The following is a 56,534-nucleotide window of genomic DNA, read 5'->3' as shown; positions in this document are numbered from 1 at the left end:
GGACCGCCTGCGCGCGCTTTACGCCCAATAATTCCGGACAACGCTTGCCACCTACGTATTACCGCGGCTGCTGGCACGTAGTTAGCCGTGGCTTTCTAATGAGGTACCGTCAAGGTACGAGCAGTTACTCTCGTACTTGTTCTTCCCTCACAACAGAGTTTTACGATCCGAAAACCTTCTTCACTCACGCGGCATTGCTCCATCAGACTTTCGTCCATTGTGGAAGATTCCCTACTGCTGCCTCCCGTAGGAGTCTGGGCCGTGTCTCAGTCCCAGTGTGGCCGATCACCCTCTCAGGTCGGCTACGCATCGTCGCCTTGGTGAGCCGTTACCTCACCAACTAGCTAATGCGCCGCGGGCCCATCCTGTAGTGACAGCCGAAACCGTCTTTTAACATCTCCCCATGAGAGGAAATGAATTATTCGGTATTAGCCCCGGTTTCCCGGAGTTATCCCAATCTACAGGGCAGGTTGCCCACGTGTTACTCACCCGTCCGCCGCTAAATCAGAAGAAGCAAGCTTCTTCGTCATTCGCTCGACTTGCATGTATTAGGCATGCCGCCAGCGTTCGTCCTGAGCCAGGATCAAACTCTCCATAATAGTTGACTTCCGATTTGCGAAGCATTTCGAAAGGCAACAAATTAGAACTAGTTTAAAAGCTCATTTGTTTTGCTGGCATCATCATTAAATGATGTCAAAAATTGTTTTGCTATCAAACTAACTAAGTTAGCTATCAAGCTGTATGTCTTAACGTTTTGCATGTTCAGTTTTCAATGTTCAGTTCGTTACGTCGTTTTGGCGACTTTAATATCATAACAAATCCCGATATCGTTGTCAACAACTTTTTTTATTTGTTTTTTCGTGTAAGTCACTAACTAAAATGACAACTTGATAACTATACCACCTGTAAATCGTTATAGCAAGTGGTTTTCTTAACTTTTTTCCAAAAACTATTGAAGCTAATTAAACACACAATATATAGTGGAAAATAAAAAGTGAGCTACTACTAATAGTAGTAACTCACAATCTAACTTCATCAATCTCAATCTTTATGACGCATTGTTGGGAATAATAGTACATCGCGGATAGATGCTGAGTTCGTTAACAACATTACTAAGCGATCTATTCCGATTCCTAGACCACCTGTTGGAGGCATTCCATACTCTAACGCCTCTAAGAAGTCTTCATCCATTTCATGCGCTTCATCATTACCTGCTTCTTTTTCTACCATTTGTGCTTCGAAACGTTGGCGTTGATCAATTGGATCATTTAACTCTGTAAATGCATTGGCATGTTCACGACGTACAATGAATAATTCAAAACGGTCCGTAAAGCGACCATCTTCCGGATTTTTCTTTGCAAGAGGCGATACTTCAACTGGATGACCAAAGATAAATGTTGGTTGAACTAGTGTTTCTTCTACTTTTTGTTCGAAGAATTCATTTAATACATGCCCTACTTCCATAGAAGGTTTCACGTCTACTCCATGTTCCTTAGCTAATGCGTGGGCCTCTGTCTTCGTTAGTTCTGTCCAGAAGTCCACTCCAGTTGTTTCTTTCACCGCATCAGCCATATGCCAACGTCTCCAGCCTGGAGCAAGATTAATCTGATCTTCTCCATAAGTTACTGTTGTCGTCCCTAAAACATCTTGTGCTACATGAGCAACTAAGTTCTCCGTTAAATTCATAATATCATTGTAGTCTGCATAAGCCTCATACAATTCAATCATTGTAAACTCTGGGTTATGACGAGTTGATACTCCTTCATTACGGAATACGCGACCAATTTCATATACTTTCTCTAATCCACCTACAATTAGGCGTTTTAAATGTAATTCAATGGCAATACGCAAATATAACTCCATATCTAATGCATTATGATGAGTAATGAAGGGACGAGCTGCTGCTCCACCTGCAATTGTATGTAGCATTGGTGTTTCCACTTCTAAATACCCTTCTTTATCTAAATAACGGCGCATCGCACGAATAATACGACTTCTCGTTATAAACGTATTTCTACTCTCTTCACTAGTCATTAAATCTAAATAGCGTTGACGGTAACGTTGCTCTACATCTTTTAAACCATGGAATTTCTCAGGCATCGGACGTAGAGATTTTGTTAGGAATGTAAACTCCATTGCTTTTACAGATAACTCTCCAACTTGTGTACGGAATACGTTTCCACGTATGCCAACGATATCTCCTAAGTCAGCCGTATTAAATAACTCATAAGCATCGTCACCAATTGCATCTTTACGTACATAAATTTGAATTTGGCCACCAAGATCTTGAATATGAGCAAATCCCGCTTTCCCTTTTCCACGCTTAGTCATAATCCGACCAGCAATAACCACTTCATGAAGTGTTTCTTCTAATTGTTCTTTTGTAAATTGCTCATATTCCGCAACTACTTCATTGCTTAAATGCGTACGCACGAATTTGCTACCAAAAGGATCTAATCCTTTTTCCTGTATTGCAGTCATCTTTTGTCTTCTCACCAAAAGTTGATCGTTTAATTCTTCCATATTAGACATATTCGCCACTCCTCCACTACCTATTATCCGTAATTACTTTTTCACGTTGCATTTATTGTACACAATTTCTGCTTTCTAATCATCTTTTTCTAATAGAAGAAATATTTTCTCGTTATTCTGATTACCTTTTAAAACGGAAAAAGCCGTCACCTATAGTGACAGCCCTTTGTTTCATTGATTAAATAACGATAGAATTTTCCACTTCATACTCTTTGGAAGATTCTTCTGCAAAGTAACGCAAGTAGTCTCTTAACTCTTGGGCAGTTTCTGTTTGGTTGATGATATTTCTCGCTCTACCATTCCCGCGAATGCCTTTTAAGTACCAAGAAGCGTGTTTGCGCATTTCTCTAACTGCTATATTTTCACCTTTTAAAGCCATTAAGCGTTCAAAGTGGAGTAAGCATATGTCCATTTTATCTTGTACAGTTGGTTCTGGTTTTAACAGACCAGATTCCAAATACTCTACTGTGCGATAAATCATCCATGGGTCACCAAGTGCAGCACGACCAATCATCACTGCATCTACGCCTGTTTCATCTAGCATACGTTTTGCATCTTGTGGTGTGTTTACGTCTCCGTTTCCGATGACAGGGATATTCACCGCCTCTTTCACTTGACGTATCAAATCCCAGTTTGCTTGTCCTTCATACATTTGCACACGCGTACGGCCATGTACGGCTACAGCTGAACCACCAGCACGTTCGATCGCTTGCGCATTTTCCACCATATAAAGATGTTCTTCATCCCAACCTGTACGCATTTTAACACTAACCGGTTTTTTCACATTATCCACTACAGCTGCGACCATTTCATAAATCTTGTTAGGATCTAGAAGCATTCTAGCTCCAGCCTCACATTTAATGATTTTGTTTACAGGACAACCCATATTAATATCAATAATATCCGCAGATGTATGTTGATCCACATATTTAGCCGCTTCTACAAGTGTTTCTTTTTCTCCACCGAAAATTTGAAGGGACAATGGATTTTCACGCTCATCAATATATAGCATACTCAATGTTTTTTCGTTTTTCTGTACAATCCCTTTATCCGAGATCATCTCAGCATAAACTAAGCCTGCTCCAAATTCTTTTACTGTCAATCGGAATGCAGAGTTACAAATACCAGCCATTGGCGCTAATACTACTCGATTATCCATTATGTGATTACCTATTTTAAATGGTTTTGTTGATGCATTTGTCATATCATCCACCTGCCTTTGTTTCTCCTTTTAATTCTTCTACTTGTATGTGAAGTATAGAAGCAATTTTTTCTAATTGCTCCTCACTCGGAATTCGTTTGCCTTGCTCTATTTGACCAAGTATTGACACAGACATATTCATTTCTTTCGCAAGTTCAACTTGCTTCACCATTTTTAACCTGCGAAATGCACGAATGCGTCGACCCCATCGAATGTTTTCCATAAATGGACGCCTTCTTTCTGAACGTGCGCAACATCTGCTATTAACCTCTTAGATTGTGGGTCTACTAAATTTGCTTGTAGTTCCACAAGTGGTATAAGCACGAAACCTCTTTCCATCATCCGAGGATGCGGGATAATGAGGTCTTCCGTTTTCACATTCTCCTCATTATACAATAAAATGTCAAGGTCTACAGTTCGGGGGCCCCAATGGATTTCTCGAGTTCGCCCTAATTGCGCCTCTATCTCATTACACTTTTTTAATATTTCATGTGGACTACATAACGTTTCAATCTCTACTACCATATTCAAAAATGCAGCCTGTTCCTCATACCCCACCGGATCTGTTTCATAAATCGAAGATACTTTGACTACATTCACTCCTTCTAATTGCTGCAACAACCGCACCGCTTGCTGAAGGTACTCAAAACGATTTCCTATGTTTGATCCAAGCGATATAAACACGGTATTCATCACAATGTCCCTCTAGTAATATCGACGGCCACAGAAGCATAATGTCCAACAATCGGGGGATTCGGTTTTACTAATTGGATACGGCAGCCTCCAACCTTCGCTGCATATGTCTCTAATATAGACGAAGCAATCTTTTCAGCAACTGCTTCTATTAATAAAAACGGCGTACCTTCTACTATTTCTTTGCATAATTCAAAGACCTCTGCGTAATTTACGGTTTCCTCTAAATTATCGGTTTCGCCCGCTTTTTTTAAATCGCATGCTAAAGTGATAGTCACTCGAAATATTTGGCCTAGCTTCGTTTCCTCAGGCAACGCACCGTGAAATCCATAAAATTCCAAGTCATTTAAATGTATATAATCCATTTAGATTAAGCCTCACTTTCATCAAATGTAACTTTTCCGGTCAATACATCCATCATCTTGGTCATACGCGTCATTTCTTTGACATCATGTACGCGCAACATATGACAGCCAAGCTGAATACCAAAACAAACTGTTGCTCCAGTACCTTCCATCCGTTCACCAACAGGAAGATTCAGCACATTGCCGATTAATCGTTTACGAGATGTTGCCAATAATACAGGATAGCCCATCTCCACTAAATCATTTAAATGCTGCATCATCCAAATATTTTGAGTAGTAGATTTGGCAAAGCCAATGCCTGGATCAAGCCATATATGTTCATCCGGAACTCCAGCTGCCTTCGCTAGTTGAATACTTTCTTCTAAATCTTGTTTTGCCTCTGACCAGAAATCTGTATATTCTTCGTTATCTCTATTGTGCATTAATATTATAGGAACTCCGTGCTTTGCAGCAACCTTCGCTATTTCTGGGTCTCTCTTAGCTCCCCAAATATCATTTATCACATGTGCGCCCGCAAGTACTGCAGCTTTCGCAACCGCAGATTTATATGTATCAATCGAGATTACTGCATTTACTTCCGCTCTTATCGCTTGAATGACAGGAACAACCCGAGCAATTTCCTCATCATCTGTAATACGGGTATAGCCAGGTCTTGTAGATTCACCACCAATATCTATGATTTTCGCACCATCAGCAACCATTTGTTTCGCTCTTGCAACAGCAGTTTCTATTTCGTTAAACTTTCCACCGTCTGAAAAAGAGTCAGGAGTAATATTTAATATACCCATCACAATCGTTTCCTTCTGAAAGTCTAACGCAACTCCACCAGCTTCAAACTTGCCACTATTTTTGTGTAAATTCATCATTCGATCCCTTCTTGCTGTATGCATGTTGTATAGGCATCGTGAAGCACCTTATAAACAGGTCCCGTGTTACCCAAAAACTGGATGGACCCTAATTGCTTAATCGGGATGATTTCTTGTATCGCGTTTGTAACAAATACCTCATCCGCCTTTTCTAGCACTTCTTTCGTGAAAAAACCTTCTTCTATTTCAAATAAAGCTCCGTTCAACACCCACTCACGAGTCGTACCTGCCAAAATTCCCGTTTCCAAAGATGGCGTATACACCTTCCCATTCATCGACCAAAAGATATTCGAAGTTATTCCCTCTGCTATAAATCCATCCGCCGTTAAGAAAAAGCCTTCACAAGAAGCAAGCGATTCTATCTCAAATCTAGCGTGTATATTATTGGCATAGTGGTGGGATTTTTGACGTATACCATTTTCTGGAGTATTTCTAACGGTATTTAGCCAAACAGCAGATTTCTCTGTGCCCCTAGGCGCTACATCTAAAGCTTTACGATATAAAATGACTGTCGGCTTCTTATATTCCGACGGTTTCAGACCAATATCATGGATGCCAGCTGAAATATTCAAACGAAAATAGCCATCCTCCCTATTATTCGCTTCTGTAAGTGCTTCTACCGCACATAATAGCTCCTGTTCTTCATAAGGCATTGTTATTCGAAAGTCCGAAAGTGCCCGACACAACCGATTCCAGTGAGCATCCCATAAAAACAGTTTCCCATTGTATGTCCGGAATGTCTCAAAAAAGCCAAGGCCATATAAAAAACCATGATCATATGCAGATACGACTAATTCATCTGCCCGGTAAAGCTTTCCATCTTTCCAAGCATCCATTTAGCTAGTCTCCCTAGTAGTAAAGCTATACGTTTCAACAAAATTACGGATGATCTTTTTACCTTCCTCCGTCATAATAGACTCGGGGTGGTATTGAACGCCTTCTACTGCATATTTTTTATGGCGAAGTCCCATTATTTCTCCCTCTTCCGTCCAAGCAGTTATTTCCAAACAATCGGGTAACGATTCTCTGTCCACAAGTAAGGAATGGTATCTTGTTGCTCGGAAAGGATTTGGCATGTCAGTATTCACACCTTTACTGTCATGGAAAATGGGAGAGACCTTCCCATGCATTAATCTGTCAGCGCGGATAACCTTTCCGCCAAAAGCTTGTCCAATTGCCTGATGACCTAAACAAACCCCCAAAATGGGGATTTTCCCCGCAAAGTGTGTGATTACCTCTAAACTAATACCAGCATCATTTGGTGTACACGGCCCCGGCGACACAACGATAACTTGAGGATTTATTTCTTGAATAGTTGCTATCGTTAGCTCGTCATTACGAACCACCTTAACTTCAAGCTCTAACTCTCCAATATATTGAACAAGATTGTACGTAAAAGAATCGTAGTTATCAATCATTAAAATCATTTGCGCACTCCTTCTGCCATAGCCTTCGCCTGCCATAATGCTTTTGCTTTGTTTAATGATTCCACATATTCCGCACTAGGAATGGAGTCAATGACAATGCCAGCACCTGCTTGAATATGAGCGATCCCATCTTGAATAAAAGCAGTACGGATCACAATATTGAATTCTAAATCCCCCGAAAATCCTACCCAACCAATGGATCCTGTATATAATCCTCTGCGAACTGGCTCTAGCTCTTCAATTATTTCCATTGTCCGAATTTTAGGTGCTCCGGTAATCGTACCTCCTGGAAACATCGCTCGGATAATCTCTGCATTAGAAGTTCCAGATCGAAGTGTCCCTTTTACATTAGAGACAATATGCATCACATGGGAGTACCTTTCAATAACCATGAACTCATCCACCTCAACTGTTCCATAGGAGGAAACACGGCCAAGGTCATTTCGCTCTAAATCGACAAGCATGACATGCTCCGCTCGTTCTTTTTCATTTTCAATCAGTTCATTTGCTAATAAGACGTCTTCTTCATCACTTTTACCACGCGGTCTTGTCCCAGCTATTGGTCTCGTAGACAATTCGGATCCCTTTTTCTTTACTAATAATTCAGGTGAACCAGAGACAACCGAAAATTCTGGTGCTTGTATATAAGCCATATAAGGAGAAGGATTAAAAGCACGCAATGCCTCATACATCTCTATTGGCCTTACGCTCAATTGCTTCGATTGTCTGACAGATAGATTAACCTGAAAGACATCACCTTGCGCTATATATTGTTGAATATTGACCACGGCAGCCTCAAATTCACTTGAACTTACCGATACTTGCAATTCAGCGTAGTCTTCACCAATTTCCATTGCAGAACCAGGGTGGAACACTCGTAAATCCATTCCTTTTCTAGCAGCTATCATATATTCCTTCTCTAGTTCTACTAAATCCACATGACAAGTAGATAGCTTCATAAGCGTAACTAGTTCTGTTTTTACATCTAACACCGCCCAGCAATCGTATATATGGAAATAGATATCCGGTATATGTAAATCATCTTCAGCCAGGTTTGGTAAAAATTCTATTTTTCTTGCATAATCATAACTAATAAAACCAATAGCTCCACCTTGAAAGTCTGGTAAGTTCTGTTGGAAAGTTAGTTTATATTCAGAAACGAGTTTTTCTAACTCCTCTAGAGCTTCTCCTTGACGAACTTCTTGCTCACCATTACTCCAATGAATATGCAAGCCGTTTTCTACTGCTTTCGCTACAGCTATTGGATTCCACGCTGCAACACAAAGGTGACCACCTCTTCCGCTTTCTAAAAACACATTATATGATTGTTCCTTTGTTAGCGTTTTAAATGCATAGAAAAAAGCTTCCTTCGACATATGAAAAGCATGTGTTTCCAGTTTAATATTCACTTTTTCAAATCCCCTTAAAAACGATTTGATTTTATCTTAACTTGAAACAACTACTTTTCGCCACTAATCAAATAGATTTTCAAAGAAAAAAGAGGAAGCAGTAGCTGCTCCCCAATTGTATATTCTATTCATTTTTTATTAATCTTCGAATTGATATAAAGGTGTGCTTAAGTAGCGTTCACCATTATCTGGAATAATCGCTAATACTTTTTTACCTTTTCCAAGCTGTTTTGCAAGTTGTAAAGCACCGAAAATAGCCGCTCCTGCAGAAACTCCGCCTAGAATACCTTCTAATTTTGCTACTTCACGAGAAGTTGCATATGCGTCCTCATTTGATACTTGAATAATAGAGTCGTATAGTTTTGTGTCTAGAACTTCTGGTATAAATCCGGCACCAATACCTTGAATTTTATGAGGACCCGGTTTACCACCAGATAAAATATTTGAATCAGTTGGCTCTACCGCAGCAATATGGATGCCAGGGAAGTTTTCTTTTAACACTCCACCCGCTCCAGTAATTGTTCCTCCAGTACCAATACCTGAAACAAAGCCATCCAACTGTTCAAATGCTTCTACAATTTCAGGACCTGTTGTTAAACGATGAATTTCTGGGTTAGCTTTGTTATTGAATTGTTGCGGCATAAACCATCCATTTTCGTTTGCAAGCTCTTCTGCTTTGGCAATTGCACCTTTCATGCCATCCGCTCCGGGAGTTAATACAAGATCAGCTCCATAAGCACGGAGTAAGTTTCTGCGCTCAAGGCTCATTGTATCTGGCATAACTAATACAGCGTTATATCCTTTTGCTGCTGCTATCATCGCAAGACCTATACCAGTATTACCACTTGTAGGTTCAATAATTGTACCGTTTTCTGTTAATTTACCTTCTTTTTCAGCAGCTTGAATCATGGCAAGTGCGATACGGTCTTTCACGCTACTACCCGGGTTAAAATATTCAAGTTTTAGATACACTTCTGCATCCTCAGTATTTCCCACACGGTTTAATTTTACGATCGGTGTTTTTCCGATTAAATCCAATACAGACTGCGCTAACTTTGTCATTTTCCCACTCCTAATTCCTACTTGTTTAATAGGTTTTATTTTTTTAATCATACCAATGAATAAGGAGAATTGTCAATAAGATTGCACTCAAATATTTTTAATATTTGGTTAAACAAATGACCAAGGGATAGTGGTTATTCTATAGAAAATCATATGCAAAGCGTGTATGATTAATTAATTGAAAAGGTTATTGATTCATAGATACTAGAAAGGAGTTTTTTTATGAGTAATGTACTAGTTAGGAATCACGTAAGAGTTTTAGGTGAAGGAGACAAAACCATCCTCTTTGCACATGGGTTCGGGTGTGATCAAAATATGTGGAGACTTATCACTCCATTCTTTGAAAAAAATTATCAAATAGTCTTGTTTGACCATGTAGGCTCAGGAAATTCGGATCTAGCTGCGTACGATTTCCAAAAATATAGCACGCTTCACGGTTATGCTCAAGATGTATTAGAAATTATAGATGTACTTAAACTGAAGGATGTTATATTTGTCGGACATTCGGTTAGTTCCATGATAGGCATGCTTGCATCAATTGAACGTCCAGAGTCCTTTCATAAATTAGTAATGATCGGTCCTTCTCCTCGCTATATTAATGAGGGAGACACATATCATGGTGGATTCGAAAAAAGCGACGTACTAGAATTATTCACTATGATGGAAATGAATTATCTTAGCTGGGCTAGCTTTATGGCGCCTCTTGGCATGAATAATCCTGAAGCACCTGCACTCACTACAGAACTAGAAAATAGTTTTACTCGATCAAATCCTTTAATAACTAGGCAATTTGCTGAAACTACTTTTCTCTCTGATCATCGTGTAGATTTAGGTAAAACTAAAGTCCCTGCGTTAATCATGCAATGTTCCGATGACAGCATCGTACCTTTAGTGGTAGGTAACTATTTACACGAGCATATGAAGAATAGTACGCTTTACTTAATGGAGGCAAAAGGACATTACCCTCATCTAAGTCACCCACAAGAAACGATTAATTGTATAAACGATTTTCTAACATGATTAATTAAATGGAAAGGACGGAGTTTGATGGATACGAGATTGAAATGCTTGCCATGTGGTTACGTTTCCATCACACCACAAGGAGTAATTTTAGAGGTAAATGATGCATTCCTTGAGATGGGAAACTACACCCGAGACAATTTAATCTCCAATCATATTGAATCTATTATGTCCGTTGCCAATAAATTATTGTTCCACTCATACTTTTATCCTTTTATACAGTTAAATGGATATGTCGATGAAATATATTTAAACTTAAAAGGAAATACCGGTGCAGATATCCCGGTACTATTTAACGGAAAATACTGCGAACAAACAGAACTGGTAGATTGTATTTTTGTACATATGGGAAAACGAATTGATTATGAACAGGAAATACGTAACGCTAAAATACTTCTAGAGGAAGCCTATCGCCAGAAGAATGCTGCTTTGGCAAGTATGGAACAACTTCATCTTGAACTAGAACAAAAGCAAGCCGAATTAATAAAACTAAATCATAAGCTCGAAACACTGTCCAATACCGATGGACTTACTGGTATACATAACCATAGATTCTTTATTGAAAAACTGAACGAATATGTATTGCAATTTAAAGAATCCAGTAGCCCCTTTTCACTTTTAATGCTCGACATCGATTACTTTAAATTAGTCAATGATACAAGAGGACATCCAGTTGGCGATAAAGTTTTAATACAACTAGCTACACTCTTAACCGATTTTTTCCCAAAAGGACATATTATCGCTCGATACGGCGGCGAAGAATTCGTGGTCATTATGCCCTTCTCCAATGAGTTAGACTCTTTCCATTCAGCAGAGCTTTTAAGAAGTACAATAGAAACAGCCAAATGGGATGTAGATAAGATTACAGTCAGTATTGGAGTTGCAACTAGCAATTTTCATGAAACAGCAACCTCTATATTAATAAAGGCAGACAAAGCACTCTATTCCTCGAAGGAAAACGGAAGGAATAAAGTTACACACGCAACCTTAAAATAGATAATCTAAATTAGTAGAGACCATCTTCCAATACGAAGATGGTCTCTTTACTATTAATCATTCACTATAAACCCAGTCTGCATCAAATTCTTTCCAAAAAGCTTCTTGGGTAACTGATTGTGGCAACTGATCAAGTGCAAGTTCTCTTCGAATATGGTCTTTTACATCCTCATAGGAAAAGGATTGACCTTCAAATATACTTTTCACCATCGCTACTGCGAATCTTCCATCACCTAATGCGATCGTTTTACTCCATTTACCTGTATCGGTACTCTGTACCGCACTAACTAAAGCTGCATCCACCGAGTCATTTCCATCGGATACATAACCGATATCTCCTCCGAGACTTGCTGAACTTGCATCAGCAGATCGTTCCCTAGCTAGCCCTTCAAAGGACGAACCATTTTCCAGTTCTTTCACGACTTCGTTTGCTTCAGCCTCTGTGCTGATAAAAATGACACTTGTTCGATAAGATGTTGCAGTGTTGTATAGATTTTTATTATCGTCATAGAATGATTTAATCGCCTCGTCTTCAATGACAATATCTTTGGCTAATACTTTTTCTAAGATTAAACGGGAGCGAATCTCCTTACGCATAACTTCTTCATCATAAGATTGCAAAGAAGCGCTCTCTTGTGTTGAACGGATTAAAGCGAGCTCTAAGTCCACTTCGGCATCCGTTACCTTAATCTTATATTCTTTAGCTGCCGCTTCCATAACCTCTGCATTCACCATATCCAGTAATACTTCTTTCCCATAAATCGACTCCATGGAAGCCATCCATTGTTCTTTCGAAATGATTTTTCCAGCTATGGATGCCACTTTTTCTGCATCATTGACTTTGCTTGTATTATTCGGTATTAACCATGCCATGAACCATAGCAAATTACCTACTAGTAGGATACTCATAATAATTAATACCGGTTTCGTTTTTAAACGTTTTTTAGTCTGACCATTATCATACTCACGCGTTGATTTCATCAATAAATGACTCCAATTCACCTACTGAATAATGGTATTTCTCCATACAGAAATGACAGTGCGCTTCTGCTCCTCCATCTTCTTCAATCATTTCATGAATTTCCTTTTCACCTAATGTAATAATAGCTTTCCCAAATCTATCCTTGGAGCAATTACATTCAAACGAAACAGGGGAAGAATCTAAAATTCGCACATTATCTTTACCTAAAATTTCAAAGAGTATTTCTTCCGGAGTTAATCCTCTCTCAATTAGTTTAGAAACAGGCTCCATATTAGCTAAATGTTCTTCAATGAGCGTAATCGTTTCATCATCTGTTCCAGGCATTAGTTGGATAACAAATCCGCCAGCAGCAAGAATAGTATTGTCCGGATTTACAAGCACTCCCAGTCCCACTGAAGAGGGAACCTGTTCAGAAGCAGCAAAATAATAAGTGAAGTCTTCGCCGATTTCTCCCGAAACAATTGGAACTTGTCCAGTAAAGAAATCTCTCATACCTTGATCTTTTACAACGGTAAGTGTTCCTTCTGTTCCTACTGCACGTCGTACATCTAATTTTCCATGTTCGTTTAATTCGAAGTGGGTTTGTGGATTCGTCACATAACCACGCACTTCCCCTTTTGCATTACTGTCAATAATCATCGGACCGATCGGACCATTACCTTCTACTTTCACTGTTATCTTATCGTCGCCTTTTAGCATAGCGCCCATCATAAGTGCAGCTGTCATCGACCTTCCAAGCGCAGCGGATGCAGTCGGCCAAGTCCCATGACGTCTTTGCCCTTCCCCCACAGTGTCAGTTGTACGAGTTGCAAATGCACGTACACTCCCTTCAAAAGCTAAAGCTCTTACTAAATAATCACTCATTATTTATAACCTCTTTCATCATTATTTCGTTGATAAATTAAATACAAACCCTTCAACGTTAAGTATGGATCAATAACATCCATTATAGTTGTTTCGTCTGCGATTAAGGAAGCCATACCACCTGTTGCTATTACTTTTGGATTTTGCTTCGATACTTTTTTCATACGATTTACGATACCCTCAACTTGTCCTACATAGCCATATACTATTCCCGCTTGCATAGCGGCAACTGTATTTTTCCCAATAACACTCTCGGGTCTTGTCAACTCTATACGCGGAAGCTTACTGGCTCTATTAAAAAGGGCATCTGTTGAAATACCAATACCTGGCGCAATAGCTCCACCCATATATTCTCTCCGTTCATTGATAAAACAATAGGTCGTAGCAGTTCCGAAATCTACAATAATTAACGGACTTCCATATTCGTGAATAGCAGCTACTGCATTCACTATACGATCTGCCCCAACCTCACGTGGATTTTCATACTTAATATTTAATCCTGTTTTTACTCCAGGACCTACTACTAATGGTTTAATGCCAAAATATTTTTTACACATCGCTTCTAATGTGAACATAATAGGTGGAACTACAGAAGAAATAATAATGCCCTCTATTTGATCAAAAGAGATGGTAGCATGAGAAAATAGCGCCTTCACCTGCATTCCATATTCATCCTCTGTTTTTAAACGATCTGTCTCCATTCGCCAGTGATGGATTAACTTATCATTTTCGTAAACCCCTAAAACAATATTAGTATTTCCCGTATCTAAGACAAGTATCATCTTGCTAATCCTCACTTTTTTGTTAAGTTTCCCAAACATCATACCATATATAGAGAAGAAGAAAAAAGCTGATTGCCTCGAGTTTATACGAGGCAATCAGCTTCTATTCTTATCTATTAATCTCTACGTTCTTCTTGAACTGGACTTTTTGTTTCACTTAGTGAAACCTCTTCTTTTGGCAAATCACTGATAGATGGATCAGCAGGAGCACCTACTGCATCCGATACTTCTTCTTTTTTAAGCTCAATTGCTGCTTTTTTATCTAACTCTTCATATGAGCGTTCAGGAAGTGTACCATGTTCTTTTAAATGCATAATTTGAGCTGCATCCAATGTTTCTACTTCTAGTAACGTTTTCGCGATTAATGTTAATAATTCACGTTTTTCCGTTAATATTTGTGTCGTACGAGCATACTGTTCTTTAATCATTGACTGCATTTCTTGGTCAATTTCATAAGCAATTGCATCCGAATAGTTTTGTTCTGAGTTAAAGTCACGACCTAAGAAGACGTTGCCTCCTTGCGCTTGACCGAATTGCATTGGCCCAAGCTTGTCACTCATCCCATATTCTGTAACCATCTTTCTAGCAATGCCTGTTGCGCGTTGGAAGTCATTATGAGCTCCGGTAGATACTTCACCGAAAATAACGTCCTCCGCTACACGACCACCAAGTAACCCAGCAATTTTATCTAGTAACTCTGGTTTTGTCATAAAGTAACGATCTTCTTTAGGAAGCATTACTGCGTAACCACCCGCTTGACCACGAGGTACGATAGTCACTTTATGAACGATTTCTGCATCGTCTAAAGTTAAACCAACAACCACATGCCCCGCTTCATGATATGCAACAATATTTCGTTCTTTTTCCGAGATAACTTTCCCTGCTTTAGCAGGTCCTGCAATAACTCGGTCTGTAGCTTCATCAATATCGCGCATATCTACTTTTTTCTTATTACTTCTAGCCGCTACTAAAGCTGCTTCGTTTAATAAGTTTTCTAAGTCCGCTCCAGAGAATCCTGGTGTACGTTGTGCAACCGCTTTTAAGTCCACTGATTCATCAAGTGGCTTATTACGAGCATGTACTTGCAGTACTGCTTCACGGCCTTTAACATCTGGGCGACCTACAGTAATTTGACGGTCAAAACGACCTGGACGAAGAAGTGCAGGATCTAAAACGTCCGGTCTATTTGTTGCAGCAACGATAATAATACCTTCGTTTGCACCGAAACCATCCATTTCAACAAGTAATTGGTTTAGTGTTTGCTCACGTTCATCGTGACCTCCACCAAGTCCAGCTCCACGTTGACGACCTACTGCATCAATCTCATCTATAAAGATGATACATGGTGCATTTTTCTTCGCATTTTCAAATAAATCACGTACACGAGAAGCCCCAACACCAACAAACATTTCTACGAAATCCGATCCACTAATAGAGAAGAACGGCACGCCAGATTCACCCGCAACTGCGCGAGCAAGTAATGTCTTACCAGTACCTGGAGGACCTACTAATAGAATCCCTTTAGGTATACGGGCTCCAATTTCCTCGAATTTACGTGGATCTTTCAAGAAATCTACTACTTCTACTAGTTCAGCTTTTTCTTCATCTGCACCAGCGACATCTTCAAATCTAACCTTTTTCTTATCATTATCGTACAACTTCGCTTTACTCTTACCGAAGTTCATCACACGGTTACCCCCGCCTTGTGATTGGCTTAATAAGAAGAAGAATAAAATGATAATAATTAAGAACGGTAATAACCCAGTAAAGAATTGAACCCAACCACTTGTTTTAGGCGTTTCTTTATATTCCACAGGTACTGAATTGGATGTTGCCAATGTATAAATTTTTGTCTGTAATTCTTGGCTATTATAAGGGAGAATAGCTAAATATTTCTCTCCTTCTTTATAGCCTTTCATTTCACCTTCAGCGTAATAGACACCCGATTCAGGTTGTAATGTAACACTTGTTACTTCTCCTTTTTCTAAAGAAGTCATAAATTCGTTAAATTTAATATTTTTAGTCGTTGTATTGCTCGTATTGAATGTAGCGAAAATCCCAACGATTACAAAAAATATTAATAAGTATAATATGGCGTAGCGCAATGCTCGATTCATTCCCAGCCTCCTCACAAACTAAACAGAAAAACTAATGATAATCTTATCATACGAATTTTTGGACGTACAATGAAAAGCCTTCTAAATAGGCTTTAAATTAAAAACTGTAGACTTCTTTCTTCAATACCCCTACATATGGTAAGTTACGATACTTTTCTGCATAGTCTAAACCGTATCCAACTACAAATGCATCTGGTACTTCAAAGCCAACAAAGTCTGCTTTTAAGTCTACTTTTCTACCAGTTGGTTTGTCTAATAACGTAACGATTTTAATCGATTTTGCTTTACGATATTTGAAAAGATCTACTAAGTAACTTAATGTCATCCCACTATCGATAATGTCTTCGATTATTAAAATGTCTCTACCTTCCACACTTGTGTTTAAATCTTTTACGATTTTAACTTCTCCAGAAGAAACTGTTGCATTTCCATAACTTGAAACATCCATATAGTCCATTTCAATGTATGTATCTACTCGTTTCATCAAATCGGACATAAAAGGCATTGCACCTTTTAAAATTCCAATTGCAAGTGGGTACTGACCTTTGTACTCTTCCGTTAATAAAGCACCCAATTCTCGCGTTTTTTGATTAATTTGTTCCTCAGATAACAAAACTTCCAAGATATCCTTTTCTAACATAGTGAATCCTCCTATGGCTTAAAAACTCTTTACATATATTACAAAATTTTGTGTATTTCTTTCTTTTTCAAATTGCTGCGCGTAACGAAGACCTATTACTGCCATTATACCATTTTTGGCTGATACAAGTATTGGCCAAACACTTCGTTCTTCAGTCGAAACTTTTTCATCAATAAACAATCGGGAAACTTTTTTTGGAGTAGACATCCCTTTTAGATGTATTCGATCTCCTTCCATCTTCCGTCTTATAGAAAGAGGTAGTGAATCATTTTCCAGTTGGATAAACCACTTTTCATCGGAAGGGATTTGCTCGTTTAAGTTTCTAGTCAGGTATATAGAAAAACCAGCACCAACTTCCATCCAACAATCCTCATCAATCATTTGACTTTGAATAGGTAGAGATTGAAGGGGAGTAGAGGAAAACTGAACTTGACTGTAATGACGTATGAGGAAAAAATCTTTTGGCAAATGAATTATTATATTACCATCCTGCTCATTACAAGCACCTAAAATAGATTCGATTAAGCGATTATTTAATAGCGTATTAGAGCTATCATACATATACCTCAATAGTATTAGAATCACTCTTCTTTGTAAAGCAACTGGAATTTCGCTAAACTCTTTTGTATCCATAAAAAAGCTCGATTTACTTTTAAATGTCACAACCTGGTCAAACTTTTCTTTTGCAAGCATCTGTAAAAAAGTATCATCTTGTTGTTGTTTTTCTACGAATGTCTGGATACTATCTGCCACATGCACATTTTCTTGGCGTAGAAGAGGCACTACAGTGTGACGCATACGATTTCTTGTATATGTATGTTTATCGTTGCTAGGATCATGTCTAAAGGATTGCTCTTGAAACTGAACAAAAGCCAAAATCTCTTCCTTTGTTACACATAAGAACGGACGAATGATGCTTCCCCCGGAAAAAGGTCTTGTTATCGGTATTCCTGTTAGGGAGGATGACAAAGTCCCTCTAACCAATGTCATAACTATCGTTTCTATCTGATCGTCTGCATGATGTCCGAGTACCAACTTATCAAAATGCTCTTGTTTCATAACAATATCAAAGTAAGCGTAACGTTCTTCACGGCAGATCACCTGAACATTTCCACCCTCTGCTGCCACTCTAGAAGGGACTTCAAGTGTAGTTCCATAAAAAGGAATGTCTAACCTATCGGCCAATTGTTCAACGAAGTGCATATCTTCTACCGACTCTTCTCCGCGAAGCTGATGGTCTGTGTGAACAATCCCTAGCTGCAAGTTATATAATTCTTTGAGTTCGTGAAAGGTAAGTACCGCAGCGACAGAATCTGCTCCCCCAGAACAAGCTAGTAGTAGACGATCTCCACTTTGAATCAACTGATGCTTATCTATATATTTCTTTACTTTTAAAATAAAAGGATGCATTTTCCACCTCTATGATTGATCATTCTAGTAGTAAACTGTCCGCGGAGTCCTAAGACTTCAACGGACAGTTACTTTGTGCATACGTACCACTTTTCTTCTCTGTCCAGACTCCGGGTGCCAGCCGCATTTCTATTAGTGTACCATTTTTTCTTGGTGTTTGGCTGTTTGGCGTGGTGTGAAGAGGGACCATTCTGGTACTACATGCTCTATTTGCATGAAAATAACGGTTCGATCATCTCCCGGTAGTGAGTATGTCTCTTCTAACTTTTTCACAAAACGCTCTGCATTCATTGTTGGGTCCTGTAATATTTTTTGATAATACTGCTCCTGCTTTTCGACAGTTGTATTACTTGAGAATACACCGTCTGATAACATGACCAATACATCACCGTCTTTGAGGTCCATTTTTCTCGCTTCAATGGAGAAGGTAGGCAAGAAACCAAATGGGACATGTTTACTTTCTATTTTTCTCATTTCATTCCCACGTATTAGATATGTCGACATACTTCCTGCCTTCCAAGACCATAACTCGCCTTTTTGCAAATCTATTAAAGCTAGGTCTACTGTTGCATAGCTGTCATTGTCATTTTGAAGGCTCATCATGTAATGCAGTGTATGCATTGTAGTTTCTGGATCCATTTTTTTATTTAAACATTCCCTCATGAACTGCATGACACGTCGGCTTTCTCGGTGCGCCTCTACATCATTCCCCATTCCATCCGATAAGATAACTGCCATCAAACCCGGGTGTAATGGGAACACTGCATGAGCATCACCCGAATAGATTGTATTTCTACTAGATGATGTATACACGTCATGCTTAATGTGAAAGCGAACGGAGGATTTAAAAGTTAGTTGAATATGTTCATAAGGATGATCGATTTCTTTCATCACAGAGATTTCAAATGGCTCATTCCAAAGTTCGTACATAAGCGGAACTATTAAACGTTCTCCTACCATCTTTGCTCTTGCTTCAATAGGTAAACAACAAACAATCTCCATTTGTCCAATCTCTATATTCAATACATCTATTTGAAAGAAAGGTATATTGGCTTGTTGGAATTTTTGTCTAATCACTTCTTCATGAGAAGAGTACATAGTTATATTATTTTCTAAATTACTCATTAATCCGCTCATATGATTACCCATATCTTTCAGTTTGAGTGCAAACATCTTTTTCCCATGCTGCAATTCATACGTAAGCTGCTGTTTAGCTTCTTTTCCCTTCAGCTCATGCATCACTTGAACTGGTTTTACGCATTTATACTGAATTCTATTTTCTGTTTGCATTCTGGATTTTCTAGGCTGTTCCTCCCACTCTTTTATCAATACAGGCATCCCATTGGATTTCTCTCCCCAACACTTTTCATATTGAAAACATGAACGACAAATAGGTAGCGGCTCTGTTTTTTCGTCTTTTCTCAATGCTTTCGAATCAAATCTCTCGGATATAAACCGTGTGATAAAATCGACAAAATGCTGAAACTCTTGGAGCTGATGATTTACTTTTTCCGTCATCCACTTTTGTCTTCTTAACAGAACGCTTGTTGTATCAGGGTATAACTGATCCTTCAATTGCTTAATCCACGCAGAGGGAACCATAAAAAATAATAAGGAAGCAACAACTAGTGACCCAATATAAACAGAGTCTAATGGTAAGCTGCGATCATATAAAATAAAGAAAAAAGTCGCCCCTAGCATACTAAAGGCTTGCCACAGCCTCCCAAAAGGCTTATGAAGTCCGGCCAAGAAGCCAGTTACTGCGTATACTGCAATCATTCCGCTAAAGCTAAGTTTAGAAATACTTAATATTGTTCCAGATAGTACGGCGACCACCGTGGCAAGTTGGACACCACCAATAGCTGCTGATACGGCGATTACGAGATGAGCGGCCATAAGCGGAATCGAAACATACCCAAATATATACGAAGACATTCCCGTTAACACGAGCGCTCCTATAAGCAACGCAGCCCCCATTCTTTCTCCCGTCCACCTTTTATGCAATAAGTCCGGAAATGGGAGGAATAACTGAAACAAAAATATAGTCATAAACAAACTTAATACGCCTTCATATCCAACGGCTAGCCATATAGTAAGTGGAATCTCCCCGCCATACGAAACAAACTGCCATACAATCTGTATAAATACAACGTCTATCAGTACAAATATAGGTAAAGGAATTTTATTAATAAATCTATTCTGATAAAATGGAAATAATAATGCCTGTAATGCATGAATAATGACTTGTCCAAACCCTAGCGTAAAGCTACCTAAAATAGCACCTACTATTGTCCAAGGTACATAGCGTTGAAACCTTAGATTTACTAGTGCCCAAAGAGGAAGAAAAAACGGAACTGAGGCCTCGAACAATACAACCTGTGCTAGAAAAAATGAAAGTAGTAGAAAAATGAATGAAAAGAAAAGAGTAATTCTTCTGGCTTTCAAACCCTCCGTGATCTTTCTCAACGATAAACTGCGTTTTTGTTCCTGTTCATAAATCGTCTTCAAAGCGAATACCTCCTATTCAACTATTGATGGAAGTATACCTAGTATCACTACAAAAAGTATGTCTGTTTCTGACATGTACTTAAAATAACTTTTCGACTTCATCAGCTAATAAACTAAATAGCGCGAATTTTGCCAACAAACTTTCTATTAATCTTTTTAAAATTCCCTTAAAGAAGCATTGACACTTTGGCAAAACGCTTGTAATATATAATTTGTTCGTTAAAAACGGCGGCCTAGCTCAGCTGGCTAGAGCGTACGGTTCATACCCGTGAGGTCGGGGGTTCGATCCCCTCGGCCGCCATATTTTACGGCCCCTTGGTCAAGCGGTTAAGACACCGCCCTTTCACGGCGGTAACACGGGTTCGAATCCCGTAGGGGTCATCACAGAAAAAGCAGTTCCTAATAATCCTAGGAACTGCTTTTTTATGTCTTGAATTGTCAAATTAAGCGAAATACTTAAAGAGCATTACTGAGCGAAAATAGTCTCCAATGAGGAAAACCAGGCAAAATACGCCCAGTCCTTTAGGGTCTAAACCTATTTCTACTGTTTTCGAAGGGCTTTGGACAGACTTATTGCTATATTAATACCGTTTGATTTTTTAAAGATGCCGGTCGTGACTGAAGTCACGACCAGCATCTTTTTTCTCGGTAATCTTATGGCTATTAACCTTTACGATGCCCTTCTACAACTTTTAGAAATGGGTTAGTTCATTTTTGGGGTAACTAGAGAAAAGCAAAATTCCTATATAGAGAAGTAGCTCCCGAAGATGCAATTTCGTTCGCTATTTCGCTTCTTTATTTAGTGAACACTAACTATTTCTCTTTATTTCCTCTGGTATAAAAGGATATCTACTTTCTACATCCTTCTTTCCAGAATAGTATCCCTAATGCTTCAGACGGTTTTTCACTATATTAAATCTGGCTGCTATTATAATCTAAGCGAGAGTCTATGCAATATCCCCTAGTTTAGTACTACTCATTTAATTGATTGGAGTGAAAGTGGCGACTCCTGTGGGAACATCACGAGCTGAAAGCCCCGCAGGAACATTTGAAAGGGACAAAGGCTAAGAACACCACCTCGCGATCGCAACGCCTTCGTGACCAACATCCTGTTGGCCCGAGGAGATTGAAGCCGTGCCCACGTAAAGGGTCCGCTGAAACGGAAATCAGTAGTATTAATCATTCTTAAAAGCCATGTAAAACTGGTGTGCATGCTGTATTTTTATATACTTTCTTATCTTTTGAGGAAAACTTTGACCCAATCTATTTCATTCTTTTGGTGAAGCTTTTGGATAATATGTGGACGTTATTTTTTTGAAAAAAGAGAGTTTCTTTAGATGTTTGTTCATGAGCAAAGGCTGCGGCTTTTGCTCATATGCTTTAAATAGTTCCTTTTTCATCACTAATTAACCCTCCATTTACTTATATATTTCACCTAAAAATATTATGTCTAAACAAATATTCATAAGATATATCAATAAACAAATATTCGTTATCATTTAGCGGAATGGAGAATGTGCGCATCATTTCTCCCGTAACAATGTCGCTATACATATCGGAAAACTCTCCACTTTGGTCATTACGCATTTTGATAATTGTTTTTAAAAAATACGGACGCCAACTCCAGTTTTTATTGACCGCATCTTCTTGCACATCCCATTTTTTGTCGACACGCATAATATTAGGAGATAATTGGAATCCATCTTCATCACAAATATATATACGAAATGAACAATCCTCTAACTCTTCTGCAAGTAGTAATAATTGCTCGACACTATCACTAGTTGGATTTATATGCCTAATCGCCTTTTCTAACATAATCTGCAGGTTTTTCAATTGAATGTATTTCTCTTCCAGTAACCGCTTTTCTGTCGTAATAAATTGCTGGCACTTTTCCTTGAAATGATCTTTTAATGAATCTCTTGAAATTGTACCTGTTTGAGCATCTGCTAAATACTTCCCTTGATAATATCTTCCACCATTCTTCCAAGCAAATTGAAGTTGGTGAACACTATCAATTCCCTCAAATAACAAGTTGGCCCCTATTCTACGTGCCAACGAGCCTAGGGATGTAAATAAATCATTTTGTGCACTCCACGACTCATAGTTGAGTTTTTCTATATTTACTTTTAATATATTTGGCGACAACATTTTTATATAATCTAAATGGCTTTCTGAACCCACTTGATTTATGGCTATTTTCAACCCGTATGTTCGGTAATATCTGAGTATATTACTAAGTTGGCTAAAATCGCCTTTAAAATCATGTTCCGACAGGACTAGTACAATTCGTGAAAGCGAATCTTCTGGAACATATTCATTAATAATATCGAAGTAACTCTCCCCATAATCTAGTATGAGTAAATTTGCGTTACATGGTAAGTATATATCATAGTTTTTTGCCTTTTCCGTTAATTCTGAGAGGGCTAAGCCAAGAATCTTATGCTCAAATTCTAATCGATACTCTACTGGAATATCCTCATCATATGCAAAAGAGTTTAAGTTGATGAGCTTTTCTCCATTTCCAAGCTTCCCTATAACTTCATAAGCAACCACTATATGTTCATCCGCACTAAAAATCGGTTGATAATATGCTTTTACATGTTCTATATTCGTTAGCACATCCATTGCATCCACCTAAAAACCTCCTCGAAAGTTCGAAACATACCTATGAATTATTATGAAAATTAGTTTTCCTTATTTAAGGATATGCTTTTTCTCATATTTTAGGTACAAAAAAAAGGTGTTAGCAAAGACTAACACCTTTTTATCTATATGACATTTTTTCTATCGTAAAACAGACAGCAAATTATCCTCTTTTAGCGCCTCTGCCACCACGCTTAGATTCAGTTGCACGCTTTAACGTAGACAAACGATCTTCGCTATCCTTCAAGAATCTAGTCATTTTTTGCTCAAAATTCTCTTTCATAGGACGATCGCGATCATTTGGGCGATTATTGCCGCCACGTGGACGCTGAGGACGTTCTGGTCTCTCTGGTCTTTCCGCTTGAGGCTTCGCTTTACGAATTGATAATCCGATTTTGCCATCCGCTTCAACATTCATCACTTTAACTTCGACAATGTCTCCAACTTTTAAATGCTCATTAATATCTTTCACATAATTGTCCGCAACTTCGCTTATGTGAACAAGACCTGTTGAGCCTCCTGGTAGTTCGACGAATGCTCCAAAATTTGTGATTCCTGTTACTTTACCTTGTACCTTGCTGCCTACTTCAATTGACATAAAAAAAATGCTCCTCCTTAAAATTATAGCGACTCTTTTAGAATTTGTATGATTTTTCATTCAAATCCTTATCCTTATTATAGCTAACAAAAAAAGAGTGTCAATAAGACTACTCTTTTGCTTTTAGTTTTTTTTAATTATTTTTCCTCTTTTCCGGGTAAAGTAAATATAATTTCACCCTCTTCGGAAAGGAAATATTGTTTTCTTAGTAGTTTGCCAATGTACTCATCGTCGTTCAGCTTTGAAATTTGCACTTTAAGCATTTCTTGCTCTTCCTTCACTTGTTCCAACTCTTGAGCCACTTGTTCTTTTTGTAATTGTTTTTCTTCATATGCACTTTTACTGTTCAGTAATGTAGATACTAAAAACCCGACTAGAGCAACAGACATAATTGTAAAGAAAACTAATCGTCTTGCTAAACGAACTTTTTTGGCTTTGTTTCGACTTTCTTGGCGTTCGATAGAGCGAACATAGTCAGTATTAATCGATGCAATTTGTTTCCGTGCAGGTATGTTTCTTTGCTTCTCTCCCATTTCGCCTCTCCTATCAAACTATTTCGTTTTTTTAGTTTACTTTTTATTATAACGCAAGCTCGGCTTTTTCTGAAGTGCCAAATGCCATGTTTTTTGAAAGAATAAACGAAATGGTTTCAAGATGAATGAGATAAGCATCCAGATTAGGTGAATAATTTTATTAACTACTATCCAAATGAAGTAAATTATCCACCAAATTGGTTGGATGATCAAACGCAAAAAAATTCTACCCATTAGACGAAACACTGGTTGAAATAACTGATCGTATAAAAGAATACCTACTATTTGCGCAAGCGGATCATAAATTCTCCATATGCCATCGCGTATTTCAAAAAGAATATAAAAAGAACCAAGTCCAAGGGTGATCCATACAAATATTTCGAGAACCACACGATATTTATAAACGTAGGAACGCCTAGGGAAACTTCCCGTTACAAAGCGCGTTCCTTCGATTATTGCCCCTACCAATACTCCACTAAAGACCATTAGTAACAGACTAAAGAATTGTAATGAGAGTGTCATCCGAATAATTTATGAAGTAATCCTCTAGCGCCTTCTAAACTTTGCTCATCATCATATTGCATCGCTCGAACGATTCCTTCCAATGTTAGTAATCCTTTATCAACATCTAGATGGACAATTTTTAAGTCATCTCCTTTGATGTGAAGTACACCCTGAGAAGTTCTCACATAAAATTCTTGTTGATCGAATTTTTCAATAGACTTTACAGATGTCAGGTCCATACGCTTACGATTTCTAAGTGAAATCAAGTGGTCCCCCGATGGAATGGTAATAGTTTGGCTTTCTGCTTGATATTGCATATATACTCTCTCCTCTCTTGTCCTACTTTATTGTATGCTCATAAAAAAAAAGCATGACTACAACCATGCTTTTTTTCTCAACTGACAAGAAACTATTTAATTTCTATTTGGTACTTCCTAGATTCCAGTGTTCCTGAATATTAAGGGCACCATAGGAACGATTCTGAATCAGAAAAAACTTCCTAAAGATATGCCTAGTCATTTTAAAACCTGTTTCTGTCGTTTTCGGAGGGCTTTGGACAGACGTTTTGCTATATTATTACCGAGTAAATTTTTAGGGGTACTGTTTGGTTGTGACTTCCGTCACAACCAAACAGTACCCCTTTTTTCGATAATTTTATGCGTCTTTATGCCCATTTATTCTTATTAATCTTCGTCATCAATAAATTCTGGATCTACTTTTTCTAATCTCTCTTCTTTTAGAATCGTGAACATCAATGCAGCCTCTTCTTTTTTCGCAGAGTCTCTTACTGCATCAACTTTTGCTGTTACTACTTTTTGTCCGAATCTGATCGACAGTTCGTCTCCACCTTTTACATCTGAGCTCGCTTTTGCTACTTTGCCATTTATCGTTATTCTACCTTGGTCTGCTACTTCTTTTGCTAATGTTCTACGTTTTATAAGTCTCGAAACCTTTAAATACTTATCTAATCTCATTTAGGTCACTGCCCCTCTAATTTTTTTGCTTCTTTCCAATATTCGTCTAGCTCTTCTAAAGTGTATTGTGAAAAATGACCTTTTCCGCTTTTTACACTCTGTTCTATAAATTGGAATCTGCTTTTGAATTTCTTATTAGCCTGAATCATTGCCTGCTCCGGAGATAAATTATAAAAACGCGCTAAGTTTACAACAGTAAATAACAAATCACCCAATTCATCAACTTGAGATTCCTTCGTACCATCCGCTAGTTCTTTCTTCCATTCGCCCAGCTCTTCCTCAAACTTATCCCAAGCCCCTGAAACGTCTGGCCAATCAAACCCAACCTTCGCTACTTTCTTTTGATAATTAAACGATGTAAGTAGAGATGAATCTGCTCGCATTTCCCCTTCTAATAAGGAATCCCCAGAACCTCTATTTTCTTGGGCCTTTATTTGTTGCCAATTACGTAGAACATCCTCCGTGCTATCTGCTTTTACGCTACCAAATACGTGGGGGTGTCTACGGATCATTTTGTCCGAAATAGAGTTTAATACATCTTCCATACTAAAGTATCCGTTATCTTCTCCTATTTGAGCATGTAAAAACACTTGTAACAGGACATCCCCTAGCTCTTCTACAATATGATCATCATTTTCCTCGTCAATTGCTTGCAGAAGCTCATATACCTCTTCCACGGCGTATTTCTTTAAGGTTGTATGTGTTTGTTCCTTATCCCACGGACACCCGTTAGGACCACGTAATTCAGCTATAATTTGACGAAGCGTTTGCCACTCTTTTAAGCGGTTTTCTTTTTCATGAATCGGTGGAACATATAATGTAGTTAAATTGTCTAACTTCATCACTCGATCCAATTCGAATAATGGAACCTTCGTTAAACTTTCTGTAGCAGACCCTGCAGCAGTGACAATTGTTACCTCATAATCATCTGGATATTTGTCCATAAGAGTTAACTTTACTTCGGATGCACTAAATGCATCATATACTTGACCAATTAGCACATGCGCATTCATTTGAACCTCATCTCGCTTGAAGCTAGTACCATCTAGTAATTGAAATCCTTCTATTGGATCAATTCGTAAAGCTGAAAAAATGGGATCTAGAAAACTTTGTCCACCTTCTATATGGATTTTAACCTTCCCTTGTTTTTCTGCTTCGATTAATAGCTGCACTGTTTGTTCGGCAACTAATGGATGCCCAGGTACTGCATACATAATCGGATGCTCCTCTGCGAAGGCTAAAAGCTGTTTTACAATCTCTTCATAGACACCTTCGAATTGATCGTTATTTTCATACACTGCATCGAAACTTGTGAAGGAAAGGCCCTCTGCTTTTAATTCCTCTAAAACTGGGTGCTGCTCCGTTCGAACATATAAATAACCGGCTGATTTTAATTTTTTATATATACCTAATGGTAGCTGATCTAAATCACTTGCGCCAAGACCAATTATCGTAATTTCATTCATTTTACTCACAACCTTACTTTTCTTTATTTAACCATAACTGAAAAGTGGCCATCCTTCTACCAAATGGCAACAAAAACCACTCTTTCTCTGCGATTACTCGTCTTTTTGCAATACTTACTAAAAAAATCGCGGCACCGAGCGTAACCGCAGTTAGCGAAATGACAATCGATTGAATTCTACTAGAAAGATGATCAAATAATACAGCATCTCCCAATATTACATAAGCAACCACACAAACTACCATCAAAATGGAAGCTTTTATAATTCCTTTATAAAAAACAGCAGGAGCAAATTGGATATTCCAAGTCTTTTTAAAATAATAACACATCAACATATAGATAATCGCTAAACTAATATTTCCTGAGACAGCTGCTCCTAATACTCCGTAAGCGGGAACGAGTAAACTATTTAACAGCCACTTACACAAGACCCCAAGCAACAAGAAAAAAGTAGGCACCTTCACCATTCCACTACCTTGTAGCATAGCCATTAAGGTAAGGATTAAAGACATCCAGACAATTTGAAAAGAAAAAACCATTAAAGTCGTGGATTCCTCTTTTGTTTGAAATAGCATTTCATTGACATACGGGAGTACAACGATTAGTCCCATCGCTGCGGCAACCCCAAATGTAAAAGAAACTCGGTATGTTAGCTGCATGAAAGGGACTGCAGTCCTTCCTGAACCTTTATTCATCCGATGAGCTACTAGCGGAACAATAGCCAAGGAAAGTGTGGACGCTATTACTATTCCTAATTGGACAAGTGGTTGTCCCCGATCATAGACTCCTTTTTTCTCCATTGCTTGCTGCCTATCCATACCACTATCTAAAAGGGCTTGGAAAACTGTAAACGAATCGACCAGCTGAAACAATAGGAATAATAGAGCACTGATACTAGCACTGATACTAATGATTGTTAAGTTCTTTACGATTGGCCAAATGGGTACATCATCTTGGGTAATCTTCACTTTCCTAGTTTGTTTCATCGATTTCCAATAAATATAGGACAGTAGTATGACTCCAGCTAATTCTCCTGCCACCGCACCGTACATAGCCATACTTCCTGCTTTATATAGATCAAAACTATTAGAAATGATAATCCATGTACCAAATAAAATAACAAATACTCGGACCGCCTGCTCTACCACCTGCGCATAAGCGACTGGCTGCATGCGACCGTCTGATTGAAAGTCGCCCTTTAATACAGCAAGCATTGGCATTAGTAAAATGACAAAAGAACCAGCTTTTAATAACTGCGCTAGATTTGCATCACCCATTGCTTCTGCTAAAAATTCAGCACCCATAAACAATAAAATGAAAAATAATATAGAAATAAGTGCAATAAAATAAAAAGCAATCTGCTTTACTCTTGGAATGGCGTAGTTTTTTCCAAGTGCTTTATAGTCCGATAAAATTTTAGACAATGCCACCGCAAAACCAAACGAGGTCCAAGTAGTGATAATCCCAATGAACGGATACACTTGCTGATAAATATAAAATCCTTCATCTCCCACCAGGTTTTGAAAAGGCACCCGGTAAACAACACTAAGTAGCTTGACAATAATAGCTGCAACCGTCAGCATTGCTGCACCCTTCATATACGTTTTCATATTCCATTCATTACCCATAACCAATCCTACTCCCATCATACGTTAGGAATATTGTAACAAAAAAAGTCTTCCTCTTTTGTAAAAGAGGAAGACTTTTTTAACTTTCCATTTGTTTTGCCAAAAAATTTGCAGCAGTTTCAATTGCTTTTAGCTCAGCTTCTCCAATAAAGTGTACCTTCGAAATAATAAATACCGCTCCTATTGGATCTCCTGAAGCAATAATAGGTGCAATACAATAGGATTTAACTGTTTCAGTTACGCCTGGAATCCATTCAACTGAGTTTTCATGTTTCTCCATTACGATGGAACGCTGACCTATAATGTCTTCCACACCCGGGCTGAGTCTGCGATTAAGATAATCCTTCTTTGAAAATCCTGCAGCTGCAATCATTTCATCGCGGTCACTTATTAACACCGGAGTACCTAAGGTTTCATATAAGGTTTCCGCATATTCTTTCGCAAAATCTCCAAGCTCACTAATAGGGGAGTATTTTTTTAAGATTACTTCTCCTTCTCTATCCGTAAAAATTTCCAATGGATCTCCTTCTCGGATTCGAAGGGTTCGACGTATTTCTTTCGGAATTACTACTCTACCTAAATCATCAATACGACGTACGATGCCTGTTGCTTTCATGTAATATGCCTCACTTTCGACAGATTGGAAATTAAAGTACATTTCTGCCATAGTATGCATCATATTACCAAAAAATATGCAAGCTGCTATTTGTCGTCTGCTATTTCTTTTTTAGATTCGGGCAACAACCTCATCATCTCTTCTAGTACATCGAATGGATTAAATTTGCCTGTTTTACGCTCATCAATTGTCAGTACAAGCTTGTCATTGTCCATATTAAAACCAACGGAACGTCCGTATTTCATCGATTCTTCTACGAGTTTTGCGCCATTGATGGCCTTTGTTCCTTCTGCATTTAAAGAAATCGATATAATTTTATTTACTTCCTTAATAGACTCTACACCTACTGCTATACCCCAAATCTTCATACGTGCAATACGAAGTAATTTTTCTGCTTCGAGAGGTATATCTCCAAACCGATCTTGTAATTCATCTATGAGGTCGAAGTACTCCTCCTCTTTATCCATTGCCTTGACACGTTTGTACATTTGAATCTTTTGATAACCATCGGGAATATATTCGTCCGAAATATAAGCATCTGTTGATAGTGCAATTTCTATGTCTGGTAAATCCTCTTTTTTAATACCAGTACGTTTTTCGGCAATTGCCTCTTCTAACATTTGCGTATAAAGATCAAACCCAACTGAATCTATAAATCCATGCTGTTGAGAGCCCAGTAAGTTTCCCGCACCTCGAATAGACAAATCCCGCATCGCAATCTTAAATCCAGAACCAAGCTCTGTAAATTCTTTTATGGCCTGCAATCTCTTTTCTGCCACATCCGTCAACACTTTGTCTCTTTGATGCATTAAATAGGCATAGGCCACGCGATTGGATCGTCCTACACGACCTCTCAATTGATACAATTGTGAGAGTCCCATTTTATCTGCATCTTGAATAATAAGTGTATTCACATTTGGAATATCAATACCCGTTTCAATAATAGTCGTAGTAACTAAAACATCGTATTCTCCCTCGATAAAACTGATAATAACTGACTCTAGCTCTGTTTCACTCATTTGGCCATGGGCGAATCCCACTCTAGCAGTCGGAACTAACATTTGTATCTCATCCACTTTTCTCGTAATATCTTCCACTCGATTGTATAGATAAAATGCCTGTCCCCCGCGTGCTATTTCTCTTTCAATTGCTTCACGGACTAATGCACCATTTTGTTCCAGTACATAAGTTTGAACTGGAAAACGGTTTTTAGGAGGAGTTTCAATGATAGATAAATCTCGCACTCCAATCATCGACATATGCAATGTACGAGGAATAGGTGTAGCAGTTAAAGTCATGACATCTACATTTGTTTTCATTTGTTTAATCCGTTCCTTATGCTTTACCCCAAATCGTTGTTCCTCATCTACAACGAGAAGACCTAAGTCCTGGTAATCGACATCTTTGGAAAGGATTCGATGTGTTCCTACTACTACGTCGACTAATCCCTTTTTTAACCCATTAAGCGTTTCAGTTTGCTGTTTTTTATTTCGGAAACGGCTTAGTAGTCCTACTTCAATTGGAAAATCTTGAAAGCGTTCTAGCATTGTTTCATAATGTTGCTGCGCCAATATAGTCGTCGGACAGAGAAAGGCCACTTGCTTCCCTTCCATGACAGCTTTAAATGCTGCTCGTATTGCTACTTCTGTTTTACCATAACCTACATCACCGCAGACAAGACGGTCCATTGGGCGGGCTTTTTCCATATCTTTTTTCACTTCTTGAATAGTACGAAGCTGATCATCGGTCTCCTCATAAGGAAACGCTGCTTCAAAGGATTGCTGCATATCACTATCTGGTTCAAACGCATGACCTACTTCTTCTTCTCGTTTGGCATATAGCTTTATTAACTCATCAGCAATATCTTGAACTGCTGCTGAAACCTTTGTTTTAGTCTTCTTCCAATCTGCTCCGCCTAATTTGTGAAGCTTTGGATCTTTTTCACCAGATGCAACATATTTTTGAATGAGATCTATCTGATCCACAGGGACAAATAGCTTATCCTCTCCACGATAACGAATATGAAGATAATCTTTATGAATTCCATTCACAAACAATGTTTCAATTCCAATATATTTCCCAATACCATGGTGTATATGTACAACATTATCTCCAGCTTTTATCTCGGAGTAACTTTTTATACGCTCAGCATTTGTGACCTTTTGAGCTCTCGCTTTTTTCTTATGCTTTTGTTTAAACAGCTCGGAGTCTGTAATAACGGCTATACGTTGTAATGGAAGTTCAAAACCTGCTTCTAAATCTCCCTCCACGATGAAAATACCAGGTGATTTCATCTCTTCTGCAGAAGTACCAATTTGTGAAATAATCTCATAGTCCTCTAACACTGCATGAATTTTTTGAATACGTTCTTCGCCATCTGCAAGTATAAATAAGCGGAACTTCCCTTGAGAAAAGCGCTCTATTTCATTTTTCAATAAATGCATTTGGCCATGGAAGTTTTGCATTGGTTTACAAGAAAAGCTAATATTCTTTTTGATCGTAATTCCAGAAAAAGTACGAGAAAACAAAGAAAAGTACAGCTTTTCGTTGGAAAACTTCTGAATAATTTCTTTTAGATGAAAAGAAGGTTTTACACGGTGTACCGTTTTTCCTTCTTCTAATAAAGCAAGAGTCCAATCATTTTCTTCTCTTTCTAATGTTTCTGTCACTTCTTGAATTCTTCCAAGTTCGTCAAATAAAATCGTTCCATTTTCGTTAAAGTAATTCCCTAAAAAACTATTACTCTCTTCCAGTAAAGATACATACTTCATATATTCTTTTGGTTGCTCACCTTGCTTTAACAACTCAATATCTTGTTGGATATTTTGATAGAAAAGATCTCTTATTTCTGGGATTTTAACTTTTTCTAAACTTTCTGCTAATGCCTCTTCTAATTTATGAGCTAGCAGATGCTTCTTTTCTTCAGTTAGCACGTATTCGGTAGCCGGTAAAATCCGTATATCTTTCCGTTTTTCTAAAGACCGCTGATCTTCTGCAGAAAATGTACGAATAGAGTCCACTTCTGTATCAAACAGTTCTATTCGAATAGGATTTTCTAAATATAGTGGATAAATATCGATAATACCGCCCCGTAAAGCAAATTCTCCAGGAGCGGTTACCATTGGTTGGCGTACATATCCCATATTCACTAGTCTTTGTAAAAAAGCGTCTAAATTAACTTCTTCCCCTTCCGCAATAGACATGCTACTAGCTTGCCAGTCTTTCTTGGTCGGCATATGTTTTTTAAGACCTGCGATAGGAACAATATATACGCCATTATCATATGTTAACATGTGGTCCAGTGCTTCTAGTCTTTGCGCACGGAGTTCAGGACTAGTAATGGATATATCAGCTGCAATTAACTCTTCAGCAGGATATAAACGTACAAGTTCCTCTCCAATTAGTTTGATCAAATCCTCTGTTAGTTTTTGCGCATGCAACAGGTTAGGCGTGACGATCATTATAGCTCCCTGTCGTGTGTTATGTAGCATCTTAGTGAATACAGCTCTAGCACTTGAAGTAAGACCTGTTATTAACTGTTGGTCTCTACCACTCTCTAATTCTTTTACTAGCTTTTGTATTTGGATATCTTCGATCAACAAATTACTTAAAGGTTCCATCTGTGTACCCCCAATCTAAATAGAAAAAGGCTTTGTGCACGAAATCGTGCCAAAGCATTTACTGTATCCATTTTTTTAACGCATAGTAATTTGGAAATTTTTGAAGGGAGTCCTGACAATCTTCACATATGCACTGCACGGTGTAGTCTCCCTCTGCTCCATTCTCAATATATATATGTTGTTCTTCTTGTGTAATTTCATGTTTTTGTAGAAACTGATCATCTATGCGATCGAATGGCAGCTGCCCTATTTCTGTTTCACAATGGCGACATTTATAACGAATTGGCATGGCCATAAAAACCTCCTTTATAGGAAGTATAGACCTGTTCACCACTTTTTATGCACCATTGTATGTATTCATTACATCAAGAAATTTTTTTGTTAACCAATCTTGACAAGCATCTGCACTTTTCTTCACGGCATGAATTATTTCTATTCTTTCATCTTCATTAAATTTAGATAACACATAGTCTGGAACCTTCATCCCATTTTTGGGACGGTCTACGCCAATCCGAATTCGATTAAAGTCCTGCGAACCCAGATGCTGGATAATAGATTTTATCCCATTATGTCCACCTGCACTACCTTTTTGCCTTAAACGTAGTTTGCCGACTTGCAAGTCTAAATCATCGTAAATAACGACTATTTCATCATCATTCACTTCGTAGTAATCCATCATTGGTATAATACATTCTCCGGAAAGGTTCATATACGTTAATGGTTTTAAAAGCATAACCTTTTCAGCACCAATATGACCTATTCCATACATCCCATTAAATTTAGACTGTATAAGTGGTATATTTAATCGATTAGAAAGTTCATCAATTACATGAAACCCAATATTATGACGAGTAGCCTCATATTGTTTTCCAGGATTTCCAAGACCAACGATAATTTTCATCTTCGTTCCATTCCTTTAGTACAAGTTTTTATTAATTTTACCATAAATAAAAGAAAAGAGGTTGCCTTAGGACAACCTCTTTTGTATTATTATTTTTCTGTTGTTGTTTCTACTGACTCAGTCTCAGTATCCTCAGTTTCTTCTTCCACTCGAGGTGCTGTTACTGTAGCCAATGTATAGTCATCTTCGTTCATAATATGAAAATCGATTTTCTCTCTAACATCTGCTACGTTCAAAATATCGCCGATAGCCATACCAGATACATCAATATCAATACTATCCGGAATATCTGAAGGTTTCACTGTAACAGTAACTTCACGATTTGGCTGTTGAAGCATACCACCCTCTGAAACTCCAACTGAAGTTCCCGTTAAGTTAACTGCAACGTTTACTTCTAATTCTTCTTTCATGTTGATCGCTAAGAAGTCAGCATGAATGATTTGTCCTTTAAGAACATTCATCTGATAATCATTCAACACAACGTTTACTGATTTTCCGTCAACATCAAGTTTCATAACACCATTACGACCAACCTCACGAAGTGTTTTCGTAAAATCTTTTTCATTAACAGCAATGGACTGAGTTTCTAATTGATAACCATATACAACCGCAGGTATAAACCCACTATTTCGAAGTTTTGCATTCTCTTTTATATCACGTTTCTGCGTTTTTACAACTGTACTCATTTTATTCTTCATCCTTCCAAATTTTGATTCTATAGATATAACTACCCATCTTCACGAAAGTTCAAACATCTTAAAGATCAATCAAATAAGGTACTAACCGACTTTTCTTCGAATACTCGAACAATTGCATCTCCTAACAATTTAGCAACAGATAATTCTTTAATTTTTGGTGACGTTTTATCTTCAGCTAATTGAATAGAGTTTGTAATTATTAGTTCTTTAATAACCGAGTTATCAATACGTTCAATTGCAGGACCAGATAATACTGGGTGGGTACAACAAGCATACACTTCTTTTGCTCCACTTTCCATCAATGCCGCTGCTGCGATTGTAATTGTACCAGCTGTATCAATAATATCATCGATTAAGATAGCAGTTTTTCCTTCTACATTACCTACAATATTCATGACCTCTGCCACATTTGGACGAGGGCGACGTTTATCAATAATAGCGATTGGTGCTTTTAGACGATCCGCCATTTTGCGAGCACGAGTTACACCACCGTGGTCAGGAGATACGATTACCAATTCTGCTGGGTCAAAGTTTTTACCTAAGAAGTAGTCAGATAAAATTGGAGCTGCAACTAAATGATCGATTGGAATATTAAAGAATCCTTGAATTTGCGGAGCATGTAGATCAAGTACGATTGCACGAGTTGCACCTGCAGTTGTTAAAAGATCTGCTACAAGTTTAGCTGTGATTGGTTCACGAGCACGTGCTTTTCTGTCTTGACGTGCATATCCGTAATAAGGGATTACTACACTAATTGTACGAGCTGAGGCACGTTTTAGTGCGTCGAGCATGATTAATAGTTCCATAAGATGTTCGTTTACAGGACCTGAAGTTGATTGAACAATGAATACGTCGCATCCACGAATACTTTCTTCGATATTGATCTGTACTTCCCCATCACTAAATCTAGTAACTGTACTTTTACCAAGAGGTACTCCTACTTCTTTTGCGATTTGATCTGCTAACTCCCTATTGGAATTTAGGGTAAATATTTTCAACTTCGAATTTGCATATTGTTCTGGCATGATAATCCTCCTGGATAATGGGTTATTTTATATTTAGTTTGTTTACGTAGCCGTCTTTGTTCTCTTGTCTTGCTCTTGCAATTGCAAGGGCTTCACCAGGTACATCCTTTGTAATAGTTGACCCAGCTGCCACGTAAGCTTTTTTGCCAATGGTTACTGGTGCTATTAAGTTAGAATTACAACCGATAAATGCATCGTCTTCAATCGTGGTAATAAATTTATTTTTTCCATCGTAATTCACTGTTATTGTTCCACAACCAACATTGACGTTAGTTCCAATCGAAGCATCACCCATATAGCTTAAATGAGAGACTTTACTTCCATTGCCTATTGTGGATTTTTTCACTTCTACAAAATTACCGATTTTCACGTCGTCTCCAACATCAGATTGAGGACGAATATGGGCAAACGGACCAATAGACGTATGGTCTCCAACTTCACTAGATAACACCACAGACGAGTGTATAGTTGTTTCATCACCAATAACACTAGATACAATGTGACTATTCGGTCCAATTGTACAGTTCATGCCAATTGTTGTTTTTCCTTCAATGATAACTCCAGGTTGAATAACTGTATCTGCTCCAATAACAGCTTCACTACTGATGTATGTATTTCTAGGATCAATGATTGTGACCCCTTCACGCATATGGTGCCTTGCAATTCGGAAACGCATTGTTTCTTCTGCTTGTGATAAAGCGATACGATCATTCACACCTAAAATTTCTTCGAAGTCCTTTGCAGCATACGCAGAGATAACTTCATTATCTTTTTGTAAGATTTCAATAACATCCGGCAAGTAATACTCGCCTTGTGCATTATTATTATTCACTAACTTAAGTGATTTAAATAGTGCTTCGTTGTCGAAACAGTATGTTCCAGAGTTAATCTCACGTACAAGTTGTTCCTCTGTAGAAGCATCTTTTTGTTCTACAATACTTTGAACATTACCATCGGCAGAACGAATAACTCTACCATAACCAGTTGGATTTTCTGCAATCGCGGTTAATATTGTCGCTTTTGCTCCCGTTGAGTTATGGTGCTCTAACAAATCTTTCATTGTTTCTGGCGTGATAAGCGGGGTATCTCCACAGATTACAATTGTCGTTCCAGTTAGATTTTTCAGCACTTCTTCAGCCTGTAAAACGGCATGAGCTGTTCCTAACTGTTGTTCTTGAAGAGCATACTCGCTTCTCGTTCCCAGTCCACGTTGTACATTTTCTGCACCGTGTCCTACGATTGTAACGATTTTTTCCACACCAAGCTGTTCCAAGTTTGCTACAACATGTTCTACCATCGGCTTCCCACACACAGGATGTAACACTTTATATAAACTAGACTTCATACGTGTACCTTTACCCGCAGCTAATACAACCGCATAAGTATTTGTCATTTTTCAATTTCCCTCCAGTGGGCTAATTTACTCTTTTGACTATAGCCGAAATGAAGCGAGATTTCAAGGAAATATCTCTTGACAAATACATGGAAAAACAAGTAATATAGTATATTTTCTTGAAGAATCGGTTAAATTGTCGTTGTTTTTCTAATATTGAACGAAAACCAAACTTTTTGATTGTTTCTATTTTTATTAGACAACAAAAAACCATTCCTCTTAAAGAAATGGTTTTTACTTTCTAATTATACAGTTGGCTCTCCGATTTTTTCTTCAACCTCACTACTTAAATGATAGGCATAAAGGATAGCGTCTTGAATTTTGGTACGCGTTCCAACGCTTATTGGATGAGCAATATCTCTAAATTCGCCTTCTGTCGTTCTTTTACTAGGCATAGCTACAAACAAGCCATTATTTCCATCTATTACTCGAATATCATGCACAACAAACTCGTTGTCAAACGTAATGGAAGCGATCGCCCGCATACGGCCATCAGTAACTACTTTACGTAATCTTACATCTGTTACTTCCATTCTCTCACCACCCTTTTATTAGTTACAAATATCTCTATTTATTTGTTATTCCACAAAAACTTCTTAAATCCTTCTTTCAGAGGATAATATTTTAAATATTTTAAATAATTAATGCTGCAGACAAACAAAAAAAGGTATTCTCCGAAGAAAATACCTTTAGCCTAACTATTACACTACTGCAATTACTTCAATTTCTACCTTTACATCTTTTGGCAGTCTTGCAACTTCTACCGCAGAACGTGCAGGCTTGTGGCCACCAAAATATTTATCATAAGCTTCGTTAAATTCAGCGAAATCATTCATGTCTTTTAAAAAGACTAATGTTTTTACTACTTGAGATAAAGATGAACCGGCTTCTGTCAATACTGCCTCTAAATTAGCAAAAACCTGTGCAGTTTGATCTGCAATAGAGCCTTCCACTACTTCTCCTGCAGAAGTTAATGGGATTTGACCTGAACTGTAAAACATTCCATTCACAATCATTCCTTGTACATAAGGACCGATTGCTGCAGGTGCATTATTTGTTGATACTGCTTTCATCTAGTTTTCCACCTTTCTCAAAGTAACTTCCCTGTGTTAAAGCAATTGTACCATCTTTTTCATTGACCTCGTGAAGCTTAACTAAAGATATATAATCATCAACTAATTGCTCCCCTTGGTGTTCTGCTTCTACTAGTACAGCAATTCCAGCTAACTCACAATTGAATTCCTCTAATAAACTCTTCATCCCATTAATCGTTCCGCCGACTTTCATGAAGTCATCGGTGATTAAAACGCGTCGTCCTTTTTCCATACTTCTTTTAGAAAGAACCATCGTTTGAATACGTCGTGCCGAGCCCGATACATAGTTTATACTTACGGTTGGACCCTCTGTTACTTTACTATCTCTACGTACAATGACTACAGGGACATTTAAATGTCTAGCTATAGCATGTGCAATTGGTATACCTTTTGTAGCAACCGTCATAATGGCATCAATTTTTGCATGAGCAAATGCGGATGCGAATACTTTCCCGACTTTATTCATCAGGGATGGGTTTCCTAACAGGTCCGTCATATACAAATAGCCGCCAGGTAATAAACGATCTACTTTAGAAAGCTGCGCCATTAAATCTTCTGCTATTTGTAAGGCATCTTCCCCAGTCATTGTAGGGATGAATTTGACTCCTCCCGCTGCTCCTGGAACAGTAACAAGTAAACCTCTGCCTCTTTCTTCAAATGTTTCTTTCACAATAGTTAAATCCTCACTGATGGAAGATTTAGCAGATTGATATAAAGAAGCAAAGAACGTCAAAGAGATTAATTTATGCGGATGCTCCATTAGATAGTGAGTCATATCTACAAGCCGTTCACTTCTTTTCCATTTCATACTTTCACCTCCAAAGACGAATGTTTTATAGAAAACTTACCACAAACATCCGGATTTAAGCAAGTGGTTCCCGATCACCCATTAAACGAACTGCATATACCTCGTCGCAGAATCCACGAAGACCATTGTAAATTCTTTGGACTCTTGTCTCATGATCGACTATACCAAACACCGTTGGACCACTTCCGCTCATTAATACAGCATCAGCTCCAAATTTTTTCATTTGATCTTTTAAACCAGCAACCTCTGGGTATAGCTTGAGTGTAACATCCTCCAACACATTGCCGACAGAAGCGCACATTAGATCAAAGTCCTTCTGTTGAATAGATTGAATCATTTGAGCAGTGTTTGGATGTTTTATTTCATTTACCTTTAGGCTACCGTATATATCCGCAGTCGATACTCCCAGTATTGGCTTCGCAAGGATGATCCAACAATTGGCTGGAGAAGGAAGTTCTTGTATCCTCTCCCCTCTACCTGTTGCTAAAGCAGTTCCGCCGTACACACAAAATGGTACGTCCGAACCTATTTTAGTGCCTATTTCAGCAAGTTCATCTAAAGAAAGGCCTAATTCCCAAATAACATTTAGCCCTTTTAACGTGGCCGCTGCGTCACTGCTACCGCCAGCTAGTCCAGCCGCTACAGGAATATTCTTTTCAATTGTGATAGAAACTCCCTTTTTCACTCGATACATGTCTTTTAGAATCTTTGCCGCTTGATACGCAAGATTCCGATGATCGTTTGGTACGAAGCGGTCCACAGATAATATATGTATTGCTCCGTCTTCTCTTACCTCTAATCCTATACGGTCTGCTAAATCCACTGTTGTCATGATCATTTCGACTTCATGGTAACCGTCCGGGCGTTTATGTAGTACATCTAGTGTTAAATTTATTTTAGCAGGTGCTTTTACGTAATACATTTCATCTGCTCCTTTCCCCAAATATGTTGTCACCTATTTTAACACAGTGCATAAGGAATGCGGAAGTGAGATTCAGCTTCCATACTTGGTAAAAAAAACAGATTAGAAGCAGAGCATTTTAGAAATCTATGAGATTACTTCTTTTATCATCCCACAAAGAACATGGATAAGAAAAACCGGGCAGTCCCTTAAGCTCAAAACCTGTTGTTATCGTTTTCGAAGGGCTTTGGACAGACGTTTTGCTATATTATTACCGAGTGAATTTTTAGTGACGCTCCTGAAACGGAAATGAGTAGTGTTATGTATTATTAGTTTGATAGATTTTATTCTTCAAAATCCTAGATACTGAGTTCTTGGCACAAGAAAAGACGGATTGCTCCGCCTTTTCTATACGCTAGTTGTTCTTTAGTTTTTTTCTCGTGTGCATTCGTCGTTTAACAATTATGGTACATGCTTATTTACTTTGGTGATTTCGTTTGCTGCTCAGCCATTTCAATTGCTCGCTTGACCATATTACCAGCATCACGGGATTTAATTCCTCCCCAGCCTTCGGTTTTGACTACATCATAAAATCCAAGATCTTTGGCTATCTCTTCTTTTAATTCTTTAGACATTATCCCTTTTCTAGCCATAGGTGAATCCTCCTTTGGAACAACTAGCTTTTATAGTATGTCCGTAAACAAAAAGAAAACCCCTTTTCCATAAAAAAAGAAAAGGGGTTTTTAAATTATAAAAATAAGTTCTAAAAAATCATTTTACAACTATTAAGTTATTTGCTTCGTCAAAAATAGTGATTTCTACAGCTTCGGTCAAAACATCTGCATAACTATAAGATACACGTTCAAAAGAATTTTCATCTTGATCCAGATCGATAACAAATACTGCATGATATGTCTCTCTAAGTACACCCGCACGCTCAATTGTTTTCTTACGTCCTCCGTTTGCTTTTAATTGCAAACGTTTGCCTAAATGATGATCTAATGACTTTTTAATATCAGCTAAAGTTTTTGGCATTTCGCATACACCTCACTGAATACTATCTTACCACCGTTTTATAAATTTGTCAAACAAAATATTTTAACAATCATTATATATAGTTGTCAACGTTTTTATTTGTTTTGTATACTTATTTATTTTATAAATATTACTTATTTTGTAACAAGTAGGATTAATGAAATTCTTCATATAGCTCATTGGATAATCTTCCGAACTCTACTATGCTCAAGGTTTCCCCACGTCTCGTTGGGTCTACGCCTACTTTCTCTAAAGCTTGAATGATAAGTTCTTTCTTTGCTTTGCCGTTAGGTAGTGATGATTGTAGATTATTAATAATCGTTTTTCTTCGTTGAACAAAAGAACCCCGAGAAACTTTAAATAAGAACTCCTCATCAATTACTTGAACTGGTGGTTCTTCACGTCGAGTTAGTTTAATAACCGCTGAATCTACATTTGGTTGTGGCATAAATACCGCTTTTGGAACCATCATCGCTATTTCTGCCTCCATATAGTACTGAATAGCAATTGACAAAGACCCATATGCTTTTGTTCCAGGCGATGCGGTGATACGATCAGCCACTTCTTTTTGCATCATGACAACCATCCCACGAACAGGAAGACGATCCATTAACAGTTTCAATAAAATCGGTGTCGTTACGTAATAAGGTAAGTTGGCAACAACCATAACATCCTTGTAGTTTTGAAGTTGGTCTTTAAAAATTTGTTGAACGTCTGCTTCTAAAATATCACCATGAATAATTTCTACGTTATCATATGGCGATAAAGTGTCTGCTAAAACCGGTAACAATCTTTGATCAATTTCATATGCGACCACTTTTCCAGCGGTTCTTGCTAAATGCTCTGTTAAAGCTCCAATACCAGGCCCAATTTCAATTGCAGCAGAATCCTTCGTAAGATCTGCATGACTTACAATATTGCGTAAGATGTTCGAATCAATTAAGAAATTTTGCCCTAAGCTTTTTTTGAATGAGAAGCCATATTTCTTTAATATCTCTTGTGTACGTATTGGTGTTGCTATATCTTTTTGCATATATTATTTTTCCTCCATATTGAGTTGTGCAATCGCTTCTTCCACCTGCTGTTGACTAATTTGAAAAATAGATAGTCGTTTCTGTAGCTGCTTTCCATTAGTGTATCCAATTTTTAATAATTCTCCCAATTTTGTTCTTCTTTCCTTCGAATGGGGATGACCTATAAGTTGTCCATCAATTAATATCGAAAGTGGTATTGCAGAAAACGTTTCTTCACCTGATTTTGGGGTATATACATTTATAAGAGCAGTACGAATATCTTCGTCTTTTGCATGTTCAACCCCTAAGCCTTTTCCATTTTTTGCAATCGTTTTTTCTTTGGATAAAAATGCGTGCTTCACACCTGGAACCTGCTCTTCGATAATAGCACGGATACGTCTTCCCGGATAATCTGGGTCAGTAAAAACAATAACTCCTCGTTTTTCCTGAGCATGCTTTATCTTCATAAGTGTTTCTTTAGAAATGGCAGACCCATTCGTTTCAATAGTATCCGCCTCTACCGCACGTTTTATAGCTGTTGTATCATCTTTTCCTTCCACAACTATTATTTCTTTTATTTGCAACCGTTTTCCTCTTTTCTGTCTTTCTGCTATATCTATCATAACGCAAAAAAGCTCTCCCAATCAACGAAAGGGACAGCTATTATTAATTAGTTCAAGACTTTAATACGTACTTTTTTGCGACCGAAGTCATATGCCTGCGATTTAGAAGGCATGAATAGGTCAATCTTATTCCCATTGATAGCTCCACCAGTATCGCCAGCTACCGCGTAACCATAGCCTTCTACCCATACTTTTGAACCTAGTGGAATAACATCAGGATCTACAGCGATAACTTTTAAATCAGGATTAGACTTCAAATTAATACCCGTAGCTGTTATACCAGAACATCCATTGCAAAAAGCCGTATAAGCTGTCGCAGTAACATAAAATTCTTTGCCTCCGGATGGAGCAGCTGATACATTTGTCCCACGCGAAACACTAGCAGTCACGACTTTTGTTCCGACTGCCACTACTTTTTTAGTTGGTTCTTTTATCATCTTCTCGCTCACCATATTACGAGAAAGCTCTTGACCATTTTCTTTCACTACTTCATATGTCCGTGACACAGTTCCATTGACACCATTTTGTACTACTTTTTCTTTCCCTTTTAGTAGCGAGTCTTCTTTTTTCGTTTCTACTGCAAAGTTTGTTGCTTCCTCAACTACATCGGTGACCTTTTCTACTCGCACTATTTGTATTTCAGAATTGGGGACTACTAATTCATCCATTTTCTGTTCTACTCGGTCGAATTCATTCAATTGAATGTTATATTGTTTTAAAAAGTCAGCGACCGTATTCGAAGTGGACCATACCTTCTTCTCTTCAACACCATCTAAAAGCGTTACTTCAAATGCTTTATCAATGACAATATTGTTTTCTGGTCCAACCTCTGCATCTGCAGCAGGTGTTATAGCATCATGTTCAGTAACTGCAACATTCGCCTTTGCGAGTACTTCTGAAACTAAGTCATCAGTAGTTGTAAGTGTTTGAATTTCTCCATCTACTGAGATTTTTATTTGTCTTGCCTGCTCCCACTCAATCGATAAATTATTTTCGATTGATGTGTTCACTGAGGGATTTAAAAAGTCTTGATTGGCTACTACTATTTGATGGTCCTTTAATAGTTCTCCAACTGTATTTGCATGCGTTAATATCTCTTGTTGTTCGCCATCAACTGTTAAAGCAACAGTTTTCTTTGTTCCTTCGAATAAAACGAAAGAAACCACCGCAAGAAACAATAGTAAAGATACTACATTTACTAAGGTTTGCTTGCTCCTCAATGAATTTAAGAACAGGTTTTTCATGGAATTATTTGACATGAAAAACGCCTCCTTGTTCACTGAAGTGATTATATAGACTCCCAAAGAGCTTGTCAACCGATTAGATTTCTTCAAAGATTTAAGAATGTAAAATACATCCCTCTTTAATATCCATATTTATTCCGCTAGTTGAAAGAAAATTTCTGCATTTTTAGTTGTTGCTTCTGCCACTTCTTCTACTGTAATTCCTTTTAGACGAGCTATTTCTTCTGCAACAAGTGTCACAAATGCAGGCTCGTTTCTTTTTCCTCGATGTGGGTGTGGAGCTAAATAAGGTGCATCTGTTTCGATCAACAAATACTCTAATGGAATTTCTGTTGCTACTTCTTTTGGTTTTTTGGCATTTTTAAATGTTACAGGTCCTCCAAGTGAAATCATAAAATTCATCTCTATACATTGTTTTGCTGTTTCAACACTTCCTCCATAACAATGCATGATACCACCTGTAAGATGTGCCTCTTCCTCTTGTAAAATACGAATTACATCTTCGGTTGCATCTCGATTATGGATAATAATCGGCAAATTCACCTTTTGAGCTAAACGTATTTGTTTTCTAAACAATACTTGTTGAACATCTTTAGGAGACTTGTCCCAATGATAATCTAGCCCCATTTCCCCTATACCTACTACCTTTTCATGTGCAGCAAGACTTTCAATCCATTTCAAATCTTCTTCCGTACAATCTATTGCGTCTACGGGATGCCATCCAACTACTGCATAGATAAAAGAATACTCCTCGATTAACTTCATAGCTCTTTCAATTGTGACACGATCGAATCCAATAACGACCATTTTGTTTACTTTAGCTTCTAACGCACGATTAATTACTTCCTGTAAATCTTCCTCGTATTGATCTGCATTTAAATGCACATGTGTATCAATAAACATTCCATCTTCTCCTTACCATTAATTAGGTATATTAACTTTTTTTCAATACTATTTTACGAATACTTAAATTGAGTTTACTCTATTATAATGAAGATTAAAGCAATAAATAATATTTTTGAATAGTATTCAAAAATATTGTTTGAAATAAAAAGACCTGTCCATAATATGACAGGTCTATTATAAATTCTATTTGACTTGAGCACCATTTTCAAGATTTTCATCCACAGTGGCAAGTGTTAAATATCCATTTTTTTCACCTGCAAGAATCATTCCTTGAGATAACTCTCCTCTTAGCTTCACAGGTTTCAGGTTTGCTACAACAATTACTTTTTTACCAATAACCTCTTCCGGTTTGTAGTGTTGGGCAATACCAGAAATAACTTGACGCTTTTCATATCCCATATCTAATTGTAGCTTTAATAATTTATCTGCTTTAGGCACGGCTTCACAAGATAAAACGGTTGCTACTCGTAAGTCCACCTTAAAGAAGTCATCGATTGAAATTTCCTCAGCTTGAGGTTCCTCTGCTTTTTCTTCTTCTTGAGATGTTTGAACAGATCCTCTCATTTGTTCACGAATATAAGCAACTTCTACCTCTACATCCAATCGCGGGAAAATAGGAACTCCTGTTTTAATTACTGCTGTTCCATCTTTAATGATATTAAATGAACCTAAATGATCCCACTGCAAATAATCCTCTGTAAAACCAAGCTGTTCCGCAATTTGCTTAGGGCTATTCGTCATAAATGGCTGGGCAAGTGTGGCAATTTGACGAAGGCTTTCTCCCAAATGAGTCATTACCGAAGCGAGTTGCCCTTTAGTTGCCTCATCTTTTGCAAGTACCCAAGGTTGTGTTTCATCAATATATTTATTTGTACGCGATACTAAAGCCCATAAATCTCCAAGTACTAAGCTAAATTGCATATTTTCCATATTTGCTTCGTATTTTTCAATTGTCTCTTTTGCAAAATGCTGTAACGTTGCATCATATTCTGTTGATACACTTTGACTTACTGGAATTTTGCCATCAAAATATTTATTGATCATGGAAACAGTTCTATTCAATAAGTTTCCTAAGTCATTCGCAAGGTCAAAGTTAGTTCTTTCCACAAATGATTCTGGAGAAAATACTCCATCTTGTCCAAAAGGAAGTTCGCGCAATAGGAAATAACGTGTTGCATCTAATCCATAACGTTCTACTAACACTTCTGGGTATACAACATTTCCTTTCGATTTAGACATTTTACCGTCCTTCATCATGATAAATCCATGTGCAAAAACCTTCTTAGGTAATGGTAAATCCAAAGCCATTAGGAATATCGGCCAATAGATTGTATGGAAGCGAACGATATCTTTACCTACTACATGTACATCTGCTGGCCAAAACTTTTGGAATAGAGAATCATCATCTGATAGATAGCCTAGTGAAGTAATATAATTAGTTAAGGCATCCACCCACACATAGATTACATGCTTAGCATCACCTGGCACTTTAATGCCCCAGTCAAACGACGTTCTTGATACCGACAAATCTTCTAAACCTGGTTTGATAAAGTTATTAATCATTTCATTTTTTCTAGACTCTGGCTCTATAAATTCCACGTTTTGCTCATAGTATGCCAACAAACGGTCCGCATATTTTTTCATATTAAAGAAGTATGATTCCTCTTTTACTTTTTGAACTGGACGGCCACAATCTGGACAGTTTCCTTCTATTAATTGTTTTTCAGTAAAGAAAGACTCACAAGGTGTGCAATACCATCCTTCGTATTCTCCCTTGTAAATGTCACCATTATCTAAGAACTTTTGGAATATTTTCTCCACTATTTTTGTATGACGTTCTTCTGTCGTTTGGATAAAATCATCATAGGAAATATCCATCAAAGCCCATACTTTTTTTGCTGCTTCTGCAATTTCATTTACATAAATTTGGGGCTCTTTTCCTGCTTCTTGTGCTTTTTCTTGAATTTTTTGACCATGTTCGTCCATTCCTGTTAAGAAACGAACTTCATATCCTTTAAGTCTTTTATATCTGGCCATTGCATCGGAAGCAACGGTCGTATACGCGGTTCCAATGTGGAATTTTCCACTCGGATAATAAATCGGCGTTGTTAAATAGAATGTTTTCTGTTGATCTTTCAATGTGAAGATGCCTCCAATGTAGATTCTCTTTATTCTTTATTCTAACGAAATGGTGAGTTTGTTTCAATCAATTCATTTTTTCAAGTTTGTCGAATGAGAATTGCCAAACTAGAAATTTCAAAAAAATAGATAATATATCAAAATAATTCCTATTTACCTGAAAATGAATCATATTTCTAATATAAATTAGTATAAAAATCAAATTAATACAAAAACGCTCTCTTTGGATAAAGCAATAATTATTGACGTAAATGGTAGTACTTGGTATGATATATTACATAAAAGAGGTTTATGTCGAATCTTGGCGAAAAATATCCACTCTTGAGAGGAGAATAATTTATTATGAAATCTACAGGTATTGTACGTAAGGTTGATGAATTAGGTCGTGTAGTTATTCCAATCGAATTACGTCGCACGTTAGGTATTGCTGAGAAAGATGCATTAGAGATTTACGTAGATGACGATAAGATCATCCTAAAAAAATATATGCCAAATATGACTTGTGCTGTTACTGGAGAAGTTTCAGATGATAACCTTCGTCTAGTTGGTGGAAAACTGATTCTAAGCCCTGAAGGTGCAGAATTACTAATCAAAGAGATTCAAAGCAACCTAAAATAATTAACTAAATTGAGAACCGTAAACTTAAAAGTTTACGGTTCTTTTTACTCTACATGATAATTTTGATAGACTTCTCTTTTAGATAGACCTCTTTGGATTGCCACTTCTTTAATAGCTTCCTTTGAAGTACACTGTTTTTCTGCTATTAGTTGGTCCACATGCTCTTCCAATGTTAGCTCTGACCACCACTGTGCTTCTTCACTTGTTTCAGCATCGCCTTCATTTCCTTCTAATACAATACAGAATTCTCCTCGTATCTCTGCCTGCTCCACCCACTCAACAGCTTCGTCAATCGTACCTCTTAAAAACTCTTCAAACTTTTTTGTTAGCTCTCGAGCTAATACAACTTTGCGAGTTCCAGTAATAATAGACTGCATATCTCGTAACGATTCCTTTAAGCGATGTGGTGACTCATATAGAATAACGGACTCTTGTCTTTTTTGTAGCTTTTCGATCTCTACTTTCCTTTCTTTTTTATTGCGACTTAAAAAACCATAAAAGAAAAAGGGCTGTGTGGATAGTCCAGATGCAATTAGTGCACTAAGTGCTGCGTTTGCTCCCGGAATCGGTACAACTGCAAAGCCTTCTTTTACTGCTTTAGCAACAATATCTGCTCCAGGATCAGAAATACAAGGGAGACCCGCATCACTAACCAATGCTATGCTTTTCCCCTCTCCCAACAGTTCCAATAGTTTTTCCCCACCAACTTGTAGGTTATGGTCGTGATAGCTTATAAGTGGCGTAGAAATCTCAAAATAGTTACACAGCTTTTTCGTATTTCTCGTATCCTCCGCTGCAATAATATCTACTTCTTTTAATATTCGAATGGCTCTTATCGTCATATCTTCTAAGTTACCTATGGGTGTTGCAACTAAATACAAGCAGCTACCATGTTCATGCTCGGTCGATTTCTGTGATTTCATCATTTATTTGCCCCCATATAATTTATTTTTTGAATTCTCGTCAGCTGCTTAAAAGCATATTCAGCTTGCATAGCCTCTTGTTTTGTTTTATACAGTTCGCTATATATACAAATAACTGGCCGCTTGGCGCGTGTATACTTTGCTCCCTTTCCTTCGTTATGTACCTTAACCCGTTTCACTAAATCATTCGTATAACCGGCATAGTAAGATCCGTCCTTACATTCTAAGACATAAAAAGTATGTTGTTTTTCACTCTTTTCCATACAGCATCTCTTTTACTTCTTGCGTATATTTTCCGTCAGCTCCATACACATATAAAGGCGGTAATATTTTTAAATCAGGCTTCCCATCTTTTATACCTTCAATAAGTAATGTATTTGCTTCTTTTCCTTCTTTTGGATAGACGAAACGAATTCTTTTTGGCTCTATACGATTAGTTCTCATCGCAGTTACGATATCGAGAAGTCTCCCAGGACGATGAACAAAGGCAGCTTTCCCACCCTGTTTTAATAATTCGCTAGCAGATTGAACTGCCTCTTCCAAGGTAAGATGAATCTCATGGCGAGCAATTGCTAGATGCTCTTTTAAGTTTTTCTCACTTGCCCCATTAGCTGGAAAATAGGGTGGGTTACAAGTAACAACATCAAATTTTTCAGAACCAATCTCTTTAGCAATACCCTTTGCATCTGCCTGTCTAATAGTAATTTGATCTGAAAGATTATTAAATAGAACACTTCTTGTAGCCATATCCGCTAATCTTTCCTGTAATTCAACACCAATAATCTCCGCATCTGTTCGAGCGCTAAGAAATAATGGGATTGCACCGTTTCCTGAACAAATATCTACAATCTTTCCCTTTTTTATCGGTACATATGAAAATCGAGCTAGCAATACTGCATCCAAAGAAAAGGAGAAGACAGAAGGACTTTGAATAATGCGTAAATCCTCTGCCAATAAATAATCTAGTCGTTCGTCATCCTTTAACCATTGTTCCATAATTATTACCCCCAAGCAAAATAAAAGACTGACACCCACTTATGGAGTGGCATCAGTCAATTGTTTATGCATTTTGTTTGTTTAGAAATGAAAGACAGAATAGACAATCCTCTTCTTTTCGAGAACTCCCAAAGTGAACATGACAAACATGATAGCCTTCTTGATAGAGGCGAGCTAGATTATCATGGCCCTCTCCTACATCAAGCTTGTTCAATTTCTCATCACGCATTTTCTCCATCATTGCTTCTTTTTCATGTATTTCATCGAGTCGCTGTCTTAAATGATTATTCTCTTGCTGTAGCGCTTCACGTTCTTCAACCATTATCGCCACAAATTCTTTTAAAGCGCGAAATTGCAGCTGCGTGGACTCTAATTGTTTTTCAAAATCTATAATTGTATCAAAAAAATTGCGGTCCATCACACATTCACCTCATTGCCCCGACCATTGCACTTGATTTGTCGCATGGTTTGTAATTTCTTCTAACGTATAATCTAGAATACGTTGTGGATCAGGTAATTCAATACGTAAAATTCGTTCTAAAATATTCATACTCACTACTCTACCTAGTCCATCAGGCGTTTCAACTTTGTCTCCGATGTCCGGCATTTGTTCTCTAGCAGTTTCGTACTCATCATTCTCGTACTTTAAGCAGCACATAAGTCGACCACAAAGTCCTGAAATTTTAGATGGATTCAGGGATAAGTTTTGATCTTTTGCCATTTTTATAGAAACTGGCTCAAAATCACCTAAAAATGTAGAACAGCAAAGCATTCGGCCACAAGGACCTATACCACCTAACATTTTCGCTTCATCACGAACACCAATTTGTCTAAGTTCAATACGAGTTCTAAATACGGACGCTAAATCTTTTACCAAGTCTCGGAAGTCCACGCGACCTTCTGCAGTAAAATAAAAAATAATTTTATTTCGGTCGAATGTATATTCAACATCTACCAACTTCATTTCAAGACTTCTTTCGATAATCTTGTCAGTCCCTAATGCAAGGGCTTGGGCTGATTCTAATCTATTTTCTTCTACTTGAATACGATCTTTATCCGTAGAAGGTCTTACTACTTGTTTTAAAGGAAGCACAACGTCATGTTCTCCAACTTGCTTGATTGGAACTACAACTTTACCGTACTCTACCCCTCTAGCCGTTTCGACGATTACATAATCATCTTTATCTAAAGCAAAATCCACTGGATCAAAATAATATATTTTACCCGCTTTCTTAAAGCGGACTCCTACAACATTATACAAAAGTAAATCCCTCCTGCAGGTTAAGCATTAACTGCTCCATCATTAGTGTTCTATTCATATTTTTATGCAAGTTTTGTTTTGCATGTAAAATCATTTCTAATTGTTTCGATAATTGCTGATATGTTGTTTGCAAGGCAACCTGATTCCAATATGAAGTCATATCTGGAAAAGTACAATCTGCGATGGGACTTGCTTTTATAGCTACTATATCACGATATGCAAATAGTAGTAAATCTAACGCTTGTTCAGCCTGCTCTTTCTCTTTGAGCAAAGATCCAAAATCTTCATGAATACACATCAATGCATCCTGAACACTTCTTCCATTCGCTTCAACCAATTTTAACACTGATTTCCTCACAAGTCCAAACTGCTCATCTTTTGCTAAGTTAATTGCTTCTTCTACTTGATTCGTCATTTTACAGACTGTAGATGCCATAGAATCAGTGATTCCCTCTTCTATTAACTTCTGCTTTAGGATGGCAGTTGGCATTGGAGATAAACTTAGATGCTGACATCTAGAGCGAATGGTAGGAAGTAAAGCATGCATTCTATCAGTCAATAAAATGGCCGTTATCTCGCTCTGAGGCTCTTCTAAAAACTTCAATAACGTATTTCCAGCACTTGCATTTAATTGGTCTGCATGATGTATTACATATATTTTTCGTTGTTTTTCAATAGTAGTTTTACTTAATGCATGAACCAATTCATCTACTTGTCCTTTTTTTATAAACTGACCATCAGGTTCTAGTTGCATAAAGTTAAGGTGATTGGAGGATTTTAATAATTTACACGATCTACATGTTTCACATGGAACATTATTTTCTGGTTCTTCACAAAAAAGGAGCTGAACAAAAAATTGCATGACCTTTTCTTTTCCAGTTCCTTTAGCCCCTTCCAGAATATAGGCATGCCCGATTCGATTTTTGGACACAATCTTTTGAATTTGTTTAACTACGGTTGGTTGTAATCTTTCTATGTCCTCAATCGACCAGTTTCTCATCACTTTCACCTCTTTCTAAGAAAATGCAAGCTCCTATATATTTGCTAGCTAGTTTAAGTTTACGACATCGTGGTGCTCGTGTGCAAAGGCTCGTCGCCAAATTTAGCCTTTCCCATTAACCGACTGATCAACACCTATGACATTTGAAAAATCCCGCATTTCGCATTATGCGAAAACACGGGAAACTTACGTATATAAATTAATAAGTAAGCCTTTTATTTCTCCAATTTTATCGAGCAAGTCTATAGAACTTTTTTCTTGACTCAAAATCTCTTCTGCTAATTCAACTAACTTTTCATCTATTGTTTCTACAAGTTTCAACTTTCTTCCTTCACCAAACCGGTTCCATGTATGAGACTGTTTTAATCCCATTCCAAAATCGACAGCTTCATTCAAGAACTTACGAATAAGCATTTTAAACTTAGCCATATCACGTAAGTTTCGAGAACGTGCTAGACGATCCCCCGCCGTAGAAATATCTCCGAGAAGTCTTGTGAGAGTATCCGTCTGCATACGTTGTTCTTGTTTTGTAATCATTTGACCAAATTTAACCGACTGATTTCCATTCTGCATGGCATCTTTTCGAATCTTATCTATACCAACACGCATATCTTGATTAATTTTCACTTCTTACTACTCCTTCCTTCATTATTAAAAATGATGGAATTGTTCAATTGGTAGTACAAATACAGTAGCTCCTCCAACCTCAACTTCAACTGGATAAGGGATATAAGAATCTGCATTTCCTCCCATTGGAGATACTGGCGCTACCATTTGCTCTCTCGCTCTACAATTATCTCTTATTAGCTCTAAAGCAGAAGCTACTAGAGCATCATCAGTACCGATTAGAAATGTAGTATTCCCGGAACGAAGAAAACCACCTGTACTTGCTAATTTTGTTGCTCTAAATTTTGCCTTAGTTAATGCATTAGACAACCGATTACTATCCTGATCCTGAACTACCGCTACTACCAATTTCATCGATACTCACCCCTAATAATATTTTTTCTTTTATTATAACATGAATTATCTAACAATTTCTAATTCCCGTTTGATGACTACATAGGCTTCCTCTAATACTTTCTCTACCGGTTGGGAGGCATCTATTACTTGTATACGTTCCGGGTATTTTTCAACTAACGCTAAATAACCAGCGCGTACTTTTTGGTGGAATGCTAAATTTTCCACATCTAATCGGTTCTTCTCTCGATCCTTATGTGCATTAATTCTAGATAATCCTACTGCAGGATCCACGTCAAAAAGGAGCGTTCTTTCTGGCATCGTGTCTCCTATAGCAAACTTATTAATAGCCCATATTTCGTCTACTCCTATACCTCGAGCAAAACCTTGATATGCTAATGAGCTATCAATAAATCTATCACAAATTACAATTTTCCCAGCTTCTAACGCGGGGAGAATCTTCTCTACTAAGTGTTGTCTTCTAGCAGCTGCATATAGTAATGCTTCCGTACGGCTTTCCATCATTGTATGCTTATTATCTAAAATTATGTTACGAATCTTTTCGGAAATCATAATTCCTCCAGGCTCTCTTGTCATTACAACATCGTAACCTTCCTCTATTAATCGCTCTCCTAATAAATTCATAACAGTTGTTTTTCCGGCACCTTCTGGACCCTCACTTGTAATAAAATACCCTTTTTTCTGCACAGTTAATCCTCCACTACATATATTAACTTTTCTTCTAAACGATGCTCTCCTTGAAACAAGGCGCCTTTATCAAGCCAATCTTCTAATTCGGTAAGAATGGAAACCGTAATCTTCTCCCCTGGTAAGATTAATGGGATGCCTGGAGGGTAAGGAACGATCATCCCTTTAGCTATCCTTCCAATCGATCGTACATAAGGAATCCATTCGCCTTGTTTCTCACTTAATAGCTCCATATTCATCTCTAAAGTAGAAATAGATTTTTGTTCCATCTGAAACAAATTATTTATACCATCTGGATTTTCTTTTTTTAACTGATCTACAGCAGATTTTATTCGCTTTCTAATCTCTGCAAATGCATATTCATGCTCCACTTTTAGTAACGGTAGAATGAGCAAGACTTGATATGGATCCGCTAGCTCCACAAATATATTTTCCTTCTCAAAAGCCTGCCGTACTTGAAACCCTGAATACTTTCCAACGCGTAGTAATAGTTTTAATGGGTCGTCTACTTGAACCACTTCGATTAATGATATTGTTCCTAAAGCTTCCAAAAACACTTCTCTTCTATCCATCAACTGTTTATAATCCATTGGACTATATCTTTCCACATAACTTCTTGCATCATCAAGGGAGGCTAAGATTAAATAGGAAGGACTGCTCGTTTGCAACATTCTTAAGTATTTATTTATTTTTTTGCTATCAATCAAATCAGAATGAATATGTAAAAATGAACCCATCGTTAACGCTGGTAAAGTTTTATGTGCTGACTGCACCACGACATCAGCTCCAAATAATAATGCCGACTTTGGAAACTCGCTATGTGTCCGGAAATGTGCACCGTGAGCCTCATCTACGAGCACAGGTATTTGTAGACTATGACATAGTCTAATAATATTCTCCAAGTCCGGAGAGGAGACCCCATAATAGTTTGGATAGGTTAACACAACTGCTTTGGCAAAAGGATATTGTTGAATTGCTTCTTCCATTACCTTTAATGATACATAGGATGCGGTTTTAGATCGTTCATCCCATTCAGGAGATACAAAAATAGGCTCTACCCCAACCAATTCAATAGCATGAAAAATAGATTTATGAGCATTTCGCTGTACAATAATTTGTTCTCCATATTTACAGGTTGCATAAATCATAGCGAGGTTACCAATAGTCGTACCATTCACTAAAAAGAAACTTTTATCGGTGTTATATAGTTTGGTCAGTAATTGCTCTGCTGCTTTAATAGCTTCTTCTGGATGATGATAATCATCCAGTCCATTTAATTCAGTCACGTCGTATTGCATCGAATCCCTAATAGGTTGTGGTAGATTGGATAAAAGTCCATGTTTATGTCCAGGCACATGAAAAGAAATCGGTTTTTTCTTATGAAATTGCTCCAATGCCTCCACCAACGGTCTTTTCTCTACCATTACATTACCTCGCTATACGTTCTAATTTCTTTCTTCTATTATACATGAATAGTTCCGAGTACAGGCGATAGTCACCTTATTTCTACCCAATTTCCCTTTAAACTAAAATCTTCTAGGCAAGAGTTTTTGCATGTCCATTTTAATAAAAAATACACAAGAAAAACCAGGCAAAAAAACGCCCGGTCCTTTAGGATCTAAATCTGTTACTACTGTTTTCGAAAGGCTTTGGACAGACTTATTGCTATATAAATTACCGTTTGATTTTTTAAAAGATGCTGGTCGTGACTGAAGTCACGACCAGCATCTTTTTTTCTCGCTAATCTTATGGCGTTTTTCAGTCCGTCGCCCTCCTACAACTCTTAGAAACAGGTTAGTGCATTTTTGGATAACTAGAGAATAGACCCTTACCTATTAAAGAGGAGGCTCACGAAGATGCAATTTCGTTCGCTATTCCGCTTCTTTATTGGATAGACACTTACTATTTCTCTTTATTTCCACTAGTAAAAAAGGAAATCTACTATCTTCATCCTTCCTTACACAATTTCATTCCCAAATTCAACAGACGGTTTTATCCCCACATTAACTCCGACTACTCTTCTTATTCTAAGCGAGAGTCTATGCAATATCCCATAGTTTGGTACTACTCATGTAATTGATTGGAGTGAAAGTGGCGACTCCTGTGGGAACAGCAAATGTTTTCTGCACCGATAGCGAAGCGACAGGTGCACGAGCTGAAAGCCCCGCAGCAAAGACGTTGAGGCCCACAGGAGGTGGGTTATGCAATCGTTGCCGCAGGACGCGGCGAACTTAGATTGCCTTCCTTTTGAGACTTGGCGCTCTTAGCCTTTGTAACTCCACCGACACGGAAATCAGTAGTATTAATCATTCTTAAAATCCCTGTAAAACTGGTGTTCATGCTGTATTTTTATATACTTTTCTTATCTTTCAAAAAAGTCGTTACAGAGTAAGTAGGGGCGGCTGATTACTGGATGTTATAGGTAGCCCACATAGCCCTTAAATTACAAATATAGCCCATAACTTATTATTTCGAGTTACAAAAAAGTCGTTACCGATTTAACTCGGTAACGACTTTTCTTTTGGTGCCTAGCGACGTCCTACTCTCACAGGGGGAAACCCCCAACTACCATCGGCGCTGAAGAGCTTAACTTCCGTGTTCGGTATGGGAACGGGTGTGGCCTCTTCGCCATCATCACTAGACTTATTCGGCCTCCAATACACGACGAATTGCGTTGTATGTTGAAACCCTCATTAGAGTGCTTGTTCACTCAAAACTGGATAAACGACATTGTTACGTTAAACAAATTTGGTTAAGTCCTCGATCGATTAGTATTCGTCAGCTGCACGTGTCGCCACGCTTCCACCCCGAACCTATCTACCTCATCGTC

The 56,534-nt window shown here is 37.8% G+C and carries 57 protein-coding genes, 2 tRNA genes and 2 rRNA genes; 6 read left to right on the top strand and 55 right to left on the bottom strand.

The features are described from left to right. The 11 genes from LDK52_RS15685 to cysK all read right to left on the bottom strand — a co-directional run. A 16S ribosomal RNA gene (locus LDK52_RS15685) occupies positions 1–599 on the bottom strand; the annotation flags it as partial. Positions 600–1,041: 442 nt separating this feature from the next. After that, a complete protein-coding gene (gene lysS, locus LDK52_RS15680; RefSeq protein WP_277586878.1) occupies positions 1,042–2,532 on the bottom strand; it encodes a lysine--tRNA ligase in 1,491 nt (496 codons plus the stop codon). Positions 2,533–2,710: 178 nt separating this feature from the next. Then, entirely contained in the window at positions 2,711–3,736 is a 1,026-nt protein-coding gene (gene dusB, locus LDK52_RS15675; RefSeq protein ID WP_277586877.1) for a tRNA dihydrouridine synthase DusB, read from the bottom strand. 1 nt (position 3,737) lies between these two features. Next, a complete protein-coding gene (locus LDK52_RS15670; RefSeq protein ID WP_277586876.1) occupies positions 3,738–3,956 on the bottom strand; it encodes a helix-turn-helix domain-containing protein in 219 nt (72 codons plus the stop codon). After that, positions 3,908–4,429, bottom strand: a complete 522-nt coding sequence (folK, locus tag LDK52_RS15665) for a 2-amino-4-hydroxy-6-hydroxymethyldihydropteridine diphosphokinase (protein WP_277586875.1) — start codon at positions 4,427–4,429, stop codon at positions 3,908–3,910. The genes LDK52_RS15670 and folK overlap by 49 nt, the downstream gene beginning before the upstream one ends. Continuing rightward, positions 4,426–4,791 (bottom strand): dihydroneopterin aldolase, encoded by a 366-nt coding sequence (gene folB, locus LDK52_RS15660; RefSeq protein WP_277586874.1) that lies wholly within the window; start codon positions 4,789–4,791, stop codon positions 4,426–4,428. The genes folK and folB overlap by 4 nt, the downstream gene beginning before the upstream one ends. Positions 4,792–4,796: 5 nt before the next feature. Further along, complete coding sequence (gene folP, locus LDK52_RS15655) at positions 4,797–5,654, bottom strand: dihydropteroate synthase (RefSeq protein ID WP_277586873.1); 858 nt, start codon at positions 5,652–5,654, stop codon at positions 4,797–4,799. Further along, on the bottom strand, positions 5,654–6,493 hold the full coding sequence (gene pabC, locus LDK52_RS15650; protein WP_277586872.1) for an aminodeoxychorismate lyase: 840 nt from the start codon (positions 6,491–6,493) through the stop codon (positions 5,654–5,656). Before pabC ends, folP begins: the two co-directional genes overlap by 1 nt. Beyond that, entirely contained in the window at positions 6,494–7,084 is a 591-nt protein-coding gene (gene pabA, locus LDK52_RS15645) for an aminodeoxychorismate/anthranilate synthase component II (protein ID WP_277586871.1), read from the bottom strand. After that, positions 7,081–8,460, bottom strand: a complete 1,380-nt coding sequence (locus LDK52_RS15640) for an anthranilate synthase component I family protein (protein ID WP_277586885.1) — start codon at positions 8,458–8,460, stop codon at positions 7,081–7,083. The genes pabA and LDK52_RS15640 overlap by 4 nt, the downstream gene beginning before the upstream one ends. A gap of 171 nt (positions 8,461–8,631) precedes the next feature. After that, positions 8,632–9,555 carry a cysteine synthase A gene (cysK, locus tag LDK52_RS15635; protein WP_277586870.1) on the bottom strand — a complete coding sequence of 308 codons (924 nt, stop codon included), beginning with the start codon at positions 9,553–9,555 and terminating at the stop codon, positions 8,632–8,634. Positions 9,556–9,777: 222 nt separating this feature from the next. On the opposite strand from cysK, the gene LDK52_RS15630 reads away from it, so the two are divergent. Then, complete coding sequence (locus LDK52_RS15630; RefSeq protein WP_277586869.1) at positions 9,778–10,575, top strand: alpha/beta fold hydrolase; 798 nt, start codon at positions 9,778–9,780, stop codon at positions 10,573–10,575. 27 nt (positions 10,576–10,602) lie between these two features. Continuing rightward, complete coding sequence (locus tag LDK52_RS15625; RefSeq protein WP_277586868.1) at positions 10,603–11,571, top strand: sensor domain-containing diguanylate cyclase; 969 nt, start codon at positions 10,603–10,605, stop codon at positions 11,569–11,571. A 57-nt stretch (positions 11,572–11,628) separates the two neighbouring features. Here the strand turns inward: LDK52_RS15625 and LDK52_RS15620 are convergent, their stop codons facing one another. The 7 genes from LDK52_RS15620 to LDK52_RS15590 form a co-directional block, all read right to left on the bottom strand. Continuing rightward, positions 11,629–12,552: a peptidyl-prolyl cis-trans isomerase gene (locus LDK52_RS15620; RefSeq protein ID WP_277586884.1), complete on the bottom strand. Its 924-nt coding sequence runs from the start codon at positions 12,550–12,552 to the stop codon at positions 11,629–11,631. Then, on the bottom strand, positions 12,536–13,417 hold the full coding sequence (gene hslO / locus LDK52_RS15615) for an Hsp33 family molecular chaperone HslO (protein WP_277586867.1): 882 nt from the start codon (positions 13,415–13,417) through the stop codon (positions 12,536–12,538). Before hslO ends, LDK52_RS15620 begins: the two co-directional genes overlap by 17 nt. Beyond that, complete coding sequence (locus LDK52_RS15610; RefSeq protein ID WP_277586866.1) at positions 13,417–14,199, bottom strand: type III pantothenate kinase; 783 nt, start codon at positions 14,197–14,199, stop codon at positions 13,417–13,419. The genes hslO and LDK52_RS15610 overlap by 1 nt, the downstream gene beginning before the upstream one ends. A 116-nt stretch (positions 14,200–14,315) precedes the next feature. Further along, positions 14,316–16,316 carry an ATP-dependent zinc metalloprotease FtsH gene (ftsH, locus tag LDK52_RS15605; protein WP_277586865.1) on the bottom strand — a complete coding sequence of 667 codons (2,001 nt, stop codon included), beginning with the start codon at positions 16,314–16,316 and terminating at the stop codon, positions 14,316–14,318. Between the two features lie 97 nt (positions 16,317–16,413). Then, complete coding sequence (gene hpt, locus LDK52_RS15600) at positions 16,414–16,956, bottom strand: hypoxanthine phosphoribosyltransferase (RefSeq protein ID WP_277586864.1); 543 nt, start codon at positions 16,954–16,956, stop codon at positions 16,414–16,416. Positions 16,957–16,974: 18 nt separating this feature from the next. After that, positions 16,975–18,366 carry a tRNA lysidine(34) synthetase TilS gene (tilS, locus tag LDK52_RS15595; protein ID WP_277586863.1) on the bottom strand — a complete coding sequence of 464 codons (1,392 nt, stop codon included), beginning with the start codon at positions 18,364–18,366 and terminating at the stop codon, positions 16,975–16,977. A gap of 132 nt (positions 18,367–18,498) precedes the next feature. After that, entirely contained in the window at positions 18,499–20,874 is a 2,376-nt protein-coding gene (locus LDK52_RS15590; RefSeq protein ID WP_277586862.1) for a SpoIIE family protein phosphatase, read from the bottom strand. Between the two features lie 227 nt (positions 20,875–21,101). Here LDK52_RS15590 and LDK52_RS15585 point away from each other — a divergent pair. Both LDK52_RS15585 and LDK52_RS15580 read left to right on the top strand, forming a co-directional pair. Continuing rightward, a tRNA-Met gene (locus tag LDK52_RS15585) sits at positions 21,102–21,175 on the top strand. 8 nt (positions 21,176–21,183) lie between these two features. Continuing rightward, positions 21,184–21,255, top strand: a tRNA-Glu gene (locus tag LDK52_RS15580). Between the two features lie 1,050 nt (positions 21,256–22,305). On the opposite strand, the gene LDK52_RS15575 is transcribed toward LDK52_RS15580, so the two are convergent. From LDK52_RS15575 to metG, 26 genes are all read right to left on the bottom strand, one after another. Further along, the gene (locus tag LDK52_RS15575) at positions 22,306–23,502 is read right to left on the bottom strand and encodes an EAL domain-containing protein (protein ID WP_277586883.1); all 1,197 of its coding nucleotides are present in this window, start codon (positions 23,500–23,502) and stop codon (positions 22,306–22,308) included. Positions 23,503–23,683: 181 nt separating this feature from the next. Further along, positions 23,684–24,118: a S1 domain-containing RNA-binding protein gene (locus LDK52_RS15570; RefSeq protein ID WP_277586861.1), complete on the bottom strand. Its 435-nt coding sequence runs from the start codon at positions 24,116–24,118 to the stop codon at positions 23,684–23,686. A gap of 137 nt (positions 24,119–24,255) precedes the next feature. After that, a complete protein-coding gene (locus LDK52_RS15565) occupies positions 24,256–24,651 on the bottom strand; it encodes an FtsB family cell division protein (RefSeq protein ID WP_277586860.1) in 396 nt (131 codons plus the stop codon). Positions 24,652–24,687: 36 nt separating this feature from the next. Next, positions 24,688–25,173, bottom strand: a complete 486-nt coding sequence (gene yabQ / locus LDK52_RS20145) for a spore cortex biosynthesis protein YabQ (protein ID WP_407081826.1) — start codon at positions 25,171–25,173, stop codon at positions 24,688–24,690. Beyond that, on the bottom strand, positions 25,170–25,472 hold the full coding sequence (gene yabP / locus LDK52_RS15560; RefSeq protein ID WP_277586859.1) for a sporulation protein YabP: 303 nt from the start codon (positions 25,470–25,472) through the stop codon (positions 25,170–25,172). The genes yabQ and yabP overlap by 4 nt, the downstream gene beginning before the upstream one ends. A gap of 366 nt (positions 25,473–25,838) precedes the next feature. After that, positions 25,839–26,129: an RNA-binding S4 domain-containing protein gene (locus LDK52_RS15555; protein WP_277586858.1), complete on the bottom strand. Its 291-nt coding sequence runs from the start codon at positions 26,127–26,129 to the stop codon at positions 25,839–25,841. A gap of 5 nt (positions 26,130–26,134) precedes the next feature. Continuing rightward, positions 26,135–27,595, bottom strand: a complete 1,461-nt coding sequence (gene yabN, locus LDK52_RS15550) for a bifunctional methyltransferase/pyrophosphohydrolase YabN (RefSeq protein ID WP_277586857.1) — start codon at positions 27,593–27,595, stop codon at positions 26,135–26,137. A gap of 13 nt (positions 27,596–27,608) precedes the next feature. Next, positions 27,609–29,222: a putative polysaccharide biosynthesis protein gene (locus tag LDK52_RS15545; RefSeq protein ID WP_277586856.1), complete on the bottom strand. Its 1,614-nt coding sequence runs from the start codon at positions 29,220–29,222 to the stop codon at positions 27,609–27,611. Between the two features lie 79 nt (positions 29,223–29,301). Further along, positions 29,302–29,838, bottom strand: coding sequence for a stage V sporulation protein T (gene spoVT, locus LDK52_RS15540; RefSeq protein WP_277586882.1), 537 nt, complete (start codon positions 29,836–29,838; stop codon positions 29,302–29,304). An 86-nt stretch (positions 29,839–29,924) separates the two neighbouring features. Beyond that, on the bottom strand, positions 29,925–33,458 hold the full coding sequence (mfd, locus tag LDK52_RS15535; protein WP_277586855.1) for a transcription-repair coupling factor: 3,534 nt from the start codon (positions 33,456–33,458) through the stop codon (positions 29,925–29,927). A gap of 58 nt (positions 33,459–33,516) precedes the next feature. Continuing rightward, complete coding sequence (locus tag LDK52_RS15530) at positions 33,517–33,753, bottom strand: anti-sigma-F factor Fin (protein WP_277586854.1); 237 nt, start codon at positions 33,751–33,753, stop codon at positions 33,517–33,519. A 42-nt stretch (positions 33,754–33,795) separates the two neighbouring features. After that, entirely contained in the window at positions 33,796–34,359 is a 564-nt protein-coding gene (gene pth, locus LDK52_RS15525; protein WP_277586853.1) for an aminoacyl-tRNA hydrolase, read from the bottom strand. Between the two features lie 89 nt (positions 34,360–34,448). Continuing rightward, entirely contained in the window at positions 34,449–35,045 is a 597-nt protein-coding gene (locus LDK52_RS15520) for a 50S ribosomal protein L25/general stress protein Ctc (protein WP_277586852.1), read from the bottom strand. A 77-nt stretch (positions 35,046–35,122) separates the two neighbouring features. Continuing rightward, positions 35,123–36,082, bottom strand: a complete 960-nt coding sequence (locus LDK52_RS15515; RefSeq protein ID WP_277586851.1) for a ribose-phosphate diphosphokinase — start codon at positions 36,080–36,082, stop codon at positions 35,123–35,125. Between the two features lie 22 nt (positions 36,083–36,104). Next, positions 36,105–37,475, bottom strand: coding sequence for a bifunctional UDP-N-acetylglucosamine diphosphorylase/glucosamine-1-phosphate N-acetyltransferase GlmU (gene glmU / locus LDK52_RS15510; RefSeq protein ID WP_277586850.1), 1,371 nt, complete (start codon positions 37,473–37,475; stop codon positions 36,105–36,107). Positions 37,476–37,720: 245 nt separating this feature from the next. Further along, positions 37,721–38,008: a septation regulator SpoVG gene (spoVG, locus tag LDK52_RS15505; RefSeq protein ID WP_277586849.1), complete on the bottom strand. Its 288-nt coding sequence runs from the start codon at positions 38,006–38,008 to the stop codon at positions 37,721–37,723. 168 nt (positions 38,009–38,176) lie between these two features. Beyond that, on the bottom strand, positions 38,177–38,548 hold the full coding sequence (locus LDK52_RS15500; protein WP_277586848.1) for a RidA family protein: 372 nt from the start codon (positions 38,546–38,548) through the stop codon (positions 38,177–38,179). Further along, a complete protein-coding gene (purR, locus tag LDK52_RS15495) occupies positions 38,526–39,377 on the bottom strand; it encodes a pur operon repressor (RefSeq protein ID WP_277586847.1) in 852 nt (283 codons plus the stop codon). Before purR ends, LDK52_RS15500 begins: the two co-directional genes overlap by 23 nt. 55 nt (positions 39,378–39,432) lie before the next feature. Then, positions 39,433–40,299 (bottom strand): 4-(cytidine 5'-diphospho)-2-C-methyl-D-erythritol kinase, encoded by an 867-nt coding sequence (gene ispE, locus LDK52_RS15490; RefSeq protein WP_277586881.1) that lies wholly within the window; start codon positions 40,297–40,299, stop codon positions 39,433–39,435. 458 nt (positions 40,300–40,757) lie between these two features. Then, positions 40,758–40,931, bottom strand: a complete 174-nt coding sequence (locus LDK52_RS15485; protein ID WP_277586846.1) for a small, acid-soluble spore protein, alpha/beta type — start codon at positions 40,929–40,931, stop codon at positions 40,758–40,760. Positions 40,932–41,049: 118 nt separating this feature from the next. Beyond that, the gene (veg, locus tag LDK52_RS15480; RefSeq protein WP_090570777.1) at positions 41,050–41,313 is read right to left on the bottom strand and encodes a biofilm formation stimulator Veg; all 264 of its coding nucleotides are present in this window, start codon (positions 41,311–41,313) and stop codon (positions 41,050–41,052) included. 154 nt (positions 41,314–41,467) lie between these two features. Continuing rightward, positions 41,468–42,346, bottom strand: coding sequence for a 16S rRNA (adenine(1518)-N(6)/adenine(1519)-N(6))-dimethyltransferase RsmA (rsmA, locus tag LDK52_RS15475; protein WP_277586845.1), 879 nt, complete (start codon positions 42,344–42,346; stop codon positions 41,468–41,470). 3 nt (positions 42,347–42,349) lie between these two features. Continuing rightward, complete coding sequence (rnmV, locus tag LDK52_RS15470; protein ID WP_277586880.1) at positions 42,350–42,910, bottom strand: ribonuclease M5; 561 nt, start codon at positions 42,908–42,910, stop codon at positions 42,350–42,352. Positions 42,911–42,996: 86 nt separating this feature from the next. Further along, positions 42,997–44,208 (bottom strand): G5 and 3D domain-containing protein, encoded by a 1,212-nt coding sequence (locus LDK52_RS15465; protein WP_277586844.1) that lies wholly within the window; start codon positions 44,206–44,208, stop codon positions 42,997–42,999. Between the two features lie 117 nt (positions 44,209–44,325). Continuing rightward, complete coding sequence (locus LDK52_RS15460) at positions 44,326–45,096, bottom strand: TatD family hydrolase (RefSeq protein ID WP_277586843.1); 771 nt, start codon at positions 45,094–45,096, stop codon at positions 44,326–44,328. A gap of 186 nt (positions 45,097–45,282) precedes the next feature. After that, a complete protein-coding gene (metG, locus tag LDK52_RS15455) occupies positions 45,283–47,238 on the bottom strand; it encodes a methionine--tRNA ligase (RefSeq protein ID WP_277586842.1) in 1,956 nt (651 codons plus the stop codon). A gap of 342 nt (positions 47,239–47,580) precedes the next feature. On the opposite strand from metG, the gene LDK52_RS15450 reads away from it, so the two are divergent. Next, positions 47,581–47,856, top strand: a complete 276-nt coding sequence (locus tag LDK52_RS15450; protein ID WP_053592248.1) for an AbrB/MazE/SpoVT family DNA-binding domain-containing protein — start codon at positions 47,581–47,583, stop codon at positions 47,854–47,856. Between the two features lie 44 nt (positions 47,857–47,900). Here the strand turns inward: LDK52_RS15450 and rsmI are convergent, their stop codons facing one another. From rsmI to LDK52_RS15400, 10 genes are all read right to left on the bottom strand, one after another. Continuing rightward, a complete protein-coding gene (gene rsmI, locus LDK52_RS15445; RefSeq protein ID WP_277586879.1) occupies positions 47,901–48,779 on the bottom strand; it encodes a 16S rRNA (cytidine(1402)-2'-O)-methyltransferase in 879 nt (292 codons plus the stop codon). After that, positions 48,779–49,042, bottom strand: coding sequence for a GIY-YIG nuclease family protein (locus tag LDK52_RS15440; RefSeq protein ID WP_277586841.1), 264 nt, complete (start codon positions 49,040–49,042; stop codon positions 48,779–48,781). Before LDK52_RS15440 ends, rsmI begins: the two co-directional genes overlap by 1 nt. Then, the gene (locus LDK52_RS15435) at positions 49,029–49,775 is read right to left on the bottom strand and encodes a tRNA1(Val) (adenine(37)-N6)-methyltransferase (protein WP_277586840.1); all 747 of its coding nucleotides are present in this window, start codon (positions 49,773–49,775) and stop codon (positions 49,029–49,031) included. Before LDK52_RS15435 ends, LDK52_RS15440 begins: the two co-directional genes overlap by 14 nt. 64 nt (positions 49,776–49,839) lie before the next feature. After that, positions 49,840–50,193 (bottom strand): DNA replication initiation control protein YabA, encoded by a 354-nt coding sequence (gene yabA / locus LDK52_RS15430; RefSeq protein ID WP_277586839.1) that lies wholly within the window; start codon positions 50,191–50,193, stop codon positions 49,840–49,842. A 12-nt stretch (positions 50,194–50,205) separates the two neighbouring features. Next, positions 50,206–51,036, bottom strand: a complete 831-nt coding sequence (locus LDK52_RS15425) for a PSP1 domain-containing protein (RefSeq protein WP_277586838.1) — start codon at positions 51,034–51,036, stop codon at positions 50,206–50,208. Next, positions 51,029–52,036: a DNA polymerase III subunit delta' gene (holB, locus tag LDK52_RS15420; protein ID WP_407081825.1), complete on the bottom strand. Its 1,008-nt coding sequence runs from the start codon at positions 52,034–52,036 to the stop codon at positions 51,029–51,031. The genes LDK52_RS15425 and holB overlap by 8 nt, the downstream gene beginning before the upstream one ends. 186 nt (positions 52,037–52,222) lie before the next feature. Continuing rightward, positions 52,223–52,663, bottom strand: coding sequence for a YaaR family protein (locus LDK52_RS15415; RefSeq protein WP_277586836.1), 441 nt, complete (start codon positions 52,661–52,663; stop codon positions 52,223–52,225). A 24-nt stretch (positions 52,664–52,687) separates the two neighbouring features. Next, positions 52,688–53,017: a cyclic-di-AMP receptor gene (locus tag LDK52_RS15410; RefSeq protein WP_277586835.1), complete on the bottom strand. Its 330-nt coding sequence runs from the start codon at positions 53,015–53,017 to the stop codon at positions 52,688–52,690. 45 nt (positions 53,018–53,062) lie between these two features. Beyond that, positions 53,063–53,704: a dTMP kinase gene (gene tmk, locus LDK52_RS15405; protein ID WP_277586834.1), complete on the bottom strand. Its 642-nt coding sequence runs from the start codon at positions 53,702–53,704 to the stop codon at positions 53,063–53,065. Positions 53,705–53,706: 2 nt separating this feature from the next. Further along, the gene (locus LDK52_RS15400) at positions 53,707–55,128 is read right to left on the bottom strand and encodes an aminotransferase class I/II-fold pyridoxal phosphate-dependent enzyme (RefSeq protein WP_277586833.1); all 1,422 of its coding nucleotides are present in this window, start codon (positions 55,126–55,128) and stop codon (positions 53,707–53,709) included. Between the two features lie 130 nt (positions 55,129–55,258). Here LDK52_RS15400 and LDK52_RS15395 point away from each other — a divergent pair, with 130 nt between their 5' ends. Next, complete coding sequence (locus tag LDK52_RS15395) at positions 55,259–55,417, top strand: hypothetical protein (protein WP_277586832.1); 159 nt, start codon at positions 55,259–55,261, stop codon at positions 55,415–55,417. An 813-nt stretch (positions 55,418–56,230) separates the two neighbouring features. Here LDK52_RS15395 and rrf read toward each other — a convergent pair. After that, positions 56,231–56,346: ribosomal RNA gene (rrf, locus tag LDK52_RS15390) — 5S ribosomal RNA — on the bottom strand. Positions 56,347–56,534 lie beyond the last annotated feature (188 nt).

This window comes from Psychrobacillus antarcticus, from assembly GCF_029533155.1.
In the GTDB taxonomy this organism is placed as follows: domain Bacteria; phylum Bacillota; class Bacilli; order Bacillales_A; family Planococcaceae; genus Psychrobacillus; species Psychrobacillus antarcticus.
The sequence above is the reverse complement of the archived record's forward strand: the minus strand, read 5'-3'. Positions and strand labels throughout refer to the sequence as shown.

Bases quoted from the DNA above. Each gene is read 5' to 3' on its own strand.
- LDK52_RS15575 (WP_277586883.1), bottom strand. From the start codon at position 23,502: ATGGATGTGCTAACGAATATAGAACATGTAAAAGCATATTATCAACCG.
- LDK52_RS15460 (WP_277586843.1), bottom strand. From the start codon at position 45,096: ATGTTTATTGATACACATGTGCATTTAAATGCAGATCAATACGAGGAA.
- ftsH (WP_277586865.1), bottom strand. From the start codon at position 16,316: ATGAATCGAGCATTGCGCTACGCCATATTATACTTATTAATATTTTTT.
- LDK52_RS15515 (WP_277586851.1), bottom strand. From the start codon at position 36,082: ATGCCAGAACAATATGCAAATTCGAAGTTGAAAATATTTACCCTAAAT.
- hslO (WP_277586867.1), bottom strand. From the start codon at position 13,417: ATGAGTGATTATTTAGTAAGAGCTTTAGCTTTTGAAGGGAGTGTACGT.
- LDK52_RS15450 (WP_053592248.1), top strand. From the start codon at position 47,581: ATGAAATCTACAGGTATTGTACGTAAGGTTGATGAATTAGGTCGTGTA.
- LDK52_RS15485 (WP_277586846.1), bottom strand. From the start codon at position 40,931: ATGGCTAGAAAAGGGATAATGTCTAAAGAATTAAAAGAAGAGATAGCC.
- pth (WP_277586853.1), bottom strand. From the start codon at position 34,359: ATGAAAATTATCGTTGGTCTTGGAAATCCTGGAAAACAATATGAGGCT.
- LDK52_RS15570 (WP_277586861.1), bottom strand. From the start codon at position 24,118: ATGTCAATTGAAGTAGGCAGCAAGGTACAAGGTAAAGTAACAGGAATC.
- cysK (WP_277586870.1), bottom strand. From the start codon at position 9,555: ATGACAAAGTTAGCGCAGTCTGTATTGGATTTAATCGGAAAAACACCG.
- lysS (WP_277586878.1), bottom strand. From the start codon at position 2,532: ATGTCTAATATGGAAGAATTAAACGATCAACTTTTGGTGAGAAGACAA.
- folB (WP_277586874.1), bottom strand. From the start codon at position 4,791: ATGGATTATATACATTTAAATGACTTGGAATTTTATGGATTTCACGGT.
- LDK52_RS15565 (WP_277586860.1), bottom strand. From the start codon at position 24,651: ATGGGAGAGAAGCAAAGAAACATACCTGCACGGAAACAAATTGCATCG.
- yabQ (WP_407081826.1), bottom strand. From the start codon at position 25,173: ATGACACTCTCATTACAATTCTTTAGTCTGTTACTAATGGTCTTTAGT.
- veg (WP_090570777.1), bottom strand. From the start codon at position 41,313: ATGCCAAAAACTTTAGCTGATATTAAAAAGTCATTAGATCATCATTTA.
- mfd (WP_277586855.1), bottom strand. From the start codon at position 33,458: ATGGAACCTTTAAGTAATTTGTTGATCGAAGATATCCAAATACAAAAG.
- LDK52_RS15395 (WP_277586832.1), top strand. From the start codon at position 55,259: ATGTCCATTTTAATAAAAAATACACAAGAAAAACCAGGCAAAAAAACG.
- holB (WP_407081825.1), bottom strand. From the start codon at position 52,036: ATGAGAAACTGGTCGATTGAGGACATAGAAAGATTACAACCAACCGTA.
- glmU (WP_277586850.1), bottom strand. From the start codon at position 37,475: ATGACAAATACTTATGCGGTTGTATTAGCTGCGGGTAAAGGTACACGT.
- dusB (WP_277586877.1), bottom strand. From the start codon at position 3,736: ATGACAAATGCATCAACAAAACCATTTAAAATAGGTAATCACATAATG.
- rsmI (WP_277586879.1), bottom strand. From the start codon at position 48,779: ATGAAATCACAGAAATCGACCGAGCATGAACATGGTAGCTGCTTGTAT.
- LDK52_RS15520 (WP_277586852.1), bottom strand. From the start codon at position 35,045: ATGAGTACAGTTGTAAAAACGCAGAAACGTGATATAAAAGAGAATGCA.
- LDK52_RS15530 (WP_277586854.1), bottom strand. From the start codon at position 33,753: ATGGCCATGCCAATTCGTTATAAATGTCGCCATTGTGAAACAGAAATA.
- spoVT (WP_277586882.1), bottom strand. From the start codon at position 29,838: ATGAAAGCAACAGGCATCGTACGTCGTATTGATGATTTAGGTAGAGTA.
- LDK52_RS15465 (WP_277586844.1), bottom strand. From the start codon at position 44,208: ATGTCAAATAATTCCATGAAAAACCTGTTCTTAAATTCATTGAGGAGC.
- LDK52_RS15640 (WP_277586885.1), bottom strand. From the start codon at position 8,460: ATGTCGAAGGAAGCTTTTTTCTATGCATTTAAAACGCTAACAAAGGAA.
- LDK52_RS15625 (WP_277586868.1), top strand. From the start codon at position 10,603: ATGGATACGAGATTGAAATGCTTGCCATGTGGTTACGTTTCCATCACA.
- spoVG (WP_277586849.1), bottom strand. From the start codon at position 38,008: ATGGAAGTAACAGATGTAAGATTACGTAAAGTAGTTACTGATGGCCGT.
- yabP (WP_277586859.1), bottom strand. From the start codon at position 25,472: ATGCAATATCAAGCAGAAAGCCAAACTATTACCATTCCATCGGGGGAC.
- LDK52_RS15545 (WP_277586856.1), bottom strand. From the start codon at position 29,222: ATGGGTAATGAATGGAATATGAAAACGTATATGAAGGGTGCAGCAATG.
- rsmA (WP_277586845.1), bottom strand. From the start codon at position 42,346: ATGCAAAAAGATATAGCAACACCAATACGTACACAAGAGATATTAAAG.
- pabA (WP_277586871.1), bottom strand. From the start codon at position 7,084: ATGATTTTAATGATTGATAACTACGATTCTTTTACGTACAATCTTGTT.
- yabA (WP_277586839.1), bottom strand. From the start codon at position 50,193: ATGGACCGCAATTTTTTTGATACAATTATAGATTTTGAAAAACAATTA.
- LDK52_RS15555 (WP_277586858.1), bottom strand. From the start codon at position 26,129: ATGAGATTAGATAAGTATTTAAAGGTTTCGAGACTTATAAAACGTAGA.
- LDK52_RS15610 (WP_277586866.1), bottom strand. From the start codon at position 14,199: ATGATACTTGTCTTAGATACGGGAAATACTAATATTGTTTTAGGGGTT.
- LDK52_RS15410 (WP_277586835.1), bottom strand. From the start codon at position 53,017: ATGAAATTGGTAGTAGCGGTAGTTCAGGATCAGGATAGTAATCGGTTG.
- LDK52_RS15440 (WP_277586841.1), bottom strand. From the start codon at position 49,042: ATGGAAAAGAGTGAAAAACAACATACTTTTTATGTCTTAGAATGTAAG.
- LDK52_RS15630 (WP_277586869.1), top strand. From the start codon at position 9,778: ATGAGTAATGTACTAGTTAGGAATCACGTAAGAGTTTTAGGTGAAGGA.
- folP (WP_277586873.1), bottom strand. From the start codon at position 5,654: ATGAATTTACACAAAAATAGTGGCAAGTTTGAAGCTGGTGGAGTTGCG.
- purR (WP_277586847.1), bottom strand. From the start codon at position 39,377: ATGAAATGGAAAAGAAGTGAACGGCTTGTAGATATGACTCACTATCTA.
- LDK52_RS15500 (WP_277586848.1), bottom strand. From the start codon at position 38,548: ATGAAAGCAGTATCAACAAATAATGCACCTGCAGCAATCGGTCCTTAT.
- LDK52_RS15670 (WP_277586876.1), bottom strand. From the start codon at position 3,956: ATGGAAAACATTCGATGGGGTCGACGCATTCGTGCATTTCGCAGGTTA.
- ispE (WP_277586881.1), bottom strand. From the start codon at position 40,299: ATGTATTACGTAAAAGCACCTGCTAAAATAAATTTAACACTAGATGTA.
- yabN (WP_277586857.1), bottom strand. From the start codon at position 27,595: ATGAATGAAATTACGATAATTGGTCTTGGCGCAAGTGATTTAGATCAG.
- tilS (WP_277586863.1), bottom strand. From the start codon at position 18,366: ATGCATCCTTTTATTTTAAAAGTAAAGAAATATATAGATAAGCATCAG.
- LDK52_RS15400 (WP_277586833.1), bottom strand. From the start codon at position 55,128: ATGGTAGAGAAAAGACCGTTGGTGGAGGCATTGGAGCAATTTCATAAG.
- pabC (WP_277586872.1), bottom strand. From the start codon at position 6,493: ATGGATGCTTGGAAAGATGGAAAGCTTTACCGGGCAGATGAATTAGTC.
- hpt (WP_277586864.1), bottom strand. From the start codon at position 16,956: ATGTTAGAAAAGGATATCTTGGAAGTTTTGTTATCTGAGGAACAAATT.
- LDK52_RS15435 (WP_277586840.1), bottom strand. From the start codon at position 49,775: ATGGAACAATGGTTAAAGGATGACGAACGACTAGATTATTTATTGGCA.
- LDK52_RS15620 (WP_277586884.1), bottom strand. From the start codon at position 12,552: ATGAAATCAACGCGTGAGTATGATAATGGTCAGACTAAAAAACGTTTA.